This window comes from Arcticibacterium sp. (assembly GCF_055134445.1).
Map to the genome: position 1 here is coordinate 1 of NZ_JBSRVI010000045.1, position 48266 is coordinate 48266.

The 48266-nt window shown below is 38.2% G+C and carries 35 protein-coding genes; 19 read left to right on the plus strand and 16 right to left on the minus strand.

Translation table 11 applies throughout. The features are described 5' to 3' along the window. A partial coding sequence (locus ACTBZY_RS06700) for a ligand-binding sensor domain-containing protein (RefSeq protein WP_463045577.1) occupies positions 1-2268 on the minus strand: 2268 nt, incomplete at its 3' end. A gap of 226 nt (positions 2269-2494) precedes the next feature. Here ACTBZY_RS06700 and ACTBZY_RS06705 point away from each other — a divergent pair. The 10 genes from ACTBZY_RS06705 to ACTBZY_RS06750 all read left to right on the plus strand — a co-directional run bounded on the left by ACTBZY_RS06705 (position 2495) and on the right by ACTBZY_RS06750 (position 17918). Next, a complete protein-coding gene (locus tag ACTBZY_RS06705) occupies positions 2495-5593 on the plus strand; it encodes a SusC/RagA family TonB-linked outer membrane protein (RefSeq protein WP_463045578.1) in 3099 nt (1032 codons plus the stop codon). Between the two features lie 11 nt (positions 5594-5604). Then, positions 5605-7305, plus strand: coding sequence for a RagB/SusD family nutrient uptake outer membrane protein (locus ACTBZY_RS06710; protein ID WP_463045579.1), 1701 nt, complete (start codon positions 5605-5607; stop codon positions 7303-7305). A 45-nt stretch (positions 7306-7350) separates the two neighbouring features. Next, positions 7351-8943 carry a glycoside hydrolase gene (locus tag ACTBZY_RS06715; protein WP_463045580.1) on the plus strand — a complete coding sequence of 531 codons (1593 nt, stop codon included), beginning with the start codon at positions 7351-7353 and terminating at the stop codon, positions 8941-8943. Between the two features lie 180 nt (positions 8944-9123). Then, the gene (locus ACTBZY_RS06720; RefSeq protein ID WP_463045581.1) at positions 9124-9666 is read left to right on the plus strand and encodes a DUF5655 domain-containing protein; all 543 of its coding nucleotides are present in this window, start codon (positions 9124-9126) and stop codon (positions 9664-9666) included. Between the two features lie 226 nt (positions 9667-9892). Next, complete coding sequence (locus ACTBZY_RS06725; RefSeq protein WP_463045582.1) at positions 9893-11089, plus strand: alpha/beta fold hydrolase; 1197 nt, start codon at positions 9893-9895, stop codon at positions 11087-11089. A gap of 112 nt (positions 11090-11201) precedes the next feature. Continuing rightward, the gene (gene mddA / locus ACTBZY_RS06730) at positions 11202-11930 is read left to right on the plus strand and encodes a methanethiol S-methyltransferase (protein WP_463045584.1); all 729 of its coding nucleotides are present in this window, start codon (positions 11202-11204) and stop codon (positions 11928-11930) included. Between the two features lie 158 nt (positions 11931-12088). Beyond that, positions 12089-12658 carry a peroxiredoxin-like family protein gene (locus ACTBZY_RS06735; RefSeq protein WP_463045585.1) on the plus strand — a complete coding sequence of 190 codons (570 nt, stop codon included), beginning with the start codon at positions 12089-12091 and terminating at the stop codon, positions 12656-12658. Positions 12659-12962: 304 nt separating this feature from the next. Further along, positions 12963-14915 (plus strand): DUF1592 domain-containing protein, encoded by a 1953-nt coding sequence (locus tag ACTBZY_RS06740; RefSeq protein ID WP_463045586.1) that lies wholly within the window; start codon positions 12963-12965, stop codon positions 14913-14915. A 106-nt stretch (positions 14916-15021) separates the two neighbouring features. Continuing rightward, a complete protein-coding gene (locus ACTBZY_RS06745) occupies positions 15022-16401 on the plus strand; it encodes a DUF1552 domain-containing protein (RefSeq protein ID WP_463045587.1) in 1380 nt (459 codons plus the stop codon). Positions 16402-16424: 23 nt separating this feature from the next. After that, entirely contained in the window at positions 16425-17918 is a 1494-nt protein-coding gene (locus tag ACTBZY_RS06750) for a c-type cytochrome domain-containing protein (protein ID WP_463045588.1), read from the plus strand. A gap of 80 nt (positions 17919-17998) precedes the next feature. Here the strand turns inward: ACTBZY_RS06750 and ACTBZY_RS06755 are convergent, their stop codons facing one another. The 4 genes from ACTBZY_RS06755 to ACTBZY_RS06770 all read right to left on the minus strand — a co-directional run bounded on the left by ACTBZY_RS06755 (position 17999) and on the right by ACTBZY_RS06770 (position 21970). Continuing rightward, positions 17999-20236 carry a xanthine dehydrogenase family protein molybdopterin-binding subunit gene (locus tag ACTBZY_RS06755; protein ID WP_463045589.1) on the minus strand — a complete coding sequence of 746 codons (2238 nt, stop codon included), beginning with the start codon at positions 20234-20236 and terminating at the stop codon, positions 17999-18001. A 2-nt stretch (positions 20237-20238) separates the two neighbouring features. Continuing rightward, positions 20239-20697 (minus strand): (2Fe-2S)-binding protein, encoded by a 459-nt coding sequence (locus ACTBZY_RS06760; protein WP_463045590.1) that lies wholly within the window; start codon positions 20695-20697, stop codon positions 20239-20241. A gap of 136 nt (positions 20698-20833) precedes the next feature. After that, positions 20834-21394 carry a sugar O-acetyltransferase gene (locus ACTBZY_RS06765; protein ID WP_463045591.1) on the minus strand — a complete coding sequence of 187 codons (561 nt, stop codon included), beginning with the start codon at positions 21392-21394 and terminating at the stop codon, positions 20834-20836. 3 nt (positions 21395-21397) lie between these two features. Then, positions 21398-21970 (minus strand): hypothetical protein, encoded by a 573-nt coding sequence (locus ACTBZY_RS06770; RefSeq protein WP_463045592.1) that lies wholly within the window; start codon positions 21968-21970, stop codon positions 21398-21400. 336 nt (positions 21971-22306) lie between these two features. Between ACTBZY_RS06770 and ACTBZY_RS06775 the strand changes: the two genes are divergently transcribed. Both ACTBZY_RS06775 and ACTBZY_RS06780 read left to right on the plus strand, forming a co-directional pair. Then, positions 22307-23194: a helix-turn-helix domain-containing protein gene (locus tag ACTBZY_RS06775; protein WP_463045593.1), complete on the plus strand. Its 888-nt coding sequence runs from the start codon at positions 22307-22309 to the stop codon at positions 23192-23194. 11 nt (positions 23195-23205) lie between these two features. Next, positions 23206-24093: an alpha/beta hydrolase fold domain-containing protein gene (locus ACTBZY_RS06780; RefSeq protein WP_463045594.1), complete on the plus strand. Its 888-nt coding sequence runs from the start codon at positions 23206-23208 to the stop codon at positions 24091-24093. 674 nt (positions 24094-24767) lie between these two features. Here ACTBZY_RS06780 and ACTBZY_RS06785 read toward each other — a convergent pair. Beyond that, a complete protein-coding gene (locus ACTBZY_RS06785; RefSeq protein ID WP_463045595.1) occupies positions 24768-25535 on the minus strand; it encodes a CDP-alcohol phosphatidyltransferase family protein in 768 nt (255 codons plus the stop codon). Between the two features lie 118 nt (positions 25536-25653). Then, positions 25654-26541, minus strand: coding sequence for an RluA family pseudouridine synthase (locus ACTBZY_RS06790; protein WP_463045596.1), 888 nt, complete (start codon positions 26539-26541; stop codon positions 25654-25656). Between the two features lie 362 nt (positions 26542-26903). On the opposite strand from ACTBZY_RS06790, the gene ACTBZY_RS06795 reads away from it, so the two are divergent. Further along, positions 26904-28046 (plus strand): N(5)-(carboxyethyl)ornithine synthase, encoded by a 1143-nt coding sequence (locus tag ACTBZY_RS06795; protein ID WP_463045597.1) that lies wholly within the window; start codon positions 26904-26906, stop codon positions 28044-28046. Between the two features lie 366 nt (positions 28047-28412). Here the strand turns inward: ACTBZY_RS06795 and ACTBZY_RS06800 are convergent, their stop codons facing one another. The 5 genes from ACTBZY_RS06800 to ACTBZY_RS06820 all read right to left on the minus strand — a co-directional run bounded on the left by ACTBZY_RS06800 (position 28413) and on the right by ACTBZY_RS06820 (position 36333). Beyond that, entirely contained in the window at positions 28413-28850 is a 438-nt protein-coding gene (locus ACTBZY_RS06800) for an SRPBCC family protein (RefSeq protein WP_463045598.1), read from the minus strand. A gap of 100 nt (positions 28851-28950) precedes the next feature. After that, positions 28951-29526 carry a Crp/Fnr family transcriptional regulator gene (locus ACTBZY_RS06805; RefSeq protein WP_463045599.1) on the minus strand — a complete coding sequence of 192 codons (576 nt, stop codon included), beginning with the start codon at positions 29524-29526 and terminating at the stop codon, positions 28951-28953. 76 nt (positions 29527-29602) lie between these two features. Next, positions 29603-30613, minus strand: coding sequence for a virulence RhuM family protein (locus ACTBZY_RS06810; protein ID WP_463045611.1), 1011 nt, complete (start codon positions 30611-30613; stop codon positions 29603-29605). A gap of 88 nt (positions 30614-30701) precedes the next feature. Then, positions 30702-31691: an LLM class flavin-dependent oxidoreductase gene (locus ACTBZY_RS06815; RefSeq protein WP_463045600.1), complete on the minus strand. Its 990-nt coding sequence runs from the start codon at positions 31689-31691 to the stop codon at positions 30702-30704. Positions 31692-32265: 574 nt separating this feature from the next. Next, complete coding sequence (locus ACTBZY_RS06820) at positions 32266-36333, minus strand: ThuA domain-containing protein (protein WP_463045601.1); 4068 nt, start codon at positions 36331-36333, stop codon at positions 32266-32268. 164 nt (positions 36334-36497) lie between these two features. Here ACTBZY_RS06820 and ACTBZY_RS06825 point away from each other — a divergent pair, with 164 nt between their 5' ends. Both ACTBZY_RS06825 and ACTBZY_RS06830 read left to right on the plus strand, forming a co-directional pair. Continuing rightward, a complete protein-coding gene (locus tag ACTBZY_RS06825) occupies positions 36498-37211 on the plus strand; it encodes an NUDIX hydrolase (RefSeq protein WP_463045602.1) in 714 nt (237 codons plus the stop codon). A 195-nt stretch (positions 37212-37406) separates the two neighbouring features. Next, complete coding sequence (locus ACTBZY_RS06830; protein WP_463045603.1) at positions 37407-38063, plus strand: hypothetical protein; 657 nt, start codon at positions 37407-37409, stop codon at positions 38061-38063. Between the two features lie 178 nt (positions 38064-38241). Here the strand turns inward: ACTBZY_RS06830 and ACTBZY_RS06835 are convergent, their stop codons facing one another. From ACTBZY_RS06835 to ACTBZY_RS06845, 3 genes are all read right to left on the minus strand, one after another. After that, on the minus strand, positions 38242-38994 hold the full coding sequence (locus ACTBZY_RS06835) for an SDR family NAD(P)-dependent oxidoreductase (RefSeq protein ID WP_463045604.1): 753 nt from the start codon (positions 38992-38994) through the stop codon (positions 38242-38244). 54 nt (positions 38995-39048) lie between these two features. Continuing rightward, positions 39049-39765: an SDR family NAD(P)-dependent oxidoreductase gene (locus tag ACTBZY_RS06840; RefSeq protein ID WP_463045612.1), complete on the minus strand. Its 717-nt coding sequence runs from the start codon at positions 39763-39765 to the stop codon at positions 39049-39051. A 356-nt stretch (positions 39766-40121) separates the two neighbouring features. After that, positions 40122-41822 (minus strand): sulfatase family protein, encoded by a 1701-nt coding sequence (locus ACTBZY_RS06845; RefSeq protein WP_463045605.1) that lies wholly within the window; start codon positions 41820-41822, stop codon positions 40122-40124. Positions 41823-42855: 1033 nt separating this feature from the next. Between ACTBZY_RS06845 and ACTBZY_RS06850 the strand changes: the two genes are divergently transcribed. The 4 genes from ACTBZY_RS06850 to ACTBZY_RS06865 all read left to right on the plus strand — a co-directional run bounded on the left by ACTBZY_RS06850 (position 42856) and on the right by ACTBZY_RS06865 (position 47621). After that, positions 42856-43296: a universal stress protein gene (locus ACTBZY_RS06850; RefSeq protein WP_463045606.1), complete on the plus strand. Its 441-nt coding sequence runs from the start codon at positions 42856-42858 to the stop codon at positions 43294-43296. Positions 43297-44150: 854 nt separating this feature from the next. Continuing rightward, positions 44151-45134 carry an NADP-dependent oxidoreductase gene (locus tag ACTBZY_RS06855; RefSeq protein ID WP_463045607.1) on the plus strand — a complete coding sequence of 328 codons (984 nt, stop codon included), beginning with the start codon at positions 44151-44153 and terminating at the stop codon, positions 45132-45134. Between the two features lie 51 nt (positions 45135-45185). Then, entirely contained in the window at positions 45186-45818 is a 633-nt protein-coding gene (locus ACTBZY_RS06860; RefSeq protein WP_463045608.1) for an SDR family oxidoreductase, read from the plus strand. Between the two features lie 63 nt (positions 45819-45881). After that, a complete protein-coding gene (locus ACTBZY_RS06865; RefSeq protein WP_463045609.1) occupies positions 45882-47621 on the plus strand; it encodes a thiamine pyrophosphate-dependent enzyme in 1740 nt (579 codons plus the stop codon). A gap of 70 nt (positions 47622-47691) precedes the next feature. Here ACTBZY_RS06865 and ACTBZY_RS06870 read toward each other — a convergent pair whose 3' ends face one another. Continuing rightward, the gene (locus ACTBZY_RS06870) at positions 47692-48084 is read right to left on the minus strand and encodes a DUF302 domain-containing protein (RefSeq protein WP_463045610.1); all 393 of its coding nucleotides are present in this window, start codon (positions 48082-48084) and stop codon (positions 47692-47694) included. Positions 48085-48266: the final 182 nt, after the last annotated feature.

A 48266-nucleotide genomic window follows, 5' to 3' on the forward strand; every position in this document is an offset into this window, starting at 1 on the left:
AGAAAGGTTCGCCGTGCCCACTTCATTGTTTTCAATCCCGTGCTTATGGAAGTTGTCTAGCTTATAGGCATATTTTTCATGCGTGAGTCTAGAGTATATTAAGTTAACAAAGTCTAGTGAAAATAGACTCTGATTATATTTTAAGTGAAGTTCTTTTAGATATGGGATATTCTTTGATAAGAAGACCGCCTGGCTTGTGTCTCCGGCTACTATGGTTTTGTTTAAAATCCTAAGGTCTGTGAACACCAAAGGATAGTTATAAGATTTTTCATTCAGTTTTTTTGGATTAAAAATGTTCAAGCCTTTATTTCCGCCTAAGTAAATCAGACCATTTTCGGAGCAAAATCCAGTACTTAGATTAAATTCGCTCTGTTGAATGTTATTAAAGGAGTTGAGGTTTCCAATATAATTACTGGCTGGGTCAAAATAGTTGATACCACTAAATGTTCCGAGCCACAGTATACCATCTTTATCCTTCGTAATGCTGTGAACGGTGTTGTTGTTTAGGCCATCCTCTTTTGTGAATCTCACCGTTTTTTTTGTGGAAACATTAAACCTGAAAAGACCGTTATGCCGTGTGCCCGCCAAAAGTTCATCTTTTCCTATCCAGCACATGTTATAGACTACAGACCCGGGAATATCTCTTAATGTAGCATTGCTATAAATCTCCTTGGTTTTGTCTTTTTTGTTGTATTTATCTATGCCAGAGCCATAAGTGGCTAGCCAAAGGTTTTCTTTGTCGTCTTCCAGTATATCTCTAATATCTATTTTTCCCAGTTCTTTGATGTATTCAAAATCCTTTGTAGACTCCTTGAAACGGTATAGCCCTCCACGGTTGGTTCCGACCCAAATGACCTTGTTTTTATCCTCAAATATTTTTCTAACATCATTACCATCAGCTTGTTCGCCGTTTAAGAAGTATTGGCAATTTCCATTGTCAGGATTTAGAAGGTTGATTCCTCCTTGGTAGGTACCTACCCAAACTCTGTTTTTCGAATCTTCAAGAATGCTGAGTATATAGTCGTTTGAAAGAGATTTTGAGTTTTTACGGCTATGGTAGTTTTTTATAACCCCTAATTCTGGATTATAGTAATCCAGACCACCGCCATCTGTACCTATCCATATATTTCTGTTTTTAGAATGACTAAAAGAAGCAATTCTGTCATGGGCCAGTGTATGAGGGTTAGAAAGGTTTCTATTAATAAGTTTTATGGGTTCACCGTGAGGATTTACAAAGTTTATCCCAGTGTATGTACCTATCCACATATTGCCATCAATGGCTCTTTTTAAGGATAACACCGAGCGGTTAAATACACTAGAGCCGTCAGAATTCGGAAGAAACCACTTTATCTGTGGCAACTTTTTATCAAGAATACTGGCGGGTTTAATAATATTCAAACCACCGTTTCGGGTACCAATCCAAAGGTTCCCAGATAAATCACGTTCAAAACAAAGTATATTGTCATCACTTAGTCCTGTTTTGGGACTGCTTCCCTTATTTAGGTTGATTATTTCACCATTGGCTTTTATGATTTGAATTCCTTTTCCAGTTCCTATCCATAAATTATCGTGCTCGTCGGTATACAGGCAGTTAATGGATTCATGAATAAGATTTAAAGGTAGCTGTGTAACCTTTTTAGTTTTTCTATTGATTTTGTTGAGTCCATTACTATAGGTTGCCACCCAAATAATACTATCTTGTTTTAAAGCCAAACCAGAGATTTCGCTAGAGGATAATCCGTTTAAACCACTGCGGAAAATCTGTTCGCTCTTTCCGTTTTTAAGAATTTGTATACCCTCGTCATATAGACCTATGATAATTTCATTTTGTGAACCCAATATAGCACTACTAATATTGTCGCCTATGAGTCCGGATGCTTTATTCAGTTTATAAAAGTGATTGATTTTTGGATCAAAAATATCCAGCCCGTTTCCGCCCGTGATGAGTATCTGACCTTTGCCGTTTTTAAGGAGTTTTTCAATGTGATTATCCGATGGGCTTTTACTAGGTAAGTCTTCATTTTTCATAAAATGCTTGAAGTTCTTGCCGTCATATCGGTTGAGTCCTTCAGAAGTTCCTATCCATAAAAATCCGATAGCGTCTTGCTCAATGCTGTTGACTACGTTATGAGAAAGGCCAGATTCTACGTCCATAAGGTAGAAAGTTAAAGAAGATTCCGATTTAAATAGGTCAGCGTTCTTTAGCTTCTGAGCACTTAAGGTGTTAGAAAATATAAAGAAAACTAAAATCAAAATTGAAATTCTCATACGCCTTTGGAGCCCAATGATTGTTAAAAGTCCTACTAATGTTGGGAATAATACAAAGGTGAACGATTTGTCCCTCTTTTTATAACGATTTACACCCTATCTCACGCTGCTTAGCCCTTTAATATTGCACTAGGAAATAAAGCCCAAATATTCTTCCAATAATGATATGAAGTTATTTGGCTTTTAGAGACCCTGTTTAATTATTAACTAAAAATACTTTAAAAAGATGCCAACAAGATTACGATTGAAAGTCTGGCCGTTTTGCCTGATGCTACTTGCATTACTCCTAGGAAGAGGCCCAGATGTTTACAGTCAGACAAACTCAGTAACTGGAACAGTATTGGACGAAACAGGAATGACACTTCCTGGTGTTTCTGTTTTAATAAAAAGCACTACCATCGGTACTATTACAGACATAGATGGAAAATTTCAGATTAATATATCTGGAAAAGAAAATCCTGTATTGATATTCTCTTATATAGGATATCAGGCGAAAGAGATTATTCTTAATGGACAAACTCAATTGGAAATTAGTTTAGAGGCTGACTTACAAGCACTAAGTGAAGTAGTGGTGGTAGGTTATGGCGAGCAAAAGAAAGCTACCTTGACAGGTTCTGTTTCTCAAATAACCGGAAAGTCTTTAGAAACTAGCCCACAGCCTAACTTATCTAACTCTTTAGCCGGAAGGTTTTCTGGAATCATAGCCAATAACCGTGCGGGTGAGCCAGGGTATGATGGTTCTAGCTTTACTATTCGTGGTTTAGCTACTACAGGAAATAATGACGTTTTAGTGGTTATAGACGGTGTTCCCGGTCAAATCGGTGGTTTAGAAAGGCTTTCGCCAAATGACATTGAAAGCGTTTCTGTACTGAAAGATGCTTCAGCTGCCATTTATGGCTCTAGGGCTGCTAACGGTGTTATTTTAGTAACGACAAAAAGAGGAAAGAGTGGTAAACCAACAGTGTCTTATAACTTTAACCAAGGTTTCTCTTCACCAACTCGTTTACCTGAAATGGCTGATGCAGCCACTTATGCTCAAATCAGAAATGAAATCGCTTATTATAACAATGCAGGTAATGGTTTAAACCAAGTTTATTCCGAAGCTGAATTGGCTAACTTTAGCAATGGTTCTGACCCAATAAATTATCCTAATACGGATTGGGCGGCAGCCACATTAAATAATGTAGCTCTTCAAAATCAGCATAACCTGAGTGTTAGAGGTGGTTCTGATGCTGTTAGTTATTTTATTTCTTTAGGGAAATCTGGTCAAGACGGTCTATATAAAAATGGAGCCACATCCTATAATCAGTATAATTTCAGAACGAATATTGATGCCGATATAACCGAAAGGTTGAAAGTTGGTATCTCTTTGTCTGGAAGAAAAGAAGACAGACAATATCCTACAGAGGGAGCGGGTACCTTATTCCGTTCTATTTATAGAGCTTATCCTACTGTACCTGCGGTTTATCCTAATGGTTTGCCATCTTCAGGGATAGAAAACTCTAATCCGGTAGTAATGGCTACAGAAGCCGGTGGATTAAATCAGAATCCAAATTATGTATTTAATGGAATACTAAGAGCGAGCTATAAACTACCGTTTCTAGATGGTCTTTCAGTTGATGGTTTTTATTCTGTGGATGAAAACTCTAACAGGAAACAGAATTTCCTGATACCTTACACTTTATATAATTATAACAAAGCTTCTGATTCATATAATCCTGTGGTAGTAGGCGGTGATGCAGACCAGCAAGCGGCATTGTTTGAAGAACATTATAATCAATCAATGAGTGTGAGTAATATCAAGTTAAACTATAAGAATTACTTCGCAGGTCATTATCTTGATGTGTTTGTAGGTTATGAGCAAAGCTCAAATAGTTCGCACACTATGGGTGCTTCTAGATTACATTTCCCTACTACAGAAACACCCGAATTAAGTCAAGGTGGTGCTGCGGCTTCCGATTATAACAACTACGGCAGTAGCTATAACTTTACTAGAAAAAGTTACTTAGGTCGTTTTCTTTACAACTATAATGAGAAATACATGGCGGAGGTACAGTTAAGAGCTGATGGTTCTTCTAACTTCCCTGAAGGTAGTAGATATGGTTTCTTCCCTTCCGTATCGGCCGGTTATAGAATATCAGAAGAGTCTTGGTTTAAGGATAATATAAGCTTCTTTAATGACTTGAAAATTAGAGCTTCATATGGTCAATTAGGAAATGATAACGTAGGACAGTTTCAGTACTATGACAACTACTCTTTTAACAACCGTTACCTGATAGGTGATGAGGTAACTACAGGTATTGATTTGACTAGATTAGGGAATCCTAACATTACTTGGGAGGTAGCTAAGAAAACGGATATCGCATTAAACGCCGTTTGGTTAAAGAACTTTACCACGGAAGTGATATACTTTAAACAAAATAGAAGTGACATCTTAACAGTAAGAAATGCTTCAATTCCTGCTACGTCTGGCATTGTGAATCCTTATAATGGAAGCACACTGGTACCTTCAGAAAATATAGGTGAGGTAAAAAGTAGCGGTATTGAGACGTCTGTTGGTTATAACAAAAGCGGAGATTTTAGCTTTGGTATAGCTGCCAATTTCACTTATGCTAAAAATGAGTTAGTATTTAAAGATGAAGCCGCGGGTGTTTTAGATTATCAGAGAGAAACAGGCAGGTCGTTAAATACTTATTTGCTTTATAATGCCATTGGTATTTTTAGAAGTCAAGAGCAGTTAGATGCTACTCCCCATGTGGCAGGAGCTCAAGTAGGTGACTTGATCTATGAAGATTATAATGGCGATGGAAATATTTCTGCGGATGATATGGTGCGTAGCGAATATGGAAATATTCCGCAAATGACTTTTGGTTTGACGCTTCAGGCGGGCTACAGAAACTTTGACCTTTCTGCTGTTATTTCTGGTCAAACGCAGGTGAGTCAATACGTGCTTCCTGAGTCTGGTACTGTTGGGAATTTTTACAGCACCTGGGCCGACAATAGATACAGCCCATCAAATACCGAGGGCACATATCCTAGAGTAAGTGAGCGTTCGTCTTCTGCTGTTAGTGGTGGTCTTTACAGAAATAATTTCTGGTTAAATGATGCCTCTTTTGCAAGATTGAAGAACATTCAAATTGGCTACACATTGCCTGAAAGCATTTTGGGGAGAGCAAATATTGGCTCGCTAAGAGTCTACGCCAATGCTTTTAACCTATTTACACTTACAGGTGTGAAAGATTTTGATCCAGAGGGTTCTAGTGAAAGCGGTCAGTTTTACCCGCAACAGAAAATTCTTAACCTAGGTCTGAACATTCAATTTTAGAATAATTAGAAATGAAAAATAAAAAAATCATAATACCGCTTTTGGCTCTTGGCCTATCGGCGATAACAGCAATAAGTTGCAAAGAAAATTTTCTGGATATAGTACCTACAGATAGGGTATCGGATGCTTCTATTTTAAATGATTCTACGCTTTTTGAGAGTTATGTCATTAACAGATATTTAAGCGTAAGACTGACCAATAAAGAAGGTGACGGTAATGTTCCTGGTTTTGGTAGAGGTTTTGAATACGCTCTTTGGAGTTCGCTTACTGATGAGTCCATTTATAATAATGACGACAACACTTGGTTTATTCAGCAAGGGCAGCTGTCTCCTGAAAACACGGGAATTGCTGGTACTTTTTGGGGACGTTCATACCGCAGTATAAGAGAGTGTAATTATGCCTTAACGCATATTGGAGAAGTAGGTCTGAGTGAATCTTATGAGAAGATTCTAACCGCCGAATTAAGGTTTATTCGTGCATTCCGCTACCATGATTTGATAAGAAATTACGGTCAAGTAGTGTTGATGGGAGATAAGGTTTCTCAATTAGGAGAAGACTTTTCCGACCCTGCTTTTTACGATAGAGCGTCTTTAAACGAAGGTTTGGCTTATGTTACAACTGAATTAGCTGCAGCTGCCGCAGATTTGCCAGCTCAAAACTCAGGTAACTGGAAAGAAGGTAGAGCTACAAAAGGTGCTGCATTGGCATTAAATGCTCGTCTTAAACTGTATGCGGCTAGTCCACTTTATACGGGTGGCCAAAACGATACTCAGAAATGGCAAGCTGCAGCTCAAGCAGCCAAAGCTGTTATGGATATGCAGCAGTACAGCCTTTATCAAGGAGGTTACGGACAGCTTTTCTTGACGCCTAATAGCAATGAGGAAACAATTTTTGCGAGATATTATAACATCAATTCTAGACATACGGCTTTAGAAATTGCCAACGGTCCAAACGGATATGATGGCTGGGCGGGGAATGTACCGCTTCAAAACCTGGTAGATGATTATGAAATGATGGACGGAAGCGACTTCTCTTGGGATAATCCAGAGCAGGCAGCAGCTCCTTATGAAAACCGTGACCCACGTTTTTATGAAACTGTACTTTATAATGGTGCAGATTATAGAGACAGAAAGGTGGAAACGTTTATTCCTGGCGGAAGAGACAGTAAAGATGGGCCTGCCAACTGGAACACCACTAAAAGTGGATATTACCTAAAGAAGTTTGTGGATGAAAGCCTACCCATCAAAAACCCTTGGAATGTAGCAGGAACTCAAAATTGGACATACTTCCGCTATGCGGAAATCTTACTGAATTACGCAGAAGCTCAAAACGAAGCTGTAGGTCCAGACGCTACGGTATATGATGCCATCAATAGCATTAGAAGTAGAACAGGGGTGGAAATGCCAAATCTTCCTACAGGTTTGAGTCAATCAGAAATGCGTGAGCGAATTAGACGTGAAAGACGTATTGAGTTGGCGTTTGAGGAGCACAGATTCTATGATGTGCGTCGTTGGATGACAGCCGATGTGGTAGAAAATCAGCCAGCTTATGGAATTGAAATTTTTAAAGCAGCAGATGGTAGCCTTACATACAAGAGAATGGTAAGTTTACAGGGCAAAAGCTTTAGTACGCAACATTATTGGTTGCCTATTCCTAGGGCCGAGATTTTAGCATCAAACAATCAATTACAGCAAAATCCAGGATATAACTAAAATGAAGAGGAGGATGAAAGTCCTCCTCTTTTATAAATTTATTATATGTTAAAACGTAATAGGAAATTTAGAATTTCGACCCACAGCGTCATATTTTTCAGCTTTATCTCATTTTTTAGTTTTACTTCTTGTGGCTCAGATTCACTGCTAACCGCTCCAGTGGTGATTCCAGAAATAGATAATGCTATTCAGATAAATGCTTTGACCGACAGAAGGTTTCAAGAAATTGAAAACTTTGGAGCATCAGACGCTTGGTCTTGTGCTTTTGTGGGGCAGTGGCCGGCCGCAAAAAAAGAAGCCGTAGCTGAACTTTTATTTAGCAAAGAATTGGATAACAGTGGAAACCCGAAAGGAATTGGTTTGTCACTTTGGCGATTTAATTTAGGTGCTGGAAGTGCTGAACAAGGAGCCGACTCCGACATTAAAGACGAATGGCGTAGAGGAGAGTCTTTCTTAAATGCGGATGGTACGTATGACTGGACTCGCCAAGCGGGTCAAGTGTGGTTTGCTGAAGCAGCTAAGAAACATGGTGTAGAGAAGCTATTGGCTTTTACAAACAGTCCACCTGTATCCATGACTAGAAATGGTAAGGCTTACGCCAATAATAGTGAAACCAATTTAGCCGCAGAAAACTATCCGAAATTTGCGAAGTATCTGAGCACCGTACTAAAAAACTTCAAAGAAAGAGGGCTGGAGATAGATTATATCAGCCCAGTTAATGAGCCGCAGTGGGATTGGTCTAAGCCGAACCAAGAAGGTACGCCGTATTATAATAATGAGATAGCGGGTATTATAAGAGCGTTAGACAAAGCTTTGGATTCGGATGGATTGCAAACGACCATTGACTTGGCAGAAGCGGGTAAAATTAACTACCTGTTTGAGGATGCCGATAAGCCCGGAATAGGAAGTCAAATAAACGCTTTTTTTAATGAAAGTTCTGCGGACTACATTGGGGATTTAAAGCATGTAGCTCGTAATCTTTCTGCTCATAGTTATTTTACCACGTCGCCATTTGAAAGTTCCGTGGCAATGAGAACCAAGTTGAAAAATGCCGTAGAGCAGCAGGCTGGCTTAAGTTTTTGGATGAGTGAGTATTGCATATTGGGAAATAATGATGGCGAGATAAAAGGAGGCGGACGCGATTTAGGTATATCACCTGCCTTGTATGTGGCTCGTGTTATTCATAATGATTTGGCAGTGGCCAATGCATCTGCTTGGAACTGGTGGACGGCCGTTTCGGCGTATGATTATAAAGACGGCTTGGTTTATGTAGATAAGAACAATACCGACGGTGATTATTACGAATCCAAGATGCTTTGGGCATTAGGAAACTACAGTCGATTTATACGTCCAGGTTTTGAAAGAGTGGAGGTTTCTTTAGACGGAAAATTTACCCAAAGTGAAAACTTCTTAGTGTCTGCTTTCGAGCAGCCAGAAACCAAAGAAATGGTGTATGTTTTGGTCAATTCGGGTACCGCTGCCATAGAATCAGCTTTAAACCTGAACGGAAAAAAAGCAAACACCTATAAAGCTTATGTTACTTCTGAAACTGCAGATTTGGCAGAAATGAAGATAGCAGGGGCTGGCAAATTGAGCATTCCTGCTCAGTCAATTGTGACTGTTTTGGTAAATAAATGATGAAAATCTAGTCTACTTAAATAATGCCAATCTTTAAAGATTGGTTAATTAAGACCCTTTGGCTTTGCCGAAGGGTCTTTTTTGTGGTTGGTGGAGGTAGATTAAGACTCTAGGTTCCAAATTCGTGTTTCATAATAATTGTCTTAGGTTTTATTATCTTGAAGTTCAAAATCAAAAACTATGGAGCAAGCACTACAAACGATGATTGACAATATGCCCGAAAAAACGGGCAAATCATTAGCAGAATGGAAAACAATATTGGCGGCTAAAAGCTTTGCTAAGCACGGTGAAGGCATAAGTTTCCTGAAGAAAGAGCATGGTGTTACACATGGTTTTGCAAACATGATTCTTCAATTGTCGAAAGAGAGTCAAGCAACGCCAGAAGATTTAGTAGCTAAACAATACATAGGAAAAGAAGCCTTAAAGCCAATTTATGATAAACTGCTAGAAGTGATTTTGGCTTTAGGTGATGATATCACTAAAACACCCAAAAAGGACTCGGTTAGTTTGATAAGAAAAAGGCAGTTTGCACTCATAAAACCAGCCACCAAAACCCGCATAGATTTAGGTCTTAAACTCAAAGGAAAGCCAGAAACAGAAAGACTAGGAAACTCAGGGCCTTTTGGCACCATGTGCACGCACCGTGTGAAACTAACAGATGTCGCAGAAGTGGATGAAGAATTGATTTCTTGGCTTAGGGAGGCTTATGAGGAGGCTGAGTGAGGAGGATTAGAGTCCCTTCTATTTTTAATCAGAATTAAATAAAGTACATAATTGGATTTCGGCAGCTTAAATCAGGATTGCCGTTAAATAAAAGATATCTATAGTTTAAAATTTATAACGTAGTTTTAAATAAGTTAAGTAACCCAATTTAATCGTTCCATGAAACTCTTAAAACAGATCTGGTTTTGGAATTTGAAATCTAAAATATTATGAATTATGGAATTCAATGAAACCGATAACCAAATATGCTAAAAGTGCCAATGTTAATATAGCTTATCAGGTAGTGGGTCAAGGTAGTATAGACCTACTTTTTGTGCCAGGGTGGGTTTCTAATATTGATCTCATGTGGGTAGATAAGTATATGGCCGCTTGCTTAAGTAAACTAGCAGATTTTGCCAGATTAATTCTCTTCGACAAAAGAGGGACAGGACTTTCGGATCGTGTTAGTCCACTCTGTACACTAGAAGAAAGAATGGATGACATCCTTTGTGTTATGGATGCTGTAGGGGTTCAAAAAGCTGTTCTTTTTGGGCATTCCGAAGGAGGAACTATCACAAGTCTTTTTGCCGCTAAATATCCCGAAAGAACCATTTCATTAATCACTTTTGGTGGTTTTGCAAAAAGAAAATATACTAAAGATTATCCTTGGGCACCAAAAACAGAAGAACGAGAGGTATTTTATCATGCTATCGAAAACCATTGGGGAAACGGACAAAAGATGGGACTAGAATGTATTATGCCCTCTATGTCTAAAGATAAAGATTATTACAATTGGTTTGCTAGTTATTTACGTTCTGCTGCTAGTCCAGGAGATGCACTGGCTCTTGCCAAAATGAATACCGAAGCTGATATTACAGATATTTTAAATACCATTAAAGCTCCTGCACTGATTCTTCATAGAACAGATGATCTAGATGTTAATATAGAAGAAGCCAAATTTTTAGCCCATAGTATTCCCACTTCGCAGTATGTAGAATTATATGGCACTGACCATTGTTTTTGGGTAGGTGATTCTTTTTCTGTTTTAGCAGAAATAGAAAATTTTATTACAGGAATAAGACCAAAGAGAGAAGCTTATCTCGCATTTCAAAAAGCCGGAAATTCGATAAAAATCGATATTGAAGTCACAATGAATCGAAACTTTAAATATGATTTAAAAATAGAGGAGTTTGCTAAACTATGCGGGCGAAGCCTTTCTGTTTTTAAACGAGATTTTGAAGAACACTATCATACCACACCTTACAGGTGGCTTAAATTGAAACGTTTAGATTATGCGAAAATGCTCCTATATCAAAGTGATTTAAATGTTAATCAGATTTGTTATGAGAGCGGTTTTAAAAATAACTCGCACTTTGTAGAGTCGTTTAAGCAGCGGTTTCATTTACCTCCCAATCAATTTAGAGTCAAGAATTTTAAGAAATAGAGCCAGATTATTTTCGCTGGACTTTAAAACACATTTTTTGAACGTATTAGCAAATCATACATGCAATATTTAATTGAAATTTGGTTATCAATTAATAACCAGTTAAATAAGCATGAAAAAAATAATTATTCTAATTTATGGAAGTCTGGCCTATGTGGTATTTCTAGTGGCATTTCTTTACGCCATAGGTTTTGTGGGCAACCTCTTAGTACCCAAATCAATCGATAGCGGGGTGGCAACTGATTCGCTTCCAGCACTTCTTGTTAATGTAGCTTTACTAAGTGTTTTTGCCCTGCAGCACAGTATTATGGCGAGGCCTGCATTTAAAAAGTGGTTTACAAACTTTTTAAGTCCGGCCATAGAACGAAGTACCTACGTACTTTTGTCCAGTCTGGCTCTTCTTTTGATTTATTGGAAGTGGGAACCTATGAACGACTTAGTATGGAATATTGAAAATGAGATGATAGCTTCTATTTTGGTAGGAGTATTTTACATGGGCTGGCTAATCGTTTTCTTATCTACTTTTATGATAAGTCATTTTGAACTTTTTGGGCTTACGCAAATCTTTAATAATTTTAAAAATAAACAAACTCCAAGCCCTAAATTTCAGGTAAATTGGTTTTATAAAATAGTAAGACATCCAATTATGTTGGGTTTTATTATTGCTTTTTGGGCTACACCAATCATGACCATGGGACATCTTTTATTTGCTGTAGTTACTACTGTCTACATACTCATAGCCGTTAAGTTTTTAGAAGAAAAGGACTTGGAAAAAGCAATAGGCAAAGATTATGAAGACTATAAGAAGGAGGTGCCAATGATTGTACCTTTTGTAAAATAGAGATGTGGAGATAATTACATTTGCAAACCTTCTTGTCTTTGGACAGGAAGGTTTGAAACAGATAGATGCAAATTCACCCAAACCTATAAACCCCATAAATCGTTTATATGGCAGTAGTCGCTTTTTATAGAAAAGATTTCAAATAAACAACACAAGCAATGAGCGACCTTCAAGAGTTTCAAAAATTAGTTATAGCCAACGCAGCAGAGGTAAAAGGTTTGTCAATTGGTGATACCGCTCCAGATTTTACTTTGCCAAATGCTTTTGGTAAAAATATTTCGCTTTCAGAAGCCTTGGGGAAAGGTAAGGTTATCTTGAAGTTTTACAGAGGAGAATGGTGTCCTATTTGTAATCTTGACCTTAGAGAAATACAGAAGCACTTGCCAGAGATTCAGGCATTGGGAGCTACGGTTTTTGCCATTAGTCCACAAAGTCCGGACGGTGCACTTACTGCTGCACAAAAGAATGAACTAGGTTATGAAGTACTTAGTGATGCCCATCAAGAAGTAATAAAAGCTTATAATCTACAGTTTGACCCAGGAGAAGATTACCATCAACGTAGAGATTTGACAAAGGAAAATGGCGATGGTTCTAAAACACTCCCTGTCCCAGCAACTTTTATTATAGATTCCAATCACAAGATATTGGCAGCTCATGTAGAGGCCAACTATACCGAAAGAATGTCTGCTCTTGAAATCATAGAAGTTTTAAAAGAGATGAGAGATTAATGATTGGTGTACACGCTGATTGCTTAGAAATAGTGAATGAGAATGTTTTAGAGAAAGTTGCAAAATTCTTGCAATATTTGGAAAAATGTTTATGAAAATTTACTATAAAAAGCGGTTTCTAATACGGATACCAGCCATTCTTTTTTAGCAAAGCACAGGAACTGTGCGGGTTCCTCTACAGAATAGCGGTCAATGGCATATTTTAAAATTTACATCTTCAAATTTTGCCAAATTATCTACCTATAATACAAAAGCTTCCAAAGCAATTCAAGAAGGGCTATCTTTAGGAAACTAAGAGATACCAGTGAACTTGAAACAGAGTTTTATAATCGTACTTTTTATGGCTTTCGCAAAATTGACTTTTGCGGCGGATACCCTTACATTCGAGAAGGATATAAGGCCTATGCTTGTGGACGAATGCATAAAATGTCATAATACCAATACTTCTAAAGGGGGAATTAATATTGACAATTTTAAAGAGCAGGCTCGCGTAATCCAGAGTGGATCTTTTTGGTTGGAAGTTTTGGGTGTAATTAAAGATAAATCGATGCCCCCAAAGTCTGAAAAACCACTTTCTGATGCCACCTATCATAAATTAGTTTCAGGAATAGATGCCATTTTAAAAGCTTCTTTAGAAAAGGAGACGCCAGGGAAAGTGGTGATAAGAAGATTAAGCCATGCCGAATATCAATATACCATTTTCGATTTACTTGGCGTAGATTTTGACGCTAGAAGCTATTTTCCATCCGATGGTTCGGGAGGTGGAGGTTTTGACAATCAAGGACGGGCACTGTTTTTTACGCCATTAAAGTTGGAACGTTATTATGATGCAGGCAGTCAGATAGTAGACTCGGCTTTGGCAGATGAAGATAAATGGAACAGGATTGTTCCTTTTGCCTTTAAGGCTTCTGGCTGGCAGGGTATAAAAAATTGGTTTATAACACTTTTTTCTGACAAATATGATTATCTAAACGATTCAGATTTAGCGGCAGAAAAGGTGATAGACCAAGTGGCTAGTAAGGCGTACAGACGATTCTTAAAGGCGGAAGAGAAATCAAAATTGATGACTTTGTTTCAGTCTGTGTATTCTGAGAAAGAGGCGGTTAAAAACCCGCTAAGATTCAATGAGAGTATTGCTCAAGTATTGAAAGCATTGCTTGTTTCTCCTAATTTTTTATATAAAGTAGAGGAAGAACCACAAAAAGAAGGGGCTTATCCATTGAGCGACTTTGAGGTGGCTTCTAGGTTATCTTACTTCTTATGGTGTAGTACGCCAGACCAAGAATTGTTTGATTTGGCGTATGCTGGTAAGTTACATGATTCTACCACCTTGGCCATGCAGGTTAAACGAATGATAGCCGACCCAAGGTCTAAACGCTTTGCCGAAAACTTTACTGTGCAGTGGTTGGGTATTACCAAGCTTTTGGACGCAGAGCCTATGGTAGACGCAGAGATGTATCCAGAATTCAACTTGGAGTTAAGAAAGGATTTGTACCAAGAAGCCGCAGCTTTTTTTCATCATGTGCTTACTAAAAGCAAGAACATGATGGACTTGGTGAATAGCGATTATTCAATGTTGAATAAATCTTTAGCAAATTTTTATGGCATAGAGGGTGTTCAAAGCGATGACTTTTTAAAAGTGGAATTTGCAGATAATAGGAGAGGAGGGGTATTAGGAATGGCGGGCGTTTTGGCTACGACGTCCATTTCTACCAGAACCAGTCCTGTGCTCAGAGGAAAATGGGTCATGGAACAGATTTTAGGTATTTCGCCGCCGCCGCCGCCACCTGAAGTTTCCGAACTTACCGAAGATAAAGGGATTCATGAGGCTTTGGGCTTACGCAAAATTTTGGAAAGGCACCGAGCTGATCCAGAATGCCAGTCTTGCCATGAAAAGATGGACCCTTTAGGTTTGGGTTTAGAAAACTATGACCCTACAGGTCAATGGCGAGAGAAATATGAAAAAGTGAAGATAGACGCCTCCGGAATAACGTCGGAAGGGGAAGTCTTTAATGGTCCAGAGGAGCTAAAAAAGATATTGCTAAAAGATGAAAAGAGAATCGCGAGAAATTTTTCTAAGAGAATTCTTTCTTATGCACTAGGTAGAACGATTTTGTTTACGGACGAAACGGCTTTAGTGAGGTTAGAAAACGTCTTAATAGAAAATAACTTTAATCCAGAACCTTTTCTCATTGAACTGGTGAACAGTTATCCTTTTTTAATGAAACAAAGCGATTTCGAAAAGAAGAGTATTTGATGCTTGGTTTGGGATATTGAGAGCATGAAGCGGGATTTATGATCAGATATGGTCTTGAAGGAAGAAAGCGAGGTCAGACAAGCTTAGAAATAATAAAGAATTTATAATGGCAAAAAGTTGGCAAATATCAAGGCGAAGAATGCTCCAAGGAATGGGAGCCACCATTGCCTTACCAGTATTGGAAGCAATGGGTAAACCGTTTAGTACAGCTTTGCCTGTCAAGTCTCCCGTTCGTTCGGCTTTCTTTTACATGCCTAATGGCGTCCATCCAGACCATTGGACGCCCTCAGCATTTGGAAAGAACTATGAATTGACACGTCAATTGATGCCTTTAGCAAAACTTAAGGGAGATGTCTCTATTCTGAAAAACTTGATGAATAGACATTCAATTTTTAATGGTGCAGATGGTCATTATGCCAAATCGGCTAGTTTGCTCACTTGCGGTCAGATACGCCAGACGATTGGGGATAATATCTTTAGTGGAGGTATTTCTATTGACCAAGTTATGGCTCAACAATATGGGACCGAAACCATTTTTCCTTCGCTGGAATATGGCTTAGATCGAATCACGACAGGGGTAGATATTAATGTGGGCTTTACCAGACTCTATGGCTCTAGCATTTCATGGAAAAATGCACAGCAGCCTATGACCAAGGAAATTGACCCTAAGTTGGCTTTTGATAGACTATTCAAATCTTTTGTGCCTGGCGTAAAAGTTAAAGATGACCCATGGAAAAAAAGTATTTTAGATACGGTTTTAGAAGATGCTAATGCTCTTAAAAGGAACTTGGGACGTTCAGACCAAGATAAACTATCAGAATATTTAGAGTCTATCAGAAGCGTAGAAAAACGTATTCTGAATGAAGAGCAGCGTGAGAAGTTTGGTTCAAAAATTACCGCTGATATAAAAAAGGAATTGACCAGAGTCAATCAAAACATTGAAGAGTATCAGGAAATCTATTCGGGCATAGACATTACCGAAAAAACACGTTTGATGTTAGATATCATGGTTTTGGCTTTTTGGAGTGATGCCAGTCGTGTTTCTACTTTTATGTTTGGTAACTCTGTAAGTAATAGAAGTTTTTCTTTTCTAGATGGTGTTAAAGGAAATCATCATTCCTTTTCGCATCACATGAATAATCCTGACCTGATGGAGCAATACTTGAAAATATCGGTTTGGCATGTGGAGCAATACGCTTACTTTTTACAAAGACTGAAAGACATCAAAGAGGGAGATAAAACACTGTTAGACAATTCTATGGTATTATTTACCTCAGATTTAAGAGATGGGAATCGCCATTCACCTAGAGATTTACCTATCATTATTGGAGGCCATGGGGGAGGAAAAATAAAGCAAGGACAAAACTTGAACTTTAAAGAAGAGACGCCGCTTGCAAACCTGTATCTGACAATGCTTCAATCTCAAAATTTTGATATGAAGCAGTTTGGAGATAGCACCAACACACTTGGTTCTTTAATGTCATAAATACTTCATCGAAAAATCTTATAATGCCTGATAAACCACTCGAGCGGTTTCTGACGAAGCCTGTTACTATTATATTTTTTGGCGTATTTGGTTTGCTACTTTTTGGGTTGAAATTCTTAAATATTACTTTAGAATCACCCGTTTTGCTTACCATTGGTCGTTTTCATCCTATTTTATTGCATTTCCCTATAGTCTTAGTTTTGATAGTACTAGGGGCGGAGTTCCTGCGTTTTTTTAAACTCATCCAAATAGAAAATAGGGTATTATTTTATTCTTTTTTGATAATTATCCTGCTTACTTTAATCTCTATATTTTCTGGCTATATGCTTTTTGCTTCAGGAGAATATTCAGGATATCTGATGGAGCAGCATTTTAATGGAGCCCTTATAACGGGCAGTCTATTGTTTCTGAGTTTTGCATTTTTTGTATATCATTGGAAGTATCAAAAACTATATTGGATTTATTTATTGGCATTAATAGGAACCAATGTAGCGGCACTTTATACGGGCCATCAGGGTGGTAATTTGACACATGGTCAAAACTATTTAACGGAGTATTTGCCGATGATAGGAAAAGAAATAGAAACCGAACCTAAATCAGATTCTATTCAGTACTTATATGAAGATATAATCCAACCCATTTTCGAGGCAAAATGTGAGGGCTGCCACTCTACTTTAAGGGCCAAAGGGAATTTTTCTGTAAGCTCTTTTGAAGATTTATTCAAAGAAGGCAAGAGTGGGAAGATAGGTTTGAAGCATTATTTACCAGATGAAAGCGAGCTTTTTTTGAGGGTTATTATGCCAGATACCGTTTCAGACCGTATGCCACCTGCCGGTAAAACGCCCTTAGATTTAAAAGAGATAGCGATTTTGAAATATTGGATTGCCAATGGAGCCAAAATGAAACAGCCTTTGGCAGATAGTACTACGGCTGATAGTACAAAATTAGAGATGGAATTGTTGGTAAATCAGCTAGAGCCAGCACTGAAAAAGTACCGCTTTAATGTCCAGAAATCGGCATTGAATGCTGAGAAACTAGCAGCAGAATTGGAATATTTGGCCACCGACATGGAAGTGGTTATAAAAAGAGATGAGACTGCAGAAGGCGAAATGTATACACTGTCTACCACCTTTCCTCCTTCGCCTTTTGGCAGTGAAAAACTGGAGCAGTTAAAGCCTTATTTGGACGTTTTTACTAAGGTGTCTTTAGTGTCTTCACAGATAGATGATGCAGATTTATACCTGATAGCTCAAATGAGCAATTTGAAAGAGCTTTATCTCCAAAAGACAAAGTTAAACGGCAGTGGATTGATTCATTTGAGTAAGATGGAAAACCTGAAAGTTTTAAACGTGTCTTTTACGAAAGTGGATGATAAAGCACTGTTAGATTTGGTGAAATTTCCAGCTTTAAAGGAGGTTTATTCCTATAGTACAGAAACCACTAAAGACGTCATTATAGCATTACAGAAATACAAGCCCACGCTACAGATTCATGCAGAGGAAGGTCCTTATTTTTAGAGAGCCAGTTAGATTTAATACAAAAAAAGCCACTATCGTTTGACAGTGGCTTTTGATATTAAAGACGAAGATGTACGCTTTTAAATATTCTCCACATCACTCATAAAGGGCTGGTTATAATGCCTTTTTCCTGTGTTTTTGTAAAGGGCATTTGCTACCGCACCAAATACTGGTGGGAAAGGCGGCTCACCTAAACCCGTAGGGTCAATCTCGTTTTGAACGAAGTGTACATCAATAGATTTTGGGGCTTCGTTGTGCCTAATCATACGATACGTATCGAAATTATTATGGTCTGGTTGACCATTGTTTAAGGTCATGGCACCATAAAATGATTGACCAATTCCATCAACCACGGCACCTTGCACCATATTTGTAGCTGCATCAGGGTTTATTATAATTCCACAATCAATAGCAGAGGTAACTTTTTCTACATAAGATTCGCCATCACGAGTGACCATATCTACCACATGAGCGGCGTAAGAATTATGACAGAAATAAGCGGCAACCCCTCGATTATATTTTCCATTGTCAGATTTGCCCCAGCCCGATTTTTTTTTGACCAATTCCAAAACACCAGTATATCTATCAGCATCATAATCATTGTTTTCGCCTACAGGGTTATCTTTGGCACGTTTTAGCATTTCTAGTCGCATGTCTATTGGGTCTTTGCCCATTGCCTCCGCCAATTCGTCTAAAAAAGACTGCTCAGCGGCGGCGTTGAAATTAGATCTGGGAGCTCTAAATGCTCCAACAGTAATATTGGAGGGAATTTCCCATGACTCCGCCAAATAGTTGTCTACCGCACCAGCTGGGAAACGGTTTTCGTGAATAGGACTTTCTGGGATTCCACCGCCTTTCACATGAAAACCTATCAATTTTTTATTAACATCTAAAGCCGCACGGTAGGTAGCCGTGTACATTGGGCGGTAAATACCGTAGGTCATATCGTCTTCACGAGAGTATATTAATTTCACAGGAGCCTTTACTTTTTGAGAAATCAATGCAGCTTCAAAAGCAAACTGAGGATAAGCCCTACGACCAAACCCCCCACCCATCCGGGTCATTTGTATTTCAATTTTCTCCGGAGGTAAATTAATAAGTTTGGCAAGTGTAGGTTCCATCCACCCAGGAGCTTGGAGAGGACCAGCTATTAAAGCACTACCTTCTTTTACATCTGCAAAGAAATTCATAGGCTCCATGCAATTGTGTGCTAAAAACGGTGCATTATAGGTACGCTCAATAATCCTGTCGGCATTTTTGAAAGCCGTTTCAGGATCACCGTCTTTTCGCAATTGATTGGCTTGTTTTTTTGCATATTCTGCCATCATAGCCATTTGATTGCTAGTGGTTTCCAAGCGACCAGGGATGGGAACTTGGCTTACTCCTTTTCTGAAAACATTAATGGTCTCTGTTACATCACCAGCTGCCTTCCATTGTACTTTAATCTTTTTGCGAGCATTCATCACTTGCCAAGTAGATTCACCAACTATGGCTATCATTTCATTGAAAGTGCGGGTGTCAAAACTGCCTTGCTCAAAATCGTCGTCGTATAATTTAAAACTAAAAACATCCTTAATACCAGGCATTTTTAAGGTTTGACTGGCGTCAAAAGATTTCAATTTCATACCGAAAGCCGGCGGGTGTTGTATCATGGCTATCAGCATGCCATCTACATGATAATCCATACCAAAAAGGGGCTTTCCAGTAACTACTTTTTTGCCTTCTACGTTTTTCTTTGATTTGCCAATAATGCTGAAGTCTTTAAACTCTTTATTTTTTGCATCATTTGGCACAGGGAGTGTAGCGGCTTTGCTTGCAAACTCTCCGTATTTAGCAGATTTTCCACTGGAATGTGATAAAATACCTGCCTTAGTAGTGATTTCAGTTGCTGGTACATTCCAAGTTTGAGCGGCAGCTTCTTTCAGCATTTCTCTTGCATAAGCTCCCGCTGCTCGTAATGGTTGCCAGTACATTCTAACGGAATTACTTCCACCCGTAAACTGAGGGCCTAATTTTGTATTGTCGTGAGGTCCCATTTCCACCATCACATCTTCCCAAGTTACGTCTAGCTCTTCTGCCACCATCATAGGCAGCGAAGTCATCACATTCTGACCAAATTCAGGGTTTGGGCAATAGATTTTTATGCTATTATCGGCTGCTATTTTAATATATCCAGTAAGCTCAGACCATTCTTCTGGAAGGTTTAATTTGTCAGAAGCTTTCGCTTCACTAAACCAGCTAAAACTTAGCATCAGTCCTCCTCCCGCTAAGGCGGACGACTTTAAAAATGAGCGTCTATTTTGTTTATTATTTTTCATCTTTATTTGGCTTTTGATGCAGTTTTAATGGCTTCCTTTATTCTCAAATAAGTGCCACATCGGCAAATATTACCACTCATGCTGGCTTCAATATCTTCATCGCTTGGTTTAGGATTACTTTTTAAAAGAGCCGCCGCGGACATGATTTGCCCAGATTGACAATAGCCACATTGAGCCACGTCATGCTCTAGCCAAGCCTGCTGAACTGGGTGAGAGGCATCTTCAGATAATCCTTCAATGGTTGTTATTTCTGCTTTGCCTACGGCTGAAACCGGTAACTGACAAGAACGAACAGCGGTTCCATCAAAATGAACAGTACATGCACCGCACTGTGCTATACCACATCCGAATTTGGTACCGGGCATATTAAGATGGTCTCTTAAAACCCAAAGCATAGGAGTGGCTGGGTCAACTTCCACGTCTTTTACTTTGCCGTTTATTTTTAATTTATATTTAGCCATAGTGTTGGTTATTACATTTTTATAAAGATAACAATTCTGAATTTAATTTTATTTTTGATTTCGGACAGATACTTACTAAAATCAGTATAAAAAGATGCTAATGAGTAGAAAAGGAGTAAGTTCGGTATAAATGCTTTCATTCTAATTTCTTAACTACTTTGGCTGGTACTCCTGCTACCACGGTGTTTGCTGGCACATCTTTAGAAACCACAGCACCAGCCGCCACCACTGAGTTTTCGCCCACCGTGACACCTGGAAGAATGATGGCTCCAGCTGCTATCCAAACATTTTTCTTTATCACAATTTTATCTAAAATCAGAGCTTTGCGTTCGCTTGGATTGATAGAATGGTTTTCTGTGATTAGTTGCACATTAGGGGCAATCAATACATCATCTTCAATAGTTATTCCACCTAAATCTAAAAAAGTACATCCCTGATTTATAAACACATTTTTGCCAATAGAAATGTGTTTTCCAAAATTTGTTTGGAGAGGTGTGAATACAATGGTTGACACATCCACTTTCTGGTCAATAATTTGACTTAATATTTCTTTAATTTTATCAGCGTCTGTTTCTGTATTTAATGCCACAGTTAGCTTTTTAGTCACACTTACCTGCTCAAATACTTTAGTAAATTCAGGGTCACTATTTTGTATGACGCCTCCATCTAGCATTCTTTGAAATATGTCTTTTTTCATAGATTAATTAATTCTTTTGTGAACATTAGAAAAACGATAATTAAGCGTCACATTCAACATAAAATCTTTATTGTCAGGCACATTTGATTTAAAAGTCTGGTTAATGGTGCTTTGTAAGCCAAATGGCGATTTTTTACGGCTTAGGGTTGCATTTGCTGAGAAATAACTTCCGCTGTACCCGTCAGTATGAAAATAAACAGAAGGAAACAAATTAGAATTAAGGATTTTACCAAGTCCAATGTTTGTTATGCTGGTATTGAAGAATAGAACGTTGGTTTCTTGGGGCTCATTTTTTTGAAGCCCATGAGTTTCTAAACACATCAACCTTATTCCAAATTTATCATTGAATTGATAACTCGGAACTGCCTCAAAAGAAATAAATCGCAGCATCCCTGTAATTTCTTTGGTGCTGCCATCTTCATTATCTTGTCTTTGAATTAAGGTAAAAGCGGGATGTGCCCCAATCCTTAAACCAAACTTTTTATTTTCTATCAATCTATATCTTACCGAGCAAAGCATTGAACCTTTTTTCGCATTGGGTACCATACGGCTATCTGGTTCAAAACTGAGATTCATTTTCCTATATTAAAAATTTGTAACAAAAGCTGGGTGATTCAATGAAAAGGATGATTGAAAAACCGTTATTTGTAATGCCTATATTACCTATAAATCTTTTGGGTACTATCGCTCGCTTGAGCAAATGCACTTGCTGATAAAAATGCAAATGGAAGGAAAAGAAACAAATCTTGAAAAGCTTCATTAGGAATATCTATAATTAAAAGCTGAATACTTTTATAAAGGTATATCGTTGCGAAAGTCCAATCCTTATACATTTTACGGTTTTACCAACCAGTTTTACCGAAGTGTTATATTTTTGATATTTATGGGAATAGATTTGAATAAAAATGCGGCATGGAAATTTACGACAGCATAAAAAAATACAACGAGAAGTTTAATAATAAAACTTCGCATCCATTGATTGGCTTGGTCGATTTGAACTTGTCTGACCCTATACCAAGAACCAAATTCAGGTTAGATTTCTACGCCATCGTAATCAAAGAGACCAATTGCGGAGATATTAGATACGGCAATCAGTATTATGATTATTCGGAGGGTACTGTGGTGTTTTTGGGCCCAGGTCAGGTTATTACCAATGAGCCTGAAGGGGAAATTTCTCAGCCATACGGAAAAGCACTTGTGTTTCATGCTGATTTGTTGGTAGGTACAGCTTTGGGAAAACAAATTCATGAGTATTCCTTTTTCGGTTATCAATCTCACGAGGCTTTACATCTTTCAGATAAAGAAAAAGAGACATTGAAAGTCTGTTTTGATAATATTTCAGCCGAAATAAATCAGAACATTGACATCCATAGTAAAAAGCTAATTGTAGCCAATTTGGAACTATTGCTTAAATACTGCTCGCGTTATTATGACCGCCAGTTTATCACTAGAGAACATGCAAACCTTGGAATAATAGAGCAGTTTGAGCAAAAACTAAATGAGTATTTTACTGGTGAACAATTGAAAACTAAAGGTTTTCCTTCCGTGTCATATTTTGCAGAGCAATTGCATCTTTCGCCTAATTATTTCGGGGATTTAGTCAAAAAAGAAACAGGCAAAACCGCTCTGGAATATATTCAAACCAAACTAATGGATGCTGCCAAAGAACTTATTTTTGATACATCTAAGTCTATCGGTGAAATTTCTTACGAACTAGGTTTTAAATATCCGCAGCATTTCACTCGCCTTTTTAAACAGAAAGTTGGGGTTTCACCCAATGAGTTCAGAAACTTAAATTAAACCCTAACATCATGAAACTTAAGCTAATCTTCCTATTTCTAATTTCATTTTCAGCCTTTTCTCAAAATACCAATCGCGTACTGAATTTATTTCCGGCAGGAACGGAACTTATTGGCAATATTCCTTATGCAGACGACACATTGAAAAAGCATCAATTGGATATTTATTTGCCTGCCAATATGCTGGGAAAAATACCTTTTGTGGTCTTTATACATGGTGGCGGCTGGCTGGGCAATGACAAATATGCGGATATCGGTTATATGGGTAATACTGTTTCAGCTTTGATAAACAATGGCTATGCAGTAGCTTCGATAGATTATCGTTGGGCTTCACAAGCGGCTTTTCCTGCTTTGATTCAAGATTGTAATTCTGCACTTAGTTTCCTTTGCAGTAATGCTGACAAGTATAATTTGGACGAAAACCGTATTGCCCTTATGGGTTTTTCTGCTGGTGGGCATCTGGCTTCCTTGCAAGGTTTGGCGAATAATAATGAAGTTGCTCAATTCTTTATGAGCGGAAAGGGTCAGAAGTTCAATATTAAAGCGGTTGTAGATTACTATGGACCTTCAGAATTAGCCTCCATGCCAAGCAGCGAAGACCCGAAAGCACCCGAAGCCATCCTGCTTGGAGCTACTCCAATATCACGCCCCGATTTATCGAAAATAGCGAGTCCTATAACTTATGTTGATAAAAACGACCCATCTTTCCTGATTTTCCATGGAGAGAAAGACGACATGGTGCCTAACCGACAATCCAAATTACTAAGTGGCTGGCTAACAGTAAATGGGGTACAAAACAAAATTACGATTGTGCCCGATGCCCCGCATTTCGGAAAGATGTATGATACGGATGAGTATCGGGATATGGTGATTGGTTTCTTGAAGGAGGCGTTTAAGTGATTACTAATAGTTATTGGTTAGGCGATAAATGTTTATTGCACTTCGTAGCAATTGTTTAAATAATTATAATCCTGTTGCCTTTTCTTGGGCTTCCGTATATCTAGTTCCTACTATTTTTAGTTCTTCAGAATCGGCGGTCAATTCTTCAAATTATTTTTGACTGAATACTATATTGCTTGCTCCATTATTTTCAACATAACGGTGAATTTTGGTGGTTCCTGGTATAGGAACCATCCAAAGCTTTTGAGCTAGAACCAAAGCCGTATCAAAAATGATAACTCTTCTATTACTACTTTATACATCAATCCAATAGACTGACTATCTGGAGGAAATGGAGTATATGAAAAGCTCATTACCATGTAGGCCAAACCTAAGGATGAAAACTCTAAACCTTAATTTCCTAATTTCATTTGTTTGATGAATTTATTCCGACAAAGTTACTTTGATGAGGAAAGTTTTTTTAACAAAATTCAAAGCTATTGTTCCGAAAATAAATCAGGTATTTCTTGAATTCTCCTAATTCATATTCCTGCATTTGTTGAGCGTTTGTCCCAATTGATATGGGAGAACTTACTTTTTATCCAGTTTTTGCTGCGGTGGTAAATGTCCTTTATAAGGTAAAAGGTTTTATCAGCACCTCTTTGCAGACAAAAAATAAGATAGACGTGGTATATTTACCTCAAACTTTTCCTCACCAAAATTATATAAGGAAGGAATACCGTATAACCTATAAAAAAAGGAATAATCAAGGTCATTTTGCCAAAGGCCAAAAAGAGGGCTATGAGTAATAGCTGAGAACCTAGTCCGTATATAGAAACCAAACTCATGAACCAGTTGGGATACTTTTTTGAGCGGTGAGCATTGTTATCTAAAGCTTGAATGGTGCGGTCAAAGAAGCTGTACAGAACCTGAAATATTAGAAACATGATATTGACAGTACTTTGTTTTTCGCCGTTAAAAGCCTTTGGTGCTTTTTGTTCAAAAACTTTACTCGTTTGGTCGCCATCCACACTGATATTTCGAAGTATTACATAATAATAATTATACAATGTACCTTGCATCTGCACACAAATGAACGCCAATAGAGTCAGCCAAAGCGGCGATTCACTTAAGTATCCAATTAGTAGTAGGAGAATTAAATTCAGGATAATGTCAAAAATGCTATCTAGGTATCTGCCTACATAGGAGGGTGTATTCTTTTGTCTTGCTAGCTCACCATCTGCTGCGTCAAGAACTGACTTTAGGATGAGGAAAAGCCCTGCGAGAATGAAATAGCCTTTAAAAATGCCATATACAGCCAATAGGCCTGATACACCAAAAGCCAGCGTAAGCTGAATGGGCGTTACTTTGGTATTGATTAAACCCGACACAATAAGCTTGGCTAGTGGCCTTCCGTAATCAGAAAAGTCAAGAAACTTATTTACAGGAGATAGTTTGGACATTAATTAGGATAGGGGTGTCAAGAAAATTCCACTATAAAAATCTAGGTGTTTAGAGTAGAACACTCCAAAGGAGATAAAGATTGCACTGAGCTGATTCTGTTAAAGTAAGAGGTCTATTTTAGTTCTTAAATAATCCTGAAAATAGAACTGGCATCTCCGTCTCAAATCGCATTTCAGATTTTGTGATGGGATGGGTAAATGCTAGCACCCATGCATGAAGGCCCAAGCGTTTAATAGGATTACTAGAGGCACCATATTTGTTGTCGCCAATCACAGAATGCCTAATATCTTGCATATGCACACGTATTTGATTTTTACGCCCGGTTTCCAAATCTACCTTCAAAAGACTGTAGTTTTTTGACGTTTTTAGCACTTCGTAGTGTGTAATCGCTTTTTTTCCTTTGGTGGCATTTTGAGAAGAATAAACAATAAAGGCTTTGCTTTCACTCAAGTAAGAAGTAATAATGCTTTTTGTTATTTTTACATGGCCTTCTACCACTGCTAAATAGCTTCTTTCAAGGATGTTATCATTCCAGTTTTCCTGAAGCATCTTCTGTGTTTTTTGACTTTTAGCATACATCATGATACCAGAGGTTTCTTTGTCTAGCCTGTGAATTACAAAAATTCGATTACTGGGATTTTGTGTTTTAACGTATGTGCTTAGAATACTGTATGCGGTGTTATCTTTTTGCTTGTTTGTGGCTATGGATAATGTTCCAGCTTCTTTATCAATGACTATGAGGTGTTGGTCTTCAAATACTATTTTGAGTCCTTGAAGCTTCTGATTATAAGACTGCTTATCCTTCCTTATTTCTACTTTTTGCCCAATTTTCAAGAGCTGGTTGTATTGACTTGTAGCTTCGTTATCTACAAAAACCTGTTTATCTCGCAGCATGTTTTTGACCACATGGCGGCTCTTACTTGGCATTACAGAAATCAAGAAAATCAATAGTTCTTTTTCTTCTGTAACATCGAAGTGGTTGGAGTCGGTCTTCTTTTTAATCATTAATTTTCTTCATTACCAGATATTTCGGGCTTTCAAAGGTATGAGTTAATTCTTGCTTAAAATTTAAACAAGGCGGATAGTTGACTTTTCATAGCAAACTAGGCCTTTGAAATAATTATAATGAAAGGGTAGCTTTTCCTGATTAAGTATTACTTGTGAGTTTAATTGGTGTATCTTACCAAACAATTGATTATCAGTCGATATTAATCACCATCTCCGCTTTAAATAGTAGCAGTCTTCTCTGATTATTGAAACCTAGCCGTCATCTTAATGCCTGATAGCTGGTAAGTAAACTCTTATTTTCACGTGCCTTGCTGCTCATTTCATTAATGATGCTTGGCCTCAATCAAAAGAAATATCTTATGGTATTATCAACAATGGGCGTTATCGGAACTTCTAAAAAAGAAGACGAAAGACGCGTCCCTATTCATCCAGAACATTTAAATCGGCTTACGGAAAACGTTCGTAGAAAACTGATTTTTGAAAAAGGATATGGCAAGCCATTCAATATAGATGATGAAGAAATAGCCCGTCAAACGGGTGGCGTAGCTGCTAGAAATGAAATTTTGACCGATATAGGCTCGGCCATTATCGCTAAACCTATTTTATCTGATTTTAAGCAGTTAAAAGTAGGCGGAATTATATGGGGATATCCTCATTGTGCACAGCAAAGTGATGTTACACAAACGGCTATTGATAGAAAATTAACGCTGATTGCTTTCGAAGATATGTTTGTTTGGTCGCCAAGTGGCACTGTTGGTAGGCATACCTTTTATAAAAATAACGAGATGGCGGGTTACTGTGCGGTAATTCACGCTTTACAGCTCAAAGGAATAGATGGGCATTACGGCAATCAAAGAAAGGTGAGCATATTTAGCTTTGGTGCGGTGAGTAGGGGAGCTATTTATGCTTTAAAAGCTCATGGCTTTAGAGATATCACCATATATATTCAAAGACCCGACCATGAAGTGCGAGAGGAAGTTTTAGATGTAAGTTATGCTCGTATTCAGAAAGGTGGGATAAATGAACCACGACTAAAAGTGGTGGAACATGATGGCTCAGAGCGTTCTCTTTTCGATTTGATAAGCGAGTCTGATATCATTATTAATGGTACTTATCAAGACATTGACGACCCACTTAATTTTGTGCTAGAGGAAGAAAAAGCCTGCCTAAAACCTGGGACTTTGATTATTGATGTAAGTTGTGACGAAGGCATGGGTTTTTACTTTGCCAAACCTACTACATTCAAAGAACCCATAATTAATGTAGATAAGGTAGATTATTATGCGGTAGACCATACACCAAGTTATTTTTGGGAAAGTGCTTCTCGGTCTATCTCGGCAGCGTTAATTGTCCATTTGGCATCTATGTTAGCAGGACCAGAAGGTTGGGAACAAAACAGCACGCTTAGAAATGCCATAAATACCGACCAAGGAAGAATCATGAAAGATTCAATTCTTAGGTTTCAAAATCGTGAGGCAGAATATCCTCATTTGTTACAGTAATTAAGTTATACTGAAATAAGACAAAAAGGTGAATTCCGAATTGCCAAAAAAATCTGTTTGAAGCACGGTTAAAATTCATTTCCCATAATATTCTTGGAATTAACTATATAATGAATTTTAACAGTGCAAGTTTATTTTGGTAATGGTTTTTGCTTCGTTTTTGCCCAAACAGAAATGAAGGGCCGTCTGCCAAGACAAGAAGGTGCTATTTGAAGCAAAGCCGATGTTTTCAGTTATTCTAGCTAAAACTTTGTACTCAAATTCGATTAATAAGGTGTAATATTTTTTTTTAAACCACTTGTTTGCTTTTTCAGTAAGCCATGATTTGAACCTAAAAGTGGCTTTTAGCTTGTTTGAGTATTTTAATTAAGCCTTTTCGGCCAATTGCTTTAGCTTTTCATTCATTGCTATGAAGCCATTTTTAGTGTTTTTATTCAATTGTGATTTGAAAAGAGGTACCAATATTCCTTTAAAAATTTCACTTTGAATAAAGTTAGTAGTTCCGTTTCCGTTATCTGTGAGTTCAAATTTATGTTTTCCGTCAAAAAGCCCTGAAAATAAAAGGTGCCCTAACCAGGTCAATTCCTTATTCTTAACGAAAGTCAAAATGGTTGGTTTGAAAGTCATTTCATGTGAATTTGGAGGAGCTATTTTAGCTGTGATTTTTTGACCTACAGCCACAAGACCAGTAACTGATTTTATAAAAGGGTTCCAATTTGGATATGCCTCAAAATTGGTAAGAATGCCCCAAATTTTTTCGGGAGATGCGTTTATCGTAATTTCTGTTTTGATTTCGAATGCCATTGTTTATGTCTGTTTATATGTAATTGTGAATAGCTATTTGTCTTTTGAAACACAAATATCTAAACCAATTAGCTGTTTGTAATTGACATAAATCAAGAAATCAATCGAGCTGTTTTCTTCTTATTCTGCTAAAGGTTTCTGGTGTCATACCCAGTAAAGAAGCGATGTGTTGGAGTGGAACTTGATGAAATAATTCTCGATTTTGCTCAAAAAAAGCATTATATCGCTCTTCTGCAGTCATAGAGAGGTGACCGAAAATCCGGTCTTCCATGAGGGTAAAACAGCGAACAATAAATAGCTTCTCCAAATGATGCCATTCAGGAATAAGTGTACCAATTCTGTTGTAAGCGTCTCTACTGATGGCATAACATTCGGTATCTACCAGAGCTTGAATATTCCACCTAGAAGGGGTTTCAAAAACCAAACTAGAAAGGTCGGTTGCAAATTGACCTTTTGAGGAAATCCATTGCGTAATTTCTTTTTCCTCCGTTTCTACAAAAACTCTCAAAAGCCCAGTCTGCACAAATCCTAACTTATCTGATTGACGTCCTGCTCTCAAAAAGAACTCCCCTTTCTTTATGAAAAGAGGTTTAAACAAAGCACTTATTTTTTTTAGCTGGTCTGCCTTTACCACACCAAAGTAAGATTTTATGTATTCTTCGAGTTGGTTTGTCATTTAAATTGAATGTTTACTTTATTCGTTTTAAAGGGAAGGAATAAAGATGAGTTATTTAAGACAAGTTTTCTGCACCCTATTTTAGGCGATTTTTCAAGCTGTTTTCAAGCTGTTTAAGCTCCTGTAAATCTTCCTCATCAGCTTTCAGGGCATCTAGTTCTTTTCTTCTATCATTGAATTGTGCATAAATATCATTTACTCTTTGTTCCATTTGAGCATGGCTAATGCTGCCTTTTCCTGAAAGTAATGGTCTGTCATTAAATTCTAGGATTTTATCAATATTCTCAGTCCAGAATTTCATTGTAATATCGATACGGTCTTTAACACGTAATTCAGCGGTTTCTAGAAAGATTATTACTAAGCGATTTAAAGTATCTATTTCATCTTTGGATAAATAGTTTTTGGCTACCAAAATATCTTGTTTTCTCACTTTCGTTCCTTTCCAGTTTGTGAGTGCCATATTTGGGCTATTTTTATCAGCCCTTGAAACTATGATTTCAGCTGCAGTCTTTTGAGTTACTGCATATAACAATTTGTTTTGTGCCTCGGCAAAAAACATTTGGGTAGCCTTGTCGGTTTTGTCGTAGTCACTACTTAAGGCAAAGAGTTCTTTTATCTTCTGGTAGAAACGTTTTTCCGATGCACGAATCTCTCTGATTCGCTCCAGAAATTCGTCAAAATAATCAGGTCGACCATCTGGGTTTTTAAGACGTTCGTCATCCATTACAAAACCTTTGACAAGGTATTCTTTTAGATGTTGGTTTGCCCAAACTCTAAACTGTGTGCCTCGTTTGCTTCGAACCCTAAAACCAATCGCCAGAACCATCTCAAGCGAATAAAAAGTAACCTTATAGTCTTTACCATCGCTGGCAGTTGTTAAGTAATCCTTAATAACTGAATCTGGATGTAATTCATTGTCTTTGAGTATGTTAGATATGTGTGTGCTGATGTTTGGTATTGAGGTCCCAAAAAGCTGTGCCAGTTGATTTTGGTTCATCCATACCATTCCATCTTTGGCATAGAGTGATACCGATGCTTTTCCATCGGTGGTATTATAAATGATTATATTTTGCTGTGTCTTGTCCATGATTTGCAATTTGCATAAAAATCATAAGGAATTCTATAAAGACCAAAATCATAAACTATAGCTCATACAAATCTTAGAAAATGTCACCTCATCCCAATGCCTCCTTCAAAATACTAAACGATTTCAATTTAGCCTCTAAATCATAGATGTGTGAAGTGACTATGAGTTCGTCAATGGCAGTGTCTTCTATAAATCCGCTTACCTTGGTTTTGATACTTTCTTTGTTTCCTACAAAAGTGCAGGCCAGCATGTTGTCCACCGCATGCTTGATTTCTGGAATCTGATATCCTTCTGGAACTTCTTTTAGCGGTCGGAGTGGCTTTCTGGAGTTCGTAATAATGCCTATTATTAAACTTATGAGGCTATTTAAAAGAATGGTAGCTTCTTCCTCTGTATCTGCGGCTAAAACATTGACACATGCCATTACATATGGTTTGTTAAGAACGGCTGAAGGCTTGAAGTTGCTCCTGTAGATAGCTATGGCCTGTCTAAACTGGGCAGGAGCAAAGTGAGCGGCAAAGGCATAAGGAAGACCAAGTTTTGCAGCCAAATAAGCACTGTCTGTACTAGAACCAAGAATGTATAGTGGAATATCTAGCCCTTCGCCAGGAAAAGCACGAACCATTGCGGTGCTGTTTTCTTTGCTAAAATATCGCTGTAAATGTCCAATGTCCTCCGGGAAATTTTGAGAAGCATTCATGTTGTTCCTTCTTAGTGCCCAAGCCGTTTCTTGGTCGGAGCCAGGAGCACGTCCCAAACCCAAATCTATTCTGCCAGGATACATGGTTTCTAAAGTGCCAAATTGCTCTGCTATAACCAGCGGACTATGGTTTGGAAGCATTATTCCCCCAGAACCTACACGTATTTTGCTGGTTTTTCCTGCCACATGGCCTATCAAAACAGAAGTGGCGGAGCTGGCAATGTACTCCATGTTGTGGTGCTCTGCCATCCAGATTCTAGTGTAACCTAAGGCCTCTGTATGTTGAGCTACTTTTACCAAGTTATCTATAGCAATCTTGTGATTTCCGCCGTCTACTACGGTGGCTAATTCAAGAACTGAAATCGGTGTTTTTTTCATTAGTTGTCGATGATATCTATTAAAACCTCAAAGCTTTTTAGAAAGTTTACTAGATGTGGGTATATGTTTGAATCATGATGGTTTGCTCTATGTTTTGTCATGTTTTTTGCTTTAGGGCAAAAAAGCACGCCAAAAAGGGGGCTTGGGTTGAGGAGGCTTTTTACCAATGTCTTGTCCCTGCGGGACATGATGGAAGGCCTTTTAATGATGAGGATTGAAAGAAAATACCCCGTAGGGGTATAACATCGGTGCTTTTATCAAGTTTTTTGCTTTAGGGCAAAAAAACACGCCATAAACGGGGTTTTGATTGGTGAGCCTTTTACCGATGTCTTGTCCCTACGGGACATGATTGTTGTCAAAAAATGTTTGAAATAAAGAGCCCCTGTAGGGGTATAACATCGGTAGCCGCGGGTAAAACCCGTGGTATAATATCCTATAAATACAAGGATGCTATTTGGCGGAATTTTGGTCTTAAAAACCAAAATCGTGACAAATGTATGCTTGATAAATTAATACAAAAAAAAGACGAACCTCATTTTGAGATTCGCCTTTTAAAGTAAACGATTCGTTTATTTTACTTCATCTTCTCAGCAGTAACATCAAACATGCCCATAAGGCTACCTTTTAGGTTTTGCTCATCTTCTTTTTTAAGCACCACATTAAGGTCATAATTCATCATATTGAAATAGATGGTTACGCTATCTTCTGTTTCTTCTACTTTGTCAAGAGCTACGGCCTCTGAACCAGCTTCTGCAGATGTGATAGTCCCCGTTAATTCTCCATCCTTTCTTTCTAAGTTTAGTACTAATTCGGCGTCTCCCTGCGGAGTACCTATAAAGGTGGTCTTCCAGTTTCCTGCGAAGAAATCAACTTTTTCAATCACACGTTCCGATGTTACATCAATCATGTTCATCAGTTTACCGCTTAGGTTATTGTCACCTTCTTTGCTCAAAGTCACGTTAAGGTCATAGTTCATCATATTGAAATAGATGGTGATGGCCTCTTCGGTTTCTTCTATTGTATCTAATGCCACAGTTTCAGCATCTGGCATATCTGGAGTAATACTTCCTACCAAGTTTCCATCTTTTCTAGCGATGTCTAAAAGCAATTTGACATCTCCCTGAGGAGTTCCTACAAACATGGTATTCCATTTTCCAACGAAGAAATCGGCATGGTTTGATTTTGGAGCTTGAATTACTTCACCTTCGGCTAACATTTTAAACTCAATGCCCATCACTACCATCATGGACTGTGAACCGGCATCAGGATTTACAAAAACGGCATAAAGGTCTTGTAATTTATCCGTGGTTCCTTCTGGTAAAATAATATCAGCGGTTATAAATTTTGGTTCAAAACTCATAGCTTCGCTAGGTTCTAAAAACGCTGTTTGACCAATTAGCTTGCCTTTTGCACTACCCAGTCTTATTTGAACACGTCCACCAGCGGCATTTAACTGAGGTTTTGGTGCAGTAGCGGCAAATTCTATTGCTTTAATTCCTGAAAGGTCAACTTGCTTTAAGACCATAAAGGCTCCATTTTTAGAAGGAATGGCCAGTTTATTTCCACCAAAGGCCATTTTGTTGATGTCTTCATAAACATCAAAGTCATGAGGTCCTAAGTTAGAATTTCTTAATACAAAAGACTGCTCAGAGCGAAGCGATGGCATGCCCATGGCTCCTTGGTCTTCGTAAGATGCACGAACTATAAATACGCCTTGCCCTTTATCAGCAGCAGGTATTTTGGCAGCAAATGTTCCTTTTACAGGAAGCGTTTTGCCCGCAGGCTTATCATTGGTAATGTTTAAAATATATTTCACCATTTCAGAAGCATCTTCTGTAGATAAAGAGGGGTGACCTGCCATGGCCGTTTCTCCCCAAACACCGCTTCCGCCAGAAATCACTTTCTTGGTTAGCGTTTCTAAAGCAGCATTGTCGCCTTTATATTTTGTGGCTATGTCCGTATAACTTGGACCAATAGATTTCTTGTTTTTGCTGTGGCACGCCATACAATCACTTCCTTCTATCAGTTTTCTGCCTTTGGCAAAAGCTGCAGATGCATCCGCAGAGCGGTGTCCACGGGCTATGTCTACTTTGTCAAAGCCTTCGGCCAAATAATCAATACTTACGGCTACTTGGTCTGCAGAAATTCCGTTTGCCAATGAACCGTCTTCTTTATCGGTCACTTTGATATCGTAGTCAAACGTTCTGTTTGCAACAAAAAAGCTTTTGTTGCTATTTGGCATTTCTAAGCTCAAAACTGGAGGTTCGTTACCTACGGTCACTTCCATGCTTTGGCTGTTTGTACCACCTTTTCCGTCTTTGACGGTCAATTTTACTTGATAAACACCTATTTCTTTTAAAGTTAGTTTTGCGTTTTGATTGTTTACAGCTGTCGCAAAATTATCACTGGTAATAGTCCAGTTATAAGTTAATGGGTCGCCATCCGCATCAACGGTACCCTCAGAAGAAAGCTCAAGATTAAAAGGAGCGGCACCGCCCAATTGGTTGGCAGTCAACTGAATTTGTGGTTGACGGTTACCGCCATTATATTCTATTCTAATCAAACGAGCATCGTCATTTCCCGTAAACCAACCAGAACCGTACTCCAACATGTATAAGTCGCCATTGTCTGCAAAGACCATATCCATTGGGTTGTTAAATTTGTAACTTGGCATAAAACGCTCCATAGACTTAAAGTTTCCTTCTTTATCCATAGTCACGGCCATTATCCAGCCACGCATCCACTCATATTCTAAGAACTTACCATCGTAGTATTTAGGGAAAGCCCTTTCGGCAGCTTTAAAGTCTTCCGAGTAGAAAACTGGACCAGCCATGGCATTTCTTCCGCCAGAACCTACTATTGGAAACTCAGGAGACTCACCATAAGGATACCACACAAAAGCGTCTTTGGCAGGAGGAAGGACTTCTAAACCAGTATTATTTGGAGAGGTATTGCTAGGAGCAGCTACATCCCACTTTTCTAGCGACTTTTCGTTTGCGAAGTCGTACTTGTTGTAAGCCTTATTATTACCTACAAAATGTGGCCAACCAAAATTACCAGCCTTACGAGCTTGGCCTACTTCGTCATGGCCTGCTGGGCCTCTACCTTCTTGTGGGTCGTTGGCATCAGGGCCTACTTCGCCCCAATACACAAAACCAGTATGTTTATCTACCGAAATACGGAAAGGATTACGGTGCCCCATGGTGTAAATCTCAGGTCTTGTTTTCGCTGTTCCTTTGGCAAATAAGTTTCCTTCTGGAATGGTATACGTACCATCTGGCTGAGGCGTAATTCTTATGATTTTACCCCTAAGGTCATTTGTATTTGCGGAAGATTTTTGAGCATCCCATGCACTTCTACCGGGTCTTTCATCACTTGGGCTATAGCCGCTTGAGCCATGAGGGTTTGTGTTATCACCTGTAGATAAAAATAAGTTTCCTGCTTTATCCCATGCTATAGAGCCTCCCGTGTGGCAGCACTCTTCTCTTTGCGTAACTACCTTAAGCATTTCTTTTTCAGAGTCCATCAAAAGCTCATCACCTTTCATGGTAAACCTAGAAAGTACATTATATGACCCTTTGGTAGAAGAATAGTACATGTAAATCCAATGATTTTTAGCAAAATTTGGGTCTTTGTTTAATCCCAAAAGTCCGTCTTCAGCTACTGCTTCTTTTCCTTCTGCACTCACATACATTTTGCTTACAGGAATGTTTGCAATGGTCTTTAGCTCCTTCGTTTGATTATTATATAGTCTAACTTCTCCCTTACGCTGGATGAAAAGTACGCGGTCTTTATCTAAAAGTGTAAGCTCCATGGGCTCATCTAGTTTGTCTTTCAAAACCACTTTTGTAAATCTGTTTTCCTCTGGTCTAGCCTTTGAAAAGTCTACGCCTTTAGGAGAGTCGCCACCAATGGCGTATTTTATACCTGCATATAAATGGTTTAAGAATAGAGGCTCAGAATAAGTCTCATCTGTATGCCCCATTGAAGTATAGAACGAACGCCCCCCGTCAAATTCTTGGTACCAGCTCATGGGATGATTCTCGCCATTTGTACCTCCTTGGTAAGTGCTTTCGTCAATCTTTAAAACGACGTTAATCTTATCAGAGATGTTTTTGAAAGCATAAAATTCATCAGTTCTTTCAAAAGAATCTGGCATACCTGCGGTCAAAGCATTTTTCTCTGTTACATAGTAACGTCCTTTTTGAACATTACTTGGTGTCATAGGATGGTCTTGAAACCAGGCTCCAGCCAGTCTGTTGTACCAAGGCCATTCATATTCTGTATCCGTAGCTGCATGAACACCCACGTAACCACCGCCAGCTTGAATATAACGTTCAAAAGTGGCTTGCTGTTTATCATTAAGTATGTCGCCAGTAGTGTTTAAGAAAACTACGGCATTGTAATTCTTCAAATTTGACTCGGTAAAAAGAGAGGCGTCTTCTGTAAAACTTACAGTAAAACCCTTTTGTCCTGCCATTTTTTTGAAGGCAGTTTGGCCAGCTTCAATAGACGCATGCCTAAATGCTGCCGTTTTGCTAAAAACTAAGAGATTTATTTTTTTTTGTGCTATGGCCGACTGTACCATAAGAAGCACGGTCAGGGGGAGTATTAGAAGGAATTTGAGCTTTGAAAATCTCATATGTAGGTGAGGTTAATGTTAATTCAGGCTTAAAGGTATCAAGAAAAATGTTAATGTCTATTTTGTAGACATTAAATTTGTGTAAATTTATATTTGAATAATGAAATTCGAATTGAACGGTTCATAAAGGAGATAGCGGTATTTTTGATGATTAAATAGAAGGAATGAAATTGTTTAAAGTAGAAGAATACATAGCACAGCTGTCTATAGATTCTGTGATTTTTGGTTATAAGAATAAGGAATTGAAAGTTTTGGTAGCAAAAGTCCATTTCGAAGGTGATTTTTGGTCTTTGCCTGGTGGCTTTGTTTATAAGGAAGAGGGGACAGATTTAGCGGCTGCAAGAATCTTAGAGGAGCGGACAGGACTACGTAACATTTTTCTGGAGCAATACCGGGTATTTGGTGAAGAGGGGAGGAGTAATAACGTGCTTTTTGAAAATCTGCTGGATGCACCTAAAACTGACTTTTTTACAAAGGAAGATTTTAAATGGTTAAGTAAGCGTTTTGTGTCTATCGGTTATTATGCTTTGGTAGAAATTGAGAAAGTAAAGCTCACCAAAGGCGTATTTGATGAAAAGGTGGAATGGGTAGACTATAAAAAACTTCCCAATTTAATCATGGACCACAGTCTTATGGTGCGGCATGCCCTAGAGACCTTACGTCTAAATTTTGATAGAAAGCTTATTGGTTTTAATCTGCTTCCTGAAACCTTTACCATGCGTGAACTTAAGGAACTATACGAAGCAGTTTACGATAAGCCATTTGCGAGAAACAATTTCCAAAAGAAGATGCTCGACTTAAACGTACTAGAACGTTTAGAAAAAAAATACACAGGTGCTGCTAATAAGGCTCCTTATTTGTATCGATTTAAGCATTGAAAAGGATATTTCATTACTTGTATCTATGCGTAAGTAAACTAAGAAACAACCGTTTTTGATAGGTGTAATTGAATTGATTACCGTAATATAAAATCTTCGCTAATAAAAACGGTCGGGGGTAGGAATGATACTAACTAGCGGTCAACTTTGAGATATTTTTACTTTTGAAGTGGAATATTAAAATTAATTTATCCCGTGAAAATCTACCATCAAATTATCGCTCTATCCTGTTTATCTTTCATGTATGCTTGCGATAGCCAAAAAGGAGATGAGCCTAACCCGCTATTTTCAGAAACGGAGTTGTTTCCATTGAGCCAAGGGAAAACTTTTAATTTTTGGATAAAAACATATGACCCAGACGGTCAAGAATCTGCGGATAGACGTTTTTCGCAAACCATTAACGGCGACACGCTTATTGCGGGTGAAACATGGTTTAAAAATGAAAACACGAGCACTTTTGTAAATAATCAGGCTGATGGTCTACATTATTTCTATTCTTTCAACGGAGAGGAGTCGCTCGTTTATAAATACCCCGCTACTAAAGGCGATGTTTATAATAGTTTTGTTTTCACCTATAAACCGGTAACCGACGAGAAGTTTGAAACGATTACAGGAGTGAAAAATGTGGAGGTATTGTCTACCAACGTCAGCATTGTTTCTCCGCTTTCTGGTACCAAATACGAAAACTGTATCCATTATATTACGGCAAAGTTTACGCCTACCAATACAGAAGGCATAAGAATTTATCCAAGTGAACAATACGTCATTCCAGGAGTGGGTGCAGTCTTAATTATAGACTATTACGATGAAAGTCTTACGAATCGGGTTTCAGTGAGAGAGCAGTTGAACTGAGGTTAGTTTTTTTGATACGCTATACCTAAATCATACAATCGGGTTTAACTACTCATTACGATTCTTCAATGCTTAAACCGGGTTTAAATATATCGCACTTAAAAGGAGATACAATATGGTGAGGTATTGAACTGCCTAGAGAAGAGACTTGATGGTTCAGCTAATAAAGCGTATCGATTTAAAAAGTAATGGTCAAACCACCATCCGCAGTAATCACGGACCCAGTAATATAGCTAGAATCTGGACCGGTTAAAAACCATACAACTCCTGCTATCTCCTCTGGCCTTCCTGCTCTTTTTAAAGGTAAGTGTTCCTGCTTTATATAATTTTCCTTAAACCATTCAGAGTTCAATTCATCTTGTCCATCTTCTTTGACAGACATAGGTGTTTTTATAAATCCTGGTGCAATGGTGTTGGCCAAAATACCTTTTGGTGCTAACTCGGCTGCTAATGAACGCGTAAACTGTGTTATGGCAGCTTTTGCCATTCCGTAAGAAGAACTGCCCGAAGCTACTCTTTCATAATGTATAGAAGTAATATTGACAATTCGGCCTCCATCTTTTATAAAAGGAATAATAGCTCTGCTGCATTTCACAGAGCCATAAAGCATCACTTGCAGCGAATTGTCCCAATGAGAAAAATCTTCATCTAATACGCGAACATTTTCAGATATACCAATGCAGTTCACAAAAGCATCTACATGTAAGAGTTTAGACTTTATTGCTTCTTTCAATATATTGATATCTGCATCAAGCCTAACATCAATGGTTAATCCAAAATGTTCTCCTTTCGGCAATTTAGATAAGACCTCCTGAGTGAGACCGTTTTCTACTCCTGTAAATAATACTTGCCATCCTTCCTTTGCATATCGTTCCACTGTGGCTTTGCCTATTCCAGAACTACCACCTAAAACAACTACTTTCTTTCTCATGGAATAAATCAAAAATGGGGAATCTCGAAAATAAAATGCATTAGTTCAAATGATTTAATAAGTAGCCCTTCCTCCTGAAATATCAAAAGTAAAACCAGTGGTAAAGCTAGATTCATCAGAAACAATCCAAGCGGCCATTTTTGCGACTTCGTCAATAGTTCCTAGACGGCTCATTGGTATTTTAGCGGTCATATAAGCAAGCTGCTCTGGGGCTGTATTTGCATTCATGGCTGTTTTGATTACCGCAGGAGCCATGCCGTTCACCGTAATGCCGGTAGTGGCATATTCTTTTCCGATGCTCTTTACTAAGCCAATTACCCCAGCCTTAGTGGCGGAATAGCCGACCATGCCAGGATTTCCTTCTTTTCCGGCAATAGAGGCTAGAAGTAGAATCCTACCATAGTCGTGTTTTACCATGGCCCTGACTGCATATTTCGTCATCAGAAATGAACCTCTCAAATTGATGCCATATATTTTATTAAAGTCCTCTACTTCATATTCCGTAATTTTTGTGTTTGTAGGCCCTACTATTCCTGCACAATTCACCATGATATCTATTTTACCAAACCGCCCCTCTACCTCATCAATGGATTTTATTACGGAATCCTCATCAGAAACATCGACTTGATATGCAGCCGAAACATAACCCAGACCACTAAATTCATTTACTGTTTGAATCAACTTGTTTTTATCTATATCAAACAATGCCACGATACCACCTTCAGACGCTATTAATGCCGCTATACCTTTACCTAGAACCATCTGCACCACCGGTAACAATCGCTACCTTATTTTTAAATCTTGTCATATGCATCATTTGCCATTAATAGGCACTCTTTTTTGAAATTATTTAGCTCAATTAACAATTGAATAAATGGGTTCTTGTTGGGGTAATTTACGCTAATTACTTATGGAGTCAAACGCTTTTTCATCATTTCATGTACAACATTTGTCGTAATTTTTGACCTGAAGTCGGCGTCAATCCGGCATCTGGATATTTAAAATGACGATGCTCCATGGCATGAATGTTTGTTCTTAGGTAAGAAGCACATCTTCTTGTCTTAGCATATTTTAAGAAAAAAGCCATGAATTGAACCATGGCTTTTTTAAAAAACTTGAAATTGGTTTTACTTACCTTTCAATTCTTCCCACTTATCCACAATACCTTTAAGGATTTCGTCTGCAACACCCCAAACTTTACCTTCTTTGGCTAGCGGCATGAAATCGTCAATGTATTTCTGACTAATAGTTTCATTGTCGCCGTATTCTTCTCTAAGTCCGTCTAGCTTGGCATGCATATCTTTCTGGATTTCAGCGTAGGCTGGGTCGTCGTAATAATTATGCTGCTCAAGTGGGTCTTTCTTTCTGTCTATTAGCTCCCAATAATCCAAATCGAAATAATAATGTATAAGCTTATATTCTTTGGTTACGGCAGCGTAATGGCGATTTACATTATGCTCAGACGGATGTTCGTAATAATGATAATAAACCGCTTCTCTGTTCCAGTTTTTTGTATCTCCTGTTAATACGGGTACCATACTTTTTCCTTGCATATCGGCAGGTTGTGCTACACCGGCTACATCCAAGAAGGTTTGTGCAAAATCTAAGTTTTGAACCAATTCATCGGAAACACTACCCGCTTTTATACGATTTGGCCACGAAACTAAAAGAGGTGTTTTGAAACTCTCGTCATACACAAAACGCTTATCAAACCAACCATGCTCTCCTAAGTAGAAACCTTGGTCTGAAGTGTAAACGATAATGGTATTTTCCATCAAGCCATTTTCCTCCAAATAGTCTAAGACACGGCCTACATTTTCATCCACAGACTTTATGGTTCCTAAATAGTCTTGCATATAGACTTGATAACGCCATTTGGCTAAATCTTCTTTAGTCATTGACGGATAACGTTCTTTTAGATCAGCACTTCTCTTTTTATAAAATGAGTCAAAATTGGCTTTCTGAGAAGAATCTAGTCTGCCATAATAGTTGTCAAAACCCATTTTATCATAAGCATTCATTTCATTTAAACCCATTTCATCCATGGTTTCCGGATATATCTTTAAATCACGAGCCCAACCCATGTTTCCACTAATGTTCATTTCTGCAACCTTTGCTGCAGGCATTCCTTCATGGCTGTCAAAAAGTGTAGCAGGTTCTGGGAAAGTCTTGTTGGTGAATTCTTCCATATGACGCTCTGCCATATACCATGAGCGGTGCGGGGCTTTATGTAGATACATGAGCATAAATGGTTTTTCTTCCTCTCTTTCTTTATCTAACCAGTCTAGCGTCATGTCTGTGATAATGTCTGTTACGTATCCTTTGACATTGATTTTGCCTTCGTTTTTAGTAATGAAATCTGGGTTGTAATAGTCTCCCTGACCCGGTAGTATTTTAAATTGGTCAAAACCTTTTGGGCTGTTGCCAAAATGAAGTTTACCGAACATGGCAGTTTGATAGCCAGCATCTTGAAGCAATTGCGGGAAAGTGACATTGGTAGTGTCAAACGGGTTAACATTATCCACTTTTCCATTCATATGTGAGTGCTTACCCGTCAATATGGTGGCTCTAGAGGGTGCACAAATGGAGTTGGTTACACTGGCATTGATAAACAACATTCCTTTCTTAGCAATCCTATCAATATTAGGTGTTTCTATGAGTTTGTTATCATAAGCCGAGATAGCCTGATAAGCATGGTCGTCAGACATGATAAAAACAATGTTCGGTCGCTCCGTTTTCTTTTCAGATTCACAAGAAAAAGTAAATAAAGCAGCACTTAGCCCAACAAAAAGGAAGAGTCCTTTTTTTGCAATTTTTAGGTAGTTCATTTTAATTAAAACAAAAGGTTGATTTTTAAAAGGTAGCAATTACGGAGAAATTCAATAGTTGCCAAAGCTGTTGCTGTTAATTTTAAAAATGCAGTTCGTTTGATTTCTACCGAAATGAAGAAGAAATGGCCTAGGCCGTTTTAATTCAATATGTTAGTAGAAGACGCAGTGACACTTCTGCTAGACTTAATTCCTTTACTGTATTCTTGTGGTTAAACCCGCTTTAAGCATTAGGCAATCTCCCGATAGCTATCGGGACCGTAGCTAAATTGCTTCAAATCGGAACGTAAACCCATTTAAACTCAATCACCATAGCGGTGCTATGCTAATTCCCTTTAATTGTCTGATTTATTGTATTTAAAAACTCATAACGATTCCCCAACGCATAAACCGGGTTAAAGCTAGTTCTAGGATATTTATTGAGCTTCTTGTGAAGACGATAATTTTATAGATGAGCCTACAAAAAGCAAGTTTTAAATCGTTTGAAAAAACGGCCTCCTGAGTATGTTTTGAAGTTTTGCTTGCCCAGATGTATATGGCTTTCTGCTTGATAAAGAATTCTATGTAGAATGGAGGTATATGGCTAAAAAAACTTGTCTAAATTCTGAAGTGCTCGACATGCATTATGACTATCCTATTGGAAATAACAAAACGGTAAAAGAACAAGGAAAGCATTGGGAAGATAACTAAAAAATGACTCTAGTTAATTGGGAGATTGTGAGTTGATTCGCGTAATCATTGAGCGGGATTTTCCAAAGATCTAACTTATACAGATACGGGTGTAATTAATGCTTCAAAAAATCATGCCCTACTACTTTCTAGATATTCCAGTGTAAATCGGATTTCTTATCGGCTCGAATTGCGGGCGAATAAGATTTATTACATAAAGAGATGCTATGGGTTTGATTATTAGGAAATTGCATTTATTTCAAGGTGTGAATTATGTAAGTCATGTTAAGAATTGTATAACATATCCTGTTGACAGAAAGCTTAACTTCGTTCTATTGAAAATTATAATTTATAAACACATATTATGAAAAAAGTACTTATAACGCTGGACTATGATCCTACTTCACAGAAAGTTGCTAAATCTGGTTTTGATTTGGCAAAAACAATGCACGCTGAAATTGTGTTGCTCCACGTGATTTCAAAACCCCTTTTCTATTATACGCAATATTCTGGAATGTATCAGCAACTAGAGCTTAGGGATGACCTGAAGACATCAGCTCAACATTTTTTGGATAAAACGAAAAAAGATCTTGGACCGGAAGGTATTAAAACACTTGTAATAGAAGGGGATACTGCTGAGCAAATATTACATGCTGCAAAAGACATAAAGGCAGACATTATTGTATTAGGCACCCATAGCCGTAAATGGTTGGAAAACATACTGATGGGAAGTGTTGCTGAAGAAGTGCTAAAAGAGGCAAGTATTCCGCTATTCATTGTACCTACTAAAAAAACGGAAAAGTAAACCAGTGGCAAAAAGTAAAATGACCTTTTGCTATCATTTTATTTCAAAAGAGGCTGAAGGAATCTTATAAATACAATCAAGTTTCAAAACATAGAATAACGAGCAAGTTAAACCCGCTTTATGCATTATAAAATCTCCCGATTTTATCAGGACCGTATCTAATCTGCAAGCTCAGGGTAAAACAAATCAGGCGTAAACGCACTTAAATTCAATCACCAGAACCCTTCGACAAAAAGCTCCTGGTAAACTGCTATGCTAATCTCGTTTAAATGCCTGATTTTTAAAACTCATTACGATTCTCCAAGGCATAAAGCGGGTTAAATTGATTGTAAAGAGCTAATCTGTGACTTTATCTCTACGGTCTCAAGCCCTTTTAGAAGCGTCTCTTATATTTCCCACGTTGATTTTTGTTTACAAAAGAAGTATTGTCTTTATCTCTATATTAAGGTAAATGACTGTAAATTAGCTTATTATGTATTTGTCATGTCGGCTTTGATAGTAAATTAGGTATTGATAGTCTGTAGTTTGATACCAATGGTGTAAAAGATTCTAAAGCAATTGATGAATAGATTCTACACCCAGTAAATCTTAATATGAAAACAGTTCACTTTGGTCTAGGCTTTGATGCGTAGCATAAGGCAATTTGCTAACACCTTAAACGCTAATCAGTAGATATTTACACCTCTATGATTTGCATAAAATCAGAGGAATAATGTTTGCACTCATTGTCGACTCGGTTAATTGCAAGTTTGCAAACACCTTTTTTTAGTCGGAACAATCTTTTAAGCTTCTTAGTGGATGAGATAAAGCGAATAAGAAAACACACAAAAAACTTAAAAAAAAGTACAGTTAATATGAAAGCCTTACAAATAGTAAAATACGGCGACCTTAAAGATAGTTTAGCCTTTGGAGAAGTAGACCAGCCAAGCGTAAAACCAGATGATATTCTTGTAGAGGTAAAAGCAGCTTCTTTAAATCCTATTGATTATAAAATGGCAGAAGGTCACTTAAAAGATATGGTGCCTTTAAAGTTACCAAGTACTATCGGGTTTGATTTAAGTGGAGTGTTCATAGAAAAGGGTGAGAAGGTTACTGATTTCGAGATTGGTGATGAAGTTTATGCTAGAGTGCCACAAGAACAAATGGGTACGCTAACTAAATACGTAGCAGTATCCAGTGACAAGGTGGCTAAAAAGCCTGCTAATATTTCCTTTGAAGAAGCGGCTAGTTTACCATTAATAGGTCTTACCGCAATTCAGGCTTTAGAGAATGTTGGTATTAAAAAGGGCGATAGGGTTCTGATTCACGCTGGTTCAGGTGGGGTAGGGAGTTTTGCCATCCAGTTTGCCAAGGCTAAAGGAGCATTCGTCTACACGACCACAAGTGGGAAAAATGTTGACTGGGTCAGAGGTTTGGGTGCAGATCGTGTGATAGATTATAAAACGGAGGATTATAAAAAGATAGCGATTGATTTAGATATTGTTTTTGACACCTTAGGAAATAGCTACACATTCGAATCCTTTGAAATAATAAAAGAAGGTGGAAAAGTAACAACCATAGTAGGCCCTCCTGATGAAGCAACCGCAGCAAATATGGGTCTGAGTGATTACAAATTACCCGAAGAATTGTCAAAGCTGATTAGTGAGAAAGCTGCTACTTATAAACTGACATGGATGCAACCGAACAGTAAGCAGTTAAACGAAATTTCGGATATGGTGGAAAGCGGAACGCTAAAGGCTGTAGTTGATAAAGTTTATTCTTTCGAAAACGGTATTGAGGCTTATCAATATCTAGCAACTGGACATGCAAAAGGGAAAATTATAATAAGGATTTCCTAAAACGTATCGAATTAAAATAAAAACTGTCTAACTCAACAAAAATGAAAAAGCATGAATAGTTTAAAAAATGTATTAGTAGCGGGTGCCAATGGTAGCACAGGGAGATCTATTGTCAACCTATTGAAAAATTCAAAAACCTATCAGCCTATAGCCATGGTAAGAAAGCAAGACCAAAAAGACTATTTTGAAAATCAAGGCGTAAAGGCGGTTCTTGCTGATTTAGAGAAAGATTTGAATCACGCTGTAATAAATATAGATAAAGTGATTTTTGCTGCAGGCTCGAAAGGTAATAATGTTATAGCTGTAGATCAGGAGGGAGCAAAAAGTTTAACGGATGCTGCCAAGCAAGCCGGAGTGCAGAAGTTTGTGATGTTGAGCTCCATGGGAGCTGATAGCCCCGATGAAAGTCATAATCTGGAGGATTATTTCAGAGCCAAGCATAATGCAGATGCTCATTTAATCGCAAGTGGATTGAATTATAGTATTGTAAGGCCAGGTCAATTGACAAATGGAGATGGTTCTGGCAAAATCCAACTGAACGAAAAACTTGATACTCAAGGAAGTATTTCAAGAATAGATGTAGCTAAAACATTAGTGGAAGCCTTAGATAGTGATGTTGGACAAAATCAGGTTTTTGAAATTATAAGTGGGGATATTCCGATAGCAGAAGCCGTTCGTTCATGATGGAATATAGAAGGACAATAAGCCCACTTTAGCACAAAAAATAAATAAAAATATAAGCAAGCCATGTCACAAAATGTATCGGATAGAATAGTAGAAATGCTCGTAGAAGCAGGGGTTAAGAGAGTTTATGCCGTAACAGGCGATAGTCTTAATCCCGTTAATGATGCCGTAAGAAGGGACGGTAGACTCCAATGGATACATGTAAGGCATGAGGAAGCTGGTGCTTATGCTGCATCCATGGAAGCAGAGCTGAACGGCATAGGTTGCTGTATGGGAAGCAGCGGACCTGGGCATGTTCATTTAGTCAATGGGCTATATGATGCCAATAAATCTGGAAACCCAGTTATTGCGATAGCTTCCACCATCCATACTGAAAAAATGGGGCTGGAAAACTTTCAAGAAACAAAACCTGAACTGTTGTTTCAAGATTGCTCTAAGTACGTTTTTCAAGCCAACACGCCAAAGCAGGCTATTAATGGCATGCAAACTGCCATTCAGCATGCTATAAGCAAAAAAGGTGTGGCTGTTCTTGGGCTTCCGGGTGATGTAGCCGCTGCTGATTTAGAGTCTGTCCATTCAGCCAATTATAATTTTTATACGGAGCCAAGGATAACGCCAAGCAAAGAACATTTTCTAGAATTGGCCACCGTTATCAATTCTAATGAAAAAGTGATGCTTTTCTGCGGGCACGGCTGCCGTCACGCAGTGGATGAAGTTATGCAATTGGCAGGAATACTTAAATCGCCATTGGGCTATAGTTTTAGAGGAAAAATCTTCTTTGAACGTACCGGAAATCCTTATGCAGTAGGTTTAAATGGACTTTTGGGTAACAAATCGGGCTTTGAAGCCATGCATGAAGCAGATGTTTTGTTGATGTTGGGTACAGATTTTCCTTACAGTGAGTTCCTTCCCGAAAAATGCAAAATTATACAAATAGATATCAAACCTGAGCGGTTAGGACGTAGGGCTAAAGTAGATTTTGGCTACTGTGGTGATATTAAATCAACGCTACAAGAGTTGATGCCTATGGTCGAAACAAAAACGTCTACTGATTTTCTTGATAAAATGCGTTTGCTACATCAAGAAATTGAAACGATATATGATGGCTATGTGGAAGAAAAAGGAGCAGAAAAGCATATTCACCCCGAATATGTGGCTCATTTGGTGAATAAATTAGCGTCCGACGATGCCATATTTACAGTGGATACAGGGATGAGTGCGGTATGGGCGGCTCGTTATTTAAAAGCGGGTAGAAATCGTTACTTGACAGGTTCTTTCAATCATGGCTCTATGGCGAATGCCATGCCCATGGCCATTGGAGCGGGACTGTCGCATCCTAAACGTCAAGTGATAGCATTCTGTGGTGATGGTGGCATTTCCATGCTTTTGGGCGATTTGATGACTATCAGTCAATATGAAATTCCGGTTAAAATCATCATTTTCAATAATCGTTCTCTGGGTATGGTAAAACTAGAGATGAGGGTGGAAGGGTATGTGGACTGGCAAACTGATATGGTAAATCCTGATTTTGTGAAATTGGCAGAAGCCATGAACATTGCAGCATGGGAGGCCAAGGAGTCTAAAGATGTGGAAGCAGCCATCTCAAACGGATTTAAACATGACGGACCTGCCATCATCAATATTTTTACAGATCCAAATGCTCTTGCAATGCCTCCAACTTTGAATTTTGAACAGGTTAAAGGTTTTGCTAAATCCATGACGAAACTGATGGTTAATGGCAATTTTGCGGAAATAGTGGATACGACAAAGAGCGAATTGAAGTACTTACGGGAATTATTATAAAACAAGATTTGATGGCAGCGTTTTGATATCGCTGCCATCTTCATTCGAAGCTTTTTTGAGACGCTTAGTTTTATTTTAGATTATGTATCACTGTTTTCATCTTTTCTTGAACTTCTGCGGCTAGCGTAGCCAAAGTATCGTTTTTTACACTGCTCATAGAGGCCATTGGGTCAATAGCAGAAACTTCAACTTGGCCATTCTCATGCTCTTCTACAATGACATTGCAAGGTAGAAAAAGTCCGATTTTATCTTCAGCCAACAGTGCTTTGTGAGCAAAACCGGGGTTGCAGGCTCCCAAGATTTTATACTTCTTAAAATCGACATCAATCTTGTTTTTTAAGGTTGCTTGTAAGTCTATTTCATTTAAGATTCCAAAACCTTCCTTTTTAAGTTCAGCGGTAACCAACGCTATGGCTTCATCGAAATTTTTACCTTCTAAAACCTTACTAAAACAGTAATTCATAAATTCTATATTTAATATTCGTTGTTATGCTTTTCCCAAATTAAAGAGGCCGCACCGGCAATAGCGGCTGTTCTACTTTCCATACCGGAATGTAATAGCTTTACTTTTCCTTTATAAACCTGTAATAGATGCTCTTCAAAAGAGACGCGTAAAGGATCCATTATCCATTTACCACTATTAAC

Excerpts from the sequence above, each read along its gene's own strand:
- ACTBZY_RS06750 (WP_463045588.1), top strand. The coding sequence starts at position 16,425 with ATGCCTGATAAACCACTCGAGCGGTTTCTGACGAAGCCTGTTACTATT.
- ACTBZY_RS06800 (WP_463045598.1), bottom strand. The coding sequence starts at position 28,850 with ATGGCATTCGAAATCAAAACAGAAATTACGATAAACGCATCTCCCGAA.
- ACTBZY_RS06825 (WP_463045602.1), top strand. The coding sequence starts at position 36,498 with ATGAAATTGTTTAAAGTAGAAGAATACATAGCACAGCTGTCTATAGAT.
- ACTBZY_RS06770 (WP_463045592.1), bottom strand. The coding sequence starts at position 21,970 with ATGAATCTCAGTTTTGAACCAGATAGCCGTATGGTACCCAATGCGAAA.
- ACTBZY_RS06735 (WP_463045585.1), top strand. The coding sequence starts at position 12,089 with ATGAGCGACCTTCAAGAGTTTCAAAAATTAGTTATAGCCAACGCAGCA.
- ACTBZY_RS06765 (WP_463045591.1), bottom strand. The coding sequence starts at position 21,394 with ATGAAAAAAGACATATTTCAAAGAATGCTAGATGGAGGCGTCATACAA.
- ACTBZY_RS06850 (WP_463045606.1), top strand. The coding sequence starts at position 42,856 with ATGAAAAAAGTACTTATAACGCTGGACTATGATCCTACTTCACAGAAA.
- ACTBZY_RS06755 (WP_463045589.1), bottom strand. The coding sequence starts at position 20,236 with ATGAAAAATAATAAACAAAATAGACGCTCATTTTTAAAGTCGTCCGCC.
- ACTBZY_RS06705 (WP_463045578.1), top strand. The coding sequence starts at position 2,495 with ATGCCAACAAGATTACGATTGAAAGTCTGGCCGTTTTGCCTGATGCTA.
- ACTBZY_RS06745 (WP_463045587.1), top strand. The coding sequence starts at position 15,022 with ATGGCAAAAAGTTGGCAAATATCAAGGCGAAGAATGCTCCAAGGAATG.
- ACTBZY_RS06865 (WP_463045609.1), top strand. The coding sequence starts at position 45,882 with ATGTCACAAAATGTATCGGATAGAATAGTAGAAATGCTCGTAGAAGCA.
- ACTBZY_RS06805 (WP_463045599.1), bottom strand. The coding sequence starts at position 29,526 with ATGACAAACCAACTCGAAGAATACATAAAATCTTACTTTGGTGTGGTA.
- ACTBZY_RS06860 (WP_463045608.1), top strand. The coding sequence starts at position 45,186 with ATGAATAGTTTAAAAAATGTATTAGTAGCGGGTGCCAATGGTAGCACA.
- mddA (WP_463045584.1), top strand. The coding sequence starts at position 11,202 with ATGAAAAAAATAATTATTCTAATTTATGGAAGTCTGGCCTATGTGGTA.
- ACTBZY_RS06855 (WP_463045607.1), top strand. The coding sequence starts at position 44,151 with ATGAAAGCCTTACAAATAGTAAAATACGGCGACCTTAAAGATAGTTTA.
- ACTBZY_RS06795 (WP_463045597.1), top strand. The coding sequence starts at position 26,904 with ATGGTATTATCAACAATGGGCGTTATCGGAACTTCTAAAAAAGAAGAC.
- ACTBZY_RS06810 (WP_463045611.1), bottom strand. The coding sequence starts at position 30,613 with ATGGACAAGACACAGCAAAATATAATCATTTATAATACCACCGATGGA.
- ACTBZY_RS06720 (WP_463045581.1), top strand. The coding sequence starts at position 9,124 with ATGGAGCAAGCACTACAAACGATGATTGACAATATGCCCGAAAAAACG.
- ACTBZY_RS06775 (WP_463045593.1), top strand. The coding sequence starts at position 22,307 with ATGGAAATTTACGACAGCATAAAAAAATACAACGAGAAGTTTAATAAT.
- ACTBZY_RS06780 (WP_463045594.1), top strand. The coding sequence starts at position 23,206 with ATGAAACTTAAGCTAATCTTCCTATTTCTAATTTCATTTTCAGCCTTT.
- ACTBZY_RS06790 (WP_463045596.1), bottom strand. The coding sequence starts at position 26,541 with ATGATTAAAAAGAAGACCGACTCCAACCACTTCGATGTTACAGAAGAA.
- ACTBZY_RS06870 (WP_463045610.1), bottom strand. The coding sequence starts at position 48,084 with ATGAATTACTGTTTTAGTAAGGTTTTAGAAGGTAAAAATTTCGATGAA.
- ACTBZY_RS06815 (WP_463045600.1), bottom strand. The coding sequence starts at position 31,691 with ATGAAAAAAACACCGATTTCAGTTCTTGAATTAGCCACCGTAGTAGAC.
- ACTBZY_RS06760 (WP_463045590.1), bottom strand. The coding sequence starts at position 20,697 with ATGGCTAAATATAAATTAAAAATAAACGGCAAAGTAAAAGACGTGGAA.
- ACTBZY_RS06710 (WP_463045579.1), top strand. The coding sequence starts at position 5,605 with ATGAAAAATAAAAAAATCATAATACCGCTTTTGGCTCTTGGCCTATCG.
- ACTBZY_RS06725 (WP_463045582.1), top strand. The coding sequence starts at position 9,893 with ATGAAACCGATAACCAAATATGCTAAAAGTGCCAATGTTAATATAGCT.
- ACTBZY_RS06845 (WP_463045605.1), bottom strand. The coding sequence starts at position 41,822 with ATGAACTACCTAAAAATTGCAAAAAAAGGACTCTTCCTTTTTGTTGGG.
- ACTBZY_RS06715 (WP_463045580.1), top strand. The coding sequence starts at position 7,351 with ATGTTAAAACGTAATAGGAAATTTAGAATTTCGACCCACAGCGTCATA.
- ACTBZY_RS06820 (WP_463045601.1), bottom strand. The coding sequence starts at position 36,333 with ATGAGATTTTCAAAGCTCAAATTCCTTCTAATACTCCCCCTGACCGTG.
- ACTBZY_RS06785 (WP_463045595.1), bottom strand. The coding sequence starts at position 25,535 with ATGTCCAAACTATCTCCTGTAAATAAGTTTCTTGACTTTTCTGATTAC.
- ACTBZY_RS06835 (WP_463045604.1), bottom strand. The coding sequence starts at position 38,994 with ATGAGAAAGAAAGTAGTTGTTTTAGGTGGTAGTTCTGGAATAGGCAAA.